Source organism: Kitasatospora sp. NPDC059408, from assembly GCF_042751525.1.
Classification (GTDB): Bacteria; Actinomycetota; Actinomycetes; order Streptomycetales; family Streptomycetaceae; genus Kitasatospora.
Genome location: NZ_JBHYWI010000079.1, coordinates 1 through 45049, shown reverse-complemented (window position 1 = coordinate 45049; position 45049 = coordinate 1). Strand labels below are relative to the sequence as shown.

The window sequence follows — 45049 nt, the reverse complement described above, 5'->3', positions numbered from 1 at the left end:
GCGCTGGCCCTCGTCCTGCCCGCGCTCGGCGCGGCCGTCGACGAGCTCTCCGGCCCCGGCATGGGTTTCGCGTTCGCGGCCGGCGCCGTCCTCGGGACGGGCCTGGCGGCGGCGCTGAGCACCCGCAACGGCTGGTGGTGGGTGCTGTGCGCCTCGCCGCTGGTCGTCCTCGGCGTCACGGCCGCCGCCGAACTGGCGGCCGACGGCGACGCGTACAAGGGCAAGGCGCTGGCGACCGGCTCCGCGAAGTGGGTCGTCCACGGCTTTCCCGTGATGGCCGCGGCCGCAGGGGCGGCCGTGCTGGTGATCGTGGTCCGGGTGGTCCTGGACGGGAGGAAGCACCATGGCTGAGAACCCCGCCGGCGGCGAGGGCCGCGGCGCGGCCCGACGCGCCGCGCAGACCCCGAAGGCACCGGCCGCGCGCCGGTCGCCGCTGCTCATCGCCGGCCGCACGGCGGCCGTCTCCACGGCGCTCGCGGTCTTCGTGTCCAGCGGCGTGGTCTGGTACGAGTACACGTCCCTCACCGACGGCATGACGACGTCCAACGCCATCGCCGAGACGAAGAAGGACGCGCCCAAGCACCTGGACAACTCGGTCAACCTGCTGCTGATCGGCCTCGACAGCCGCAAGAACATGGACGGCACCGACCTGCCCCCGGAGTTCGTCCAGGACGAGCTGCACGCCGGCCACAGTTCCGACATCGGCGGTTACAACACCAACTCCCTGATCCTGCTGCACATACCGGCGGGCGGCGGCAAGGTCCAGGCCGTCTCCATCCCCCGCGACGACTACGTCATGACGTTCAAGGGCGACGGCACCCAGATGGGCATGGCCAAGATCAAGGAGGCCTACGGCAACGCCAAGGACAAGGCCACGCCCGCGCTCCAGGCCAAGGGCCTCAAGGGCGCGGACCTGGAGAAGGCCGGCCGCGACGCCGGGCGCGCGGCGACGATCCGCACCGTCCAGACCTTCCTGGACCAGCCGGTCGACCACGTCGCCGAGGTCAACCTGATGGGCTTCTACGACATCGCCAAGGCGGTGCAGCCGATCGACGTGTGCCTCACCCACGACACCAAGGACCCGGCGATCGAGGGCCAGGGCTCCGGCGCCGACTTCCACAAGGGCATCAACCACCTCAACGCCTCCCAGGCGCTGTCCTTCGTCCGCCAGCGGCACAACCTGGACGGCCCGGACGGGAACTCCGGCGACTTCGCCCGCACCCACCGCCAGCAGGCCTTCATCTCGTCCGTCACGCACAAGCTCAAGCAGGACGGCATCATCAGCGACCTGGGCAAGCTCAAGGACCTCTTCGGCGTCGTGCAGAAGGACCTGGTCATCGACAACCAGTGGAACGTCCTCGACTTCGCCCAGCAGGCGCCGGCCCTGACCGGCGGCAACGTCGAGTTCAACACCCTCACCTTCGACGGCTTCGGCAAGAAGAACGGCCAGGACGTCAACCTCGTCACCCCGTCCAAGATCCAGAAGGTGGTCAAGCAGGTGTTCGGCTACGCCGACGCCTCCGCGCCCGCGCCCGCACCCGGCGGCGGTCCGGGTGACTCGCCCACCACCGAGGCGGCCCCGCCCGCCCAGGCGCCGACGACGCCCGCCGCGGCCGAGGCCGCCACGGTGAACGTCTACGACGCCTCCCCCGTCAAGGGCGCCGGCGCGTCGGAGTCCAAGGCGCTCGTGGCGATGGGCTTCAAGGAGGGCAAGGTCCTCCAGGCGACGTCCAAGCCGAAGACCACCACCGTGGTCTACGGCAAGGGTGCCAAGGACGCCGCCGACCAGATCGCCGCCCGCTACGGCGTGACCGCCACCGAGTCGGCCTCCTCCTCGCCCGGCCACGTCACCGTCACCCTCGGCACCTCCTTCACGGGCGCGGCCGGCGACAAGCCCGCCGCCCCGGGCGCCGGCGCCTCGCAGGCTCCGGCCGACCCGGCCGCCGCCCTGCCGATGCAGGGCCCCGGTGTCGACGCCCAGTCCGACGGCGGCATCCCCTGCGTCTACTGACGCACCCCCACCCACCGCGCCGAAGGCGGGGCTCCCACCCGGGAGTCCCGCCTTCGGGCGTTTGCGGCCGACCCCTCGACACTTTCTCCGTACTATGTATAGTGTACTGCGTACGGGATAACCGTGCGCCCTGTTCCGAGGAGAGGTCCACCGCCGTGCAGATCACCGACTCCGTCGTCTCCCTGACCGTCCCGGACGTCTCCGCGTCCGCCGCCTTCCTCCAGCGGCACTTCGCCTACAGCGAGCTGATGTCCGCCGACGGCTTCGTCTCCCTCGGCCACCCGGGCGGGGGCGTCAACGTGGTGTTCCTCCGGCGCGGCATCGAGGTCCTGCCGGAGAGCTACCGCGACGACACCGCGGCCGGCGTGATCCTCGCGTTCACCGTCGCCGACGCCGCCGCCGAGCAGGAGCGCCTTCGCGGCGCGGGCGTGGGGATCACCATGGAACTGCGCCAGGAACCGTGGGGCGAGAAGCTGTTCCAGGTCACCGACCCGAACGGGGTCGTGATCGAGGTCGTGGAGTGGGTCCGGCAGTAACCGGCGGCGGGCACACCCGACGGCGCCCCCTCGACCGGCCGGGTCGAGGGGGCGCCGTCGCACGCGCGGAGGCCGTCAGTCGACCGTCCACGTGTCGTTGCCCGCCAGCAGCGTCGCGAGGTCGCCCGGGCCGCGGTGCGCCACCGCCGTCGCCAGCTGGTTCGCCATCAGCTCGTCGTACACCGGGCGCCGCACGTCCCGCAGCACCCCGATCGGGGTGTGGTGCAGCGTGTCCGCGTCCGCGATCCGCGACAGCGCGAACGCCGCCGTCGCACTCGCCGCGTGCGCGTCGTGCACCACCAGCGAACCCTCGTTGTCCGGCGTCACCGCCGCCGTGAACAGCTCGCCGTCCGGCCCCCGGAACACGCCCTGGCCGCCGTCCGCGCCGAAGCGCACCGGCGCGCCGTGCTCCAGCCGGATCAGCGCCTCGTCCCGGGTGCCCGGCTCCTTCAGCACCTCGAACGCGCCGTCGTTGAAGATGTTGCAGTTCTGGTAGATCTCCACCAGCGCCGTGCCCTCGTGCAGCGCCGCCGCCCGCAGCACCGACTGCAGGTGCTGGCGGTCGGAGTCGATCGTCCGCGCGACGAACGAGGCCTCCGCGCCGATCGCCAGCGACAGCGGGTTGAACGGGGCGTCCAGCGAACCCATCGGCGTCGACTTGGTGATCTTGCCGAGCTCGCTGGTCGGCGAGTACTGGCCCTTGGTCAGGCCGTAGATCCGGTTGTTGAACAGCAGGATCTTCAGATTGACGTTGCGGCGCAGCGCGTGGATCAGGTGGTTGCCGCCGATCGACAGCGCGTCGCCGTCACCCGTCACCACCCACACGCTCAAGTCCTGCCGCGACGAGGCCAGGCCCGTCGCGATCGCCGGCGCCCGACCGTGGATCGAGTGCACGCCGTAGGTGTTCATGTAGTAGGGGAAACGCGACGAACAGCCGATGCCGGAGACGAAGACGGTGTTCTCCCGTCTGATCCCCAGCTCCGGCATGAACGACTGCACGGCCGCCAGGATCGCGTAGTCCCCGCAGCCCGGGCACCAGCGCACCTCCTGGTCCGTCTTGAAGTCCTTCGCGGTCTGCCGCTCCTCGGTCTTCGGCACCAGGCGCAACGAGGGGAACTGCTGCTCGCTCATGCGCCCACCTCGCTGCGCTCGGCGGTCGCTTCGCGAAACACGCACCCCTTGATCGTTCGCTCGCTGCGCTCGCTCATCGGTGGTCCTCCTCGTCCAGGGTGCCGATCGCCGCCCACAGCACGTCCGCCAGCTGCGCCGCCTTGAACGGCAGACCGCGCACCTGGTTGTAGGACTCCGCGTCCACCAGGTACTTGGCGCGCAGCAGCAGCGCCAGCTGGCCGAGGTTCATCTCGGGGACGATGACCTTGTCGTAACTCCGCAGCACCGTGCCCAGGTTGGCCGGGAACGGGTTCAGGTGGCGCAGGTGCGCCTGGGCGATCTCGCCGCCGTCGGCCCGCACCCGGCGCACCGCCGCCGTGATCGGCCCGTACGTCGACCCCCAGCCGAGGACCAGCACCCGGGCCTCGCCGCTCGGATCGTCCACCTCGACCGGCGGCACCGCGATGCCGTCCACCTTGGCCTGCCGGGTGCGGACCATGAAGTCGTGGTTGGCCGGGTCGTAGGAGATGTTGCCGGTGCCGTCCTGCTTCTCGATGCCGCCGATGCGGTGCTCCAGGCCGGGGGTGCCGGGCAGCGCCCACGGGCGGGCGAGCGTCTTCGGATCCCGCTGGTAGGGCCAGAAGGCGCCGTCCTCGCGGTTCGGACCGGTCGCGAAGTCCGGCTCGATCAGCGGGAGTTCGTCCACCTCGGGGATCCGCCACGGCTCCGAGCCGTTGGCCAGGTAGCCGTCCGAGAGCAGGAACACCGGGGTGCGGTAGGTGACCGCGATCCGGGCCGCCTCCAGCGCCGCCGCGAAGCACTCGGCCGGCGTCGCCGGGGCGACGATCGGCACCGGCGCCTCCCCGTTGCGCCCGAACATCGCCTGGAGGAGGTCCGCCTGCTCGGTCTTGGTCGGCAGGCCGGTGGACGGGCCGCCGCGCTGGATGTCCACGACCAGCAGCGGCAGTTCGAGCGAGACGGCCAGGCCGATCGTCTCGCTCTTGAGCGCGACGCCGGGACCCGAGGTCGTCGTCACGCCGAGCGCGCCGCCGAAGGCCGCGCCCAGCGCCGCGCCGATGCCGGCGATCTCGTCCTCGGCCTGGAACGTCCGCACGCCGAAGTTCTTGTGCTTGCTCAGCTCGTGCAGGATGTCCGAGGCCGGGGTGATCGGGTACGAGCCGAGGTACAGCGGCAGCCCGGAGCGCTGGGCCGCGGCGATCAGGCCGTAGGACAGCGCGAGGTTCCCGGAGATGTTGCGGTAGCGGCCGGCCGGCAGCTTCGCCGGCGCCACCTCGTAGGAGACCGCGAAGGTCTCCGTCGTCTCGCCGAAGTTCCAACCCGCCCGGAACGCGCTGATGTTGGCCTCGGCGATCTGCGGCTTCTTCGCGAACTTGCCGCGCAGGAAGCTCTCGGTGCCGCCGGTGGGCCGGTGGTACATCCAGGACAGCAGGCCGAGGGCGAACATGTTCTTCGCCCGCTCGGCGTCCTTGCGGGCCAGGCCGCTGTCCTTGAGCGCCTCCAGCGTCAGCGTCGTCAGCGGCACCTTGTGCAGGTGGTAGGCCTCCAGCGAGCCGTCGGCGAGCGGGTCCGCGGCGTAGCCGACCTTGGCGAGGGCCCGCTTGGTGAACTCGTCGGTGTTGACGATGATCTCGGCGCCGCGCGGCAGGTCCGCCAGGTTCGCCTTGAGGGCGGCCGGGTTCATCGCGACCAGGACGTTCGGGGCGTCGCCGGGGGTCAGGATGTCGTGGTCGGCGAAGTGCAGCTGGAAGGACGAGACTCCCGGCAGGGTGCCGGCGGGGGCCCGGATCTCGGCGGGGAAGTTCGGCAGGGTGGAGAGGTCGTTGCCGAAGGACGCCGTCTCGGAGGTGAACCGGTCACCGGTCAGCTGCATCCCGTCGCCGGAGTCGCCCGCGAACCGGATGATCACCCGGTCCAGGCGGCGGACCGGCTTGGCGTGTCTGCGCTGCGCACTGGCCGGCACGGCCGCGCCGGGGCGGCCGTCACCGGGACCCGAACGGTTCTCGTCGCCGTCCGAGCCGTCCACTGCCTCTGACTGATCGACCTGACTGGTCACTGCCGCGGACCTCCTCGTGGGCACGCCACCGCGGGCGCGACCCTGTGCCCCGTCCGCCTGGTGCACCTCTGGCATCCTATGCGCGCGCAACCGGCCGGGGCCGGAACTCCCGCGTGCGGCGGGAAATGACCGGTGCGCGCCCACAGCACCGTCAACGCGCGGCGGCCGGAGATCATTCCGGCCGCCGGCCCCGGCCCGATCCGCAGGACGGGCCCTACGAGTTGATGTAGGTCAGCACGGCGAGCACCCGGCGGTGGTCCCCGGGGCTCTGGGCCAGGCCGAGCTTGAGGAAGATGTTGCTGACGTGCTTCTCGACCGCGCCGTCGGACACCACGAGCTGGCGCGCGACCGCCGCGTTGGTGCGGCCCTCGGCCATGAGGCCGAGCACCTCGCGCTCGCGCGGGGTCAGATTGGCCAGAACGTCGCCCTTGCGGCTGCGGCTGAGCAGCTGCTGCACGACCTCCGGGTCGAGCGCGGTGCCGCCCTCGGCGACCCGCAGCACCGCGTCGGCGAACTCGCGCACCTCGGCGACGCGGTCCTTCAGCAGGTAGCCGACGCCCCGGGTGGATCCGGCCAGGAGTTCGGAGGCGTAGCGCTCCTCCACGAACTGTGACAGCACCAGCACGCCCAGCTGCGGGTAGCGGCCGCGCAGCTCGACGCACGCGCGCAGGCCCTCGTCGGTGTGCGAGGGCGGCATCCGCACGTCGGAGACGACGACGTCGGGCAGGTCGCCGGCGTCGGCCAGGTCGTGGACGGTCTTGAGCAGGGCGTCGCCGTCCCCGACGCCCGCGACGACCTCCAGGCCGCGGTCGGTGAGCAGCCGGGTCAGGCCCTCCCGCAGCAGTACGGAGTCCTCGGCGATGACGACGCGGCGCATGGCGACCTTCCGGCAGGGGTGAGCTGACGGGCCCAGTCTTCCCTATCGGGGCGGCGTCGCGCCGGGGGTTGCCGGGCCCGGTCCGGGGCTCGCGGCCCCGGACCGGCGGTCCCGGTGCGTCACATGGTGCGGATGGCCACCGAGTCGCAGAGGGCTTCGAGGGCGGCCTTGGCCGCGCAGTCCGGCAGCGGGGCGAGCAGGGCGCGGGCGTCCTCGGCCTGGCGCAGGGTCTCGCGGCGGGCGAGCTCCAGCGCCGGGTGGCGGCGCAGCAGGCGCAGCGCCTCGGCGTGCAGGTCGTCGTCGGCGAGGTCCTGGTCGAGCAGTTCGCGCAACCGGGTGTCCTCGGGGTCGGCGGGGTCGGCGGGCATGCCCTGGAGGAGCAGGGTGGGCAGGGTCGGCACGCCCTCGCGCAGGTCGGTGCCGGGGGTCTTGCCGGACTCGTGGCCGTCGCTGGCGATGTCGAGGACGTCGTCGGCGAGCTGGAAGGCGATGCCGATGCGCTCGCCGAACTCGCTGAGGGTCTCCACCACGCGCGCCTCGGCGCCGGCCATCAGCGCTCCTATCTTGCAGGAGGCGGCGATCAGCGATCCGGTCTTGCCGGCGAGGACGGCCAGGTAGTGGGCGAGCTGGTCGCCGTCCGGGCCGGGGCCGCGGGTCTCCAGGATCTGGCCGGTGACGAGGCGCTCGAAGGCGTCGGCCTGCAGCCGGACGGCCTCGGGGCCGAGGTCGGCCAGGACCTGGGAGGCGCGGGAGAAGAGGAAGTCGCCGGTGAGGATGGCCACCGAGTTGTCCCAGCGGGAGTTGGCGCTGGGGGCGCCGCGGCGCACGGGGGCCTCGTCCATGACGTCGTCGTGGTAGAGCGTGGCCAGGTGGGTGAGCTCGACGACGACCGCGGCCGGCACGACGCCGGGCGCGCCGGGGTCGCCGAACTGGGCGGACAGCAGGAGCAGCAGCGGGCGGAAGCGCTTGCCGCCGGCCTCGATCAGGTGGCTGGCGGTGACGGTGATGAACGGGACGTCGCTCTTGACGGCCTCGGCGAGCGCCGTCTCCACCGCGTCCAGTCCGGCCTGGACGTCCCGGGTCAGGTCGCGGTCCTGCACGCTGAGCCCGAAGGGTCCCACGACGGTCACGAAGACCACTCCTCTGTCCCTGGTCGATCTAGCGGCCTGGTCCCTGAGTGCCGCCGCTGGCCATACAGGCAGGGTATCCGGTCACGAGTGGATCACTGCACGGGCGTGCGGATCCTGTCGTGATCGGGCCGGAGTTGCAGGTCAGGGCGGCTGCGGGAGCGCTCGGGCGCCGGATGTGAATGCGGCTGGAAATAAGGGCTGCTGCACCTTCCGGGGCGGCGGCGGGACAACCGCGTCCGGGCCGCGCCCCGCGGGGGGCGGCCCGGACGCCGCGGGAGTCTCCCGGCCTCAGCGGACGAAGAGCGCGGCCTTCGAGGCGAGGTCCAGGAAGTACTGCGGCAGCACCCCGAGGACGACGGTGACGAGCACCCCGACGCCGATCGCGGTCGCCGTGAAGGCGCTCGGGATCGCGACCGTCGGGCCGCCGGGCTGCGGGTCGGAGAAGAACATCAGGACGATGACCCGGATGTAGAAGAACGCGGCCACCGCCGAGCTCAGCACACCGACGATGACCAGCGGCGTCGCGCCGCCGGCCGCCGCCGCCTGGAACACCGCGAACTTCCCGGTGAACCCGGAGGTCAGCGGGATGCCGGCGAAGGCCAGCAGGAACAGCGCGAACACCGCCGCGACCAGTGGGGAGCGCCGGCCGAGGCCGGCCCAGCTGGACAGGTGGGTCGCCTCGCCCTTGGAGTCGCGCACGAGGGTGACGACGGCGAACGCGCCGAGCGTCACGAAGGAGTAAGCGAGCAGGTAGAACAGCACCGAGCCGAGGCCCTGCTTGTTGGTGGCGATCACGCCGGTGAGGATGAACCCGGCGTGCGCGATCGAGGAGTAGGCGAGCAGGCGCTTGACGTCCTGCTGCGTGACCGCGAGCACCGCGCCGACCACCATCGTCAGGATCGCCACGCCCCACAGCACCGGCCGCCAGTCCAGGCGCAGCCCGGGGAAGGCGACGTAGAACAGGCGCAGGAACGCGCCGAAGGCCGCGACCTTCGTGGCCGCCGCCATGAACCCGGTGACGGGGGTCGGCGCGCCCTGGTACACGTCCGGGGTCCAGGCGTGGAACGGCACGGCGCCGACCTTGAAGAGCAGGCCGACGGCGAGCATCGCGAGGCCGATCAGCAGCAGCGTGTCGGTGCGGGTGCTGCTGAGCAGCGCCGGGTTGGTCATGGCCTTGCCGGAGATGACGTCGGCGATGTCGCCGAGCTTCACGCTGCCCGCGTAGCCGTACAGCAGGGCGGTGCCGAACAGGAAGAACGCCGAGGCGAAGGCGCCGAGCAGGAAGTACTTGACGGCCGCCTCCTGGGAGAGCAGCCGGCGGCGCCGGGCCAGCGCGCACAGCAGGTACAGCGGCAGCGAGAAGACCTCCAGCGCGACGAACATCGTCAGCAGGTCGTTCGCGGCCGGGAAGAGCAGCATGCCGCCGACGGCGAACAGGGTCAGCGGGAAGACCTCGCTGGTGGCGAAGCCGGCCCGGACCGCGGCCCGCTCCTGCTCGCCGCCGGGGGTGGCGGCGGCCTGCGCGGCGAACGCGTCGGCCGGCAGTCCGCCGGCCCTGGGCTCCAGGCGCCGCTCGGCGTACGTCAGCACGGCGACGGCGGCGACCAGGACGATGACGCCCTGGAGGAACAGCGCCGGGCCGTCCATCGCCACCGACTCCATGGCGAGCAGGTCCATCCTGGTGGTGCCGTGGCCCTGGGCGGCGAGCACCACGATCGCGGTGAACGCACCGGCCAGGCCGGTGAGCGCGAGGACCACCTGCGTCCAGTGCCGCAAGCGGCGCGGCACGAAGGCCTCGACCAGGACGCCGGCCACGGCGGCGCCGAACACCACCAGCATCGGGGAGAGTTGGCCGTACTCCAGGTGCGGCGCGGGGATGCTCGGGGTGGAGCCGCCGGCGGCGGCGAGCATGCCGGTGGTGCTCACTTCTGCTCACCTCCTGAGGTGGCGGCGACCGGGTGGGCCGGCGCCGGGTCGGTCTCGTGGACCTGCGAGAGCGTCGCGTTCACCGCCGGGTTGACGATGTCGGTCAGCGGCTTGGGGTAGACGCCGAGCAGGATCGTCAGCGCCACCAGCGGGGCGACGACGGCCACTTCGCGGACCTTGAGGTCCGGCATGCCGGTGACCTCCGCCTTCACCGGGCCGGTCATCGTGCGCTGGTAGAGCAGCAGCGCGTACAGCGCGGCCAGGACGATGCCGAAGGTCGCGACGATCCCGATCGCCGGGTAGCGGGTGAACGTGCCGACCAGGACGAGGAACTCGCTGACGAACGGGGCGAGGCCGGGCAGCGACAGGGTGGCGAGGCCGCCGAGCAGGAACGTCCCGGCGAGCACCGGGGCGACCTTCTGCACGCCGCCGTAGTCGGCGATCAGGCGCGAGCCGCGGCGCGAGATCAGGAAGCCGGCCACCAGCATCCACGCGGCGGTGGAGATGCCGTGGTTCACCATGTACAGGGTGGCGCCGCTCTGGCCCTGGCTGGTCAGCGCGAAGATGCCCATGATGATGAAGCCGAAGTGCGAGATCGAGGCGTACGCGACCAGGCGCTTGATGTCCTTCTGGCCGATCGCGAGCAGTGCGCCGTAGACGATCCCGATCACCGACAGCACGAGGATCGCCGGGGCGAAGGTCTTCGAGGCGTCGGGGAACAGGCCGAGGCAGAAGCGCAGCATCGCGAAGGTGCCGACCTTGTCGACCACGGCGGTGATCAGCACCGCCGTGCCGGCGGTGGCCTCGCCCATCGCGTTCGGCAGCCAGGTGTGCAGCGGCCACAGCGGGGCCTTCACCGCGAAGGCGAAGAAGAAGCCGAGGAACAGCGCCTTGGAGGCGGTGCCGCTGAACTGCAGCTTGCCGTCGGCCACGGCCGAGGCGAGGGTCGGCAGGTCGAAGGTCGCGAGGCCCTGGTCCTGCGCGATCACGTACAGGCCGATCACGGCGGCGAGCATCACCAGGCCGCCGAGCAGGTTGTACAGCAGGAACTTGACGGCCGCGTAGGAGCGCTGGCGCGCCGCGTCGGGACCGCCGGCCCGGTCCCCGAAGCCGCCGATCAGGAAGTACATCGGGATCAGCATGGCTTCGAAGAACACGTAGAACACGAACACGTCGGTGGCGTAGAAGGAGACGAGGACCATCGCCTCCACGGCCAGGATCAGGGCGAAGAAGCCCTGGGTGCGGCGCCGCTGCTCAAAGGTGTCGGGGTCGAACGTGCCGTCGGGCGCGGCGGGCGCAGGATCCGCGTCGTGCCAGGAGGCGAGCATCACGATCGGCACGAGCACGGCGGTCAGCAGGGCCAGCACCGCGCCGATGCCGTCCACGCCGAGCGAGAAGGTGATGCCGAAGGAGCGGATCCAGCTGTGGGACTCGGTCAGCTGGTAGCGGTCGCCGTGCGGGTCGAACCGCACGGCCACCAGGGCGGCCAGCGCCAGCGCGACGGCCGAGGTGCCGAGCGCGACGGCCTTGGTCGTGGTGCGCCGCGCCTCGGTGGACCCGGCGGGCATCGCGGCGGTCAGCACCGCGCCGGCCGCCGGGACCGCGCACGTGGCGGTCAGGAGGACACTCATGCCCCGCCTCCCCGAGGGTGTTCTGGACGAGTCATCAGACGGACCTCATCAGGAGAGTCGTGGCGACCAGCACCAGCGTGCCGCCGAACATGGAGAGCGCGTAGGAGCGGACGAAGCCGTTCTGGACCCGCCGCAGCCGCCCGGAGATCCCGCCGATCGTGGCGGCCAGGCCGTTGACGAAGCCGTCCAGGCCGCGGCTGTCGAAGTAGACGAGCGTCGCGGCGAGCGCCGAGCCGGGCCGCACCAGGACGGCGTGGTTGAAGTCGTCCTGGAGCAGGTCGCGGCGGGCGGCCCGGGTGAGCGGGGAGCCGACCGGCGGCACCACGGGGACGGAGCCGCGCCCGTACATCGCGTACGCGAGGCCGACACCGGCCAGCATGCAGGCGGTGGTCAGCAGCGTGACGGTCAGCGACGTGAGCGGGGAGTTCCCCTCGGCGTGGCCGGTGACCGGCTCCAGCCAGGTGAGGAACGAGTCGTTCAGGACGAACAGCCCGCCCGCGAACACCGAGCCGAAGGCCAGCAGCACCATCGGGACCGTCATCGTCTTCGGCGACTCGTGCGGGTGCGGGGCGTCGCCGTTGGCATCGGGCTGCCAGCGCTTCTCGCCGAAGAACGTCAGCACCATCACGCGCGTCATGTAGAAGGCGGTGACGGCCGCACCGGTCAGCGCGCACAGGCCGAGGATCCAGCCCTCGGTGCCGCCCTTGGCGAACGCCGCCTCGATGATCCTGTCCTTGGAGAAGAAGCCGGACAGCCCGGGGAAGCCGATGATCGCGAGGTAGCCCAGGCCGAAGGTGACGAAGGTGACCGGCATGTACGCGCGCAGGCCGCCGTAGTGGCGCATGTTCACCTCGTCGTTCATGCCGTGCATGACCGACCCGGCCCCGAGGAACAGCCCGGCCTTGAAGAAGCCGTGCGTCACCAGGTGCATGATCGCGAAGGCGTAGCCGATCGGACCGAGGCCGGCCGCGAGGATCATGTAGCCGATCTGCGACATCGTCGACCCGGCCAGCGCCTTCTTGATGTCGTCCTTCGCGCACCCGACCACCGCACCGAACAGCAGCGTGACCGCGCCGACCACCACCACGGCGGTCTGGGCGTCCGGCGCCAGGTTGAAGATCGCCGCGGAGCGGGTGATCAGGTAGACGCCGGCCGTCACCATCGTCGCCGCGTGGATCAGCGCCGACACCGGGGTCGGGCCCTCCATCGCGTCGCCGAGCCAGGACTGCAGCGGCACCTGCGCCGACTTGCCGCAGGCCGCCAGCAGCAGCATCAGGCCGATCGCCGTCAGCCGGCCCTCGCTCGCCCGGCCCGCCCCGGCGAAGACCGGGTCGAAGGCGAAGGAGCCGAACTCCACGAACATGAGCATGATCGCGATCGACAGGCCCATGTCGCCGACGCGGTTGACGATGAACGCCTTCTTCGCCGCCGTCGCCGCACTCGGCTTGTGCTGCCAGAACCCGATCAGCAGGTAGGACGCGAGGCCCACGCCCTCCCAGCCGAAGTACAGCAGCAGGTAGTTGTCCGCGACCACCAGCAGCAGCATGGCGGCGACGAACAGGTTCAGGTACGCGAAGAAGCGGCGGCGGCGCTCGTCGTGCGCCATGTAGCCGACCGAGTAGAGGTGGATGAGCGTGCCGACACCCGTGATCAGCAGCACGAACGTCATCGACAGCTGGTCCAGCCGGAACGAGACGTCCGCCTGGAAGCCGTTCACCGGCACCCAGCTGAACAGGTGCGTCGTCACCGCCCGGTGCTCGGCGTCACGGCCGAGCATGTCCGAGAACAGCGCCAGGCCGAAGCCGAACGAGAGCGCGGCGAGCGCCGTGGCCAGCCAGTGGCCGAACCGGTCCAGCGCCCGCCCGCCGAGCAGCAGCAGGGCGGCGCCGGCCAGCGGGGCTGCCACCAGCAGCGGAATGAGAGAGTTCACCGAGGCCCTCCGCCTACAGCTTCATCAGATTGCTGTCGTCGACCGAAGCGGAGTGCCTGGTCCGGAAGATCGAGACGATGATCGCGAGGCCCACCACGACCTCGGCCGCCGCGACCACCATCGTGAAGAACGCGATGATCTGGCCGTCCAGCGTGCCGTGCAGCCGCGAGAACGTCACCAGCGCCAGGTTCGAGGCGTTCAGCATCAGCTCCACGCACATGAACAGCACGATCGCGTTGCGCCGGATCAGCACCCCGGCCGCGCCGATGGTGAACAACAGCGCCGCCAGATACAGGTAGTTGACCGGATTCACTCCGCGCCCTCCTCGGCCTCGTGGTTCGGCACCGGCTCCAGGGACTTGCGCGGACCGGCCACCGCCGGCCGCTCCGACGACGGACGGCCCAGCCAGTCCGCGGTCGTGTTCTCCAGCTCCGCCATCCGGCGCAGCATGTCCTGGCTCACGTCCCGCACCTGGCCGCGCTCGCGCAGCGTCGCCATCACCGAGTCCTCGGCCACCGAGCCGTCCGGCAGCAGCGCCGGAACGTCCACCGCGTTGTGCCGCGCGTACACGCCCGGCGCCGGCAGCGGCGGCACCTGGATGTTGTCCCGCACCCGCTGCGCCGCCAGCTCGCGCTGCGTCTTCGGCGCCTTCACGTGCTCGCGGTGCGTCAGCACCATCGCACCGATCGCCGCCGTGATCAGCAGCGCGCCGGTGACCTCGAACGCCCACACGTACTTCGTGAAGATCAGCCGCGCCAGACCCGGCACGTTGCCCTCCGCGTTCGCGCCCTGCAGGCCCGTGAAGTGGTCCAGCTTCGCGTTCGCGATGCCCGCGACCAGCAGCACCCCGAAGCCCAGCCCGCACACCACCGCCGCGAACCGCTGGCCCTTCAACTGCTCCTTCAGCGAATCCTCGCTCGTGACGCCGACCAGCATCACCACGAACAGGAACAGCATCATGATCGCGCCGGTGTAGACGACGATCTGCACCACACCCAGGAACACCGCGCCCTGCGCCATGTAACAGACCGCCAGCGCCAGCATCGTGGCCGCCAGGCACAGCGCGCTGTGCACCGCCTTGCGCATCAGCAGCATGCCGAGCGCGCCACCGACCGCCACCACCGCCAGCACCCAGAACTGGACGGCCTCACCCGTCGAGGTCGTCCCGGCCGCATCCGCCAGAACCGTCGTCACGGCCGCACCTCCTTCTCCCGGTCGGTGCGCTCCTGCTGGACCGTCCCCGGCGCCGCCGCCGTGATCTCGCCCCGGTAGTACGCGCCCTCGTCGGCGCCCGGGAAGATCGCGTGCGGCGAATCGACCATGCCCTCGGACAGCCCCACCAGCAGCTGCTCCTTGGTGAAGATCAGGTCCTTGCGCGAGGAGTCCGCCAGCTCGTACTCGTTCGTCATCGTCAGCGCCCTCGTCGGACACGCCTCGATGCACAGCCCGCACAGGATGCAGCGCGCGTAGTTGATCTGGTACACCACGCCGTAGCGCTCACCGGGCGAGTACCGCTCGTCGTCCCGGTTGTCCGCGCCCTCGACGTAGATCGCGTCGGCCGGGCACGCCCACGCGCACAACTCACAGCCCACGCACTTCTCCAGCCCGTCCGGATGACGGTTCAACTGGTGACGGCCGTGGAAGCGCGGCGCCGTCGGCTTCTTCTCCTCCGGATACTGCTCCGTCAGCCGCTTCTTGAACATGGCCCGGAACGTCACGCCGAAACCGGCGGCCGGGCCCAGGACCGACGGCCGGTCGGTCCTCTCCGGACGGTCCGTGTGGTCGGACGACATCGCGGATCAGCTCCCCTCGGAATGGTCGGACCCGTTCAAGGCGTCCTGGAGTTGCTTCGGCGCCCGGCTGCGCCGGCGCGGAACGGGCGGCAGCACCTGGCCCGGCAACGGCGGCACCGGGTACCCGCCCGCCATCGGGTCGAACTCGCCGGACTGCTCGGGAACCTCGGGCTCCGGCTGCTTGCGCACGAAGTCCCGCAGCAGCGCCAGCAGCAGGACCACGCCCACCGGCGCGCCCACGTACAGCACCACCTCGCCGAAGCCGTACCCCTCGTTGCGCAGCGCCCGCACGCTCGCGATCAGCACCAGCCACACCAGCGAGACCGGGATCAGCACCTTCCAGCCCAGCTTCATGAACTGGTCGTAGCGCAACCGCGGCAGCGTGCCGCGCAGCCAGATGAAGAAGAACAGCAGCAACTGGATCTTCAGCGTGATCCACAGCATCGGCCACCAGCCGTGGTTCGCGCCCGCCCAGAACACCGACACCGGCCACGGCGCCCGCCAGCCGCCCAGGAACAGCGTCGACGCCACCGCCGACACCGTCACCATGTTCACGTACTCGGCCAGCATGAACATCGCGAACTTCAGCGACGAGTACTCGGTGTTGAACCCGCCCACCAGCTCGCCCTCGGCCTCCGGCAGGTCGAACGGCGCCCGGTTCGTCTCACCCACCATCGCGACGATGTACACGATGAACGACACCGGCAGCAGCGCCGCGAACCACGTCGAGTGCTGCTGCGCCACGATCTCCGACGTCGACATCGACCCCGAGTAGATGAACACCGCCGCGAACGACAGGCCCATCGCGATCTCGTAGCTGATCATCTGCGCCGACGAGCGCAGCCCGCCCAGCAACGGGTACGTCGAACCGGAGGACCAGCCCGCCAGCACGATCCCGTAGATGCCCACCGAGGCCGTCGCCAGGATGTACAGCAGCGCCACCGGGAAGTCCGTCAGCTGCATCGCCGTCCGGGTCCCGAAGATCGACACCTCGTTGTCGGCCGGCCCGAACGGGATCACCGCGAACGCCATGAACGCCGGGATCGCGCACACGATCGGAGCAAGGACGTAGACCACCTTGTCCGAGCCCTTGACCACCAGGTCTTCCTTCAGCGCCAGCTTCACGCCGTCCGCCAGCGACTGCAGCAGACCCCACGGCCCGTGCCGGTTCGGCCCGATGCGCAACTGCATCCAGGCCACCACCTTGCGCTCCCACACGATGGCGATCAGCACCGTGAGCACCAGGAACGCGAAGCAGAACACCGCCTTCAGCAGCACCAGCCACCACGGGTCGTGGCCGAAGAACCGGAGCATCTCGTACGGCTGCGGATTGTTCATCGGTCCTCCCCTTCGGCGTCCGAGCCCGCCGCAGCGGGAACGGCGTCGGCGGCGGCGATCGTGACCAGATGGCCGACGGCGGTCCCGAGCGTGCGGTGCGCACCGCCCGGAGTCGAGTTGAGCGGGATCCACACCGTCCGGTCCGGCAGCGACTCGGTGACCTCCAGCGGCAGCGTCAGCGAACCCGCCGGGCCCGTCAGCCGCAGCGCGCCGCCCTGCCGCGCGCCGACCTCCCGCGCCGTCACCGGCGACACCCGGGCCACCGCCCGGTGCCGGGTGCCCGCCAGGTGCGGATCACCCTCCTGCAGCGTCCCGTTGTCCAGCAGCTGGCGCCAACCCGCCAGCACCGCCTGCCCCGTCGCCGGACGCGGCAGCAGGCCCGGGTGCGCGGCCGGATCGGCCGCCCGGTCCCCGGCCCACGGCGCGAACCCGTCCAGCTCCAGGCGCGCGGCCCGCACGTCCGGCAGGCCCAGCCGGTGCCCCAGCGCGTCCGCCAGCATGGTCAGCACCCGCACGTCCGAATGAAGGTGACGGCCCGTCAACTGATCGGCCTTGAGCGCCGGCTCGAACATCCGCACCCGGCCCTCCCAGTCCAGGAACGTCCCGGCCTTCTCCGCCACCGCCGCCACCGGCAGCACCACGTCCGCACGCGCCGTCACCGCCGACGGGCGCAGCTCCAGCGACACCACGAACGGCACCGCCGCCAACGCCTCGTCCGCCAGCGCCGGATCCGCCAGGTCGTCCGGATCCACCCCGCCGACCAGCAGCGCGTCCAGCTCGCCGCGCGCCGCCGCCGCCAGGATCTGGTCCGTGTCCCGGCCCACCCGCGAGGGCAGCTCCGCCACACCCCACAACGCCGCCGCCTGCGCCCGCGCCGCCGGAGCGGCCACCGGACGCCCACCGGGCAACAACCCCGGCAGCGCGCCCGCCTCCACCGCACCCCGCTCACCGGCCCGGCGCGGCACCCAGGCGATCCGCGCCCCCGTCGCGTGCGACAGCCGCAGCACCGACGTCAGCGCCCCCGGGATCGCGGCCAACCGCTCACCCACCAGCACCACCGCACCCGGCCGGCGCAACAACTCCGCCGCCTGCCCCGCCTCGTCGCTCAACGGCTCGTCCGCCGCCAGCGCCCCGAACCACTCCGGCTCCGTCCCCGGCGCCGCCGGCAGCAGCACACCACGCAGCTTCGCCAGCCCCCGCGACGCGAACGCCGCCACCGAGTACACCTTCAAGCCCTTGGCGCGACTCGCCTTCCGCAACCGCAGGAAGACGATCGGCGACTCCTCCTCCGGCTCCAGACCCGCCAGCAACACCACCGGCGCCTGCTCCAACTGCTCGTACGTGACGCCCCCGCCGTCCACGTCCACACCACGCCCGGCGACGGCCGCGGCCAGGAAATCCGCCTCCTCACCACTGTGCGGACGCACCCGGAAGTCCACGTCGTTCGTACCCAGCACCACGCGCGCGAACTTCGCGTAGCCGTACGCGTCCTCGACCGTCACCCGGCCACCGGCCAGCACACCCGCCCGCGCACCGCGCAGACCCTCGGCCGCCCGCGCCAGCGCCTCCGGCCACGACGCCGCCACCAACTCGCCGTCCACCCGCACCAGCGGCGTCGACAACCGGTCCCGCAGCTGCGCGTACCGGAACGCGAACCGGCCCTTGTCGCAGTTCCACTCCTCGTTCACCGCCGGGTCCTCACCCGCCAGCCGGCGCAACACCTTGCCCCGACGGTGATCGGTGCGCTGCGCGCACCCCGCCGAACAGTGCTCGCACACACTCGGCGACGACACCAGGTCGAACGGACGCGAGCGGAAACGATAAGCCGCCGACGTCAGCGCCCCCACCGGACAGATCTGGATCGTGTTCCCCGAGAAGTACGACTCGAAGTCGTCCCCCTGGCCCGTCCCCACCTGCTGCAGCGCACCGCGCTCCACCAGATCGATGAACGGATCACCCGCGATCTGCTGCGAGAAACGCGTGCAGCGGGCGCACAGGACACAGCGCTCCCGGTCCAGCAGCACCTGGCTGCTGATCGGCAGCGGCTTCGCGTACGTCCGCTTCATCCCTTCAAATCGGGAGTCCGCCGCGCCGCTGCTCATCGCCTGGTTCTGCAAGGGGCACTCGCCACCCTTGTCACACACCGGGCAGTCCAGCGGATGGTTGATCAGCAACAGCTCCATCACGCCGCGCTGCGCCTTCTCCGCCACCGGCGAACTCAGCTGCGTGCGCACCACCATGCCCTCGGCCACCGGGATCGTGCAGGAGGCCACCGGCTTGCGCTGGCCCTCGATCTCCACGATGCACTGCCGGCACGCGCCGGCCGGATCCAGCAGCGGATGGTCGCAGAAGCGCGGGATCTGGGTGCCGATCGCCTCGGCCGCCCGGATCACCAACGTCCCCTTGGGGACCTGCACTTCGACGCCGTCGATGGTGAGCGTGACCAGTTCGACCGCCGTGTCGGAGGCGGTCGGCTCCGTGATCGTCACGCGTGCACCTCCCTCTCGGTGGCGGACTGGTGGCCGGGGCGGGGGCCGTCGGCCCAGACGGTGGACGCGGCCGGGTCGAACGGGCAGCGGCGCTCGGCCAGGTGCCGCTCGTACTCGGCCCGGAAGTGCTGGAGCGAGGACACGATCGGGCTCGCCGCGCCGTCGCCCAGGGCGCAGAACGACTTGCCGTTGATGTTGTCGGCGATGTCGAGGAGCTTCTCCAAGTCCCCCTCGACGCCCTCGCCGGCCTCGATCCGCTTGAGCAACTGGACGAGCCAGTAGGTGCCTTCGCGGCACGGCGTGCACTTGCCGCACGACTCGTGCGCGTAGAACTCGGTCCAGCGGGTGACGGCCCGCACCACGCAGGTCGTCTCGTCGAACACCTGCAGCGCCTTCGTGCCGAGCATCGACCCGGCCGCTCCGACGCCCTCGTAGTCCAGCGGGACGTCCAGGTGCTCGTCGGTGAACATCGGGGTCGACGAGCCGCCCGGCGTCCAGAACTTCAGCCGGTGCCCCGCGCGGATCCCCCCGCTCAGGTCCAGCAGCTGGCGCAGCGTGACGCCCAGCGGCGCCTCGTACTGGCCCGGGTTGGTCACGTGGCCAGACAGCGAGTAGAGCGTGAAGCCCGGGGACTTCTCGGTGCCCAGGCCCTTGAACCACTCCTTGCCCCGGGCCAGGATCGGCGGCACCGAGGCGATCGACTCCACGTTGTTGACCACCGTCGGGCACGCGTACAGGCCCGCGATCGCCGGGAACGGCGGGCGCAGGCGCGGCTGGCCGCGGCGGCCCTCCAGCGAGTCCAGCAGGGCCGTCTCCTCGCCGCAGATGTAGGCCCCGGCGCCCGCGTGCACGGTGATGTCGAGGTTCACGCCCGAGCCCATGATGTCGCGGCCCAGCAGACCCGCCGCGTACGCCTCGGCCACCGCCGCGTGCAGGCGCCGCAGCACCGGCACGACCTCGCCGCGCAGGTAGACGAACGCGTGGTCGCAGCGGATCGCGTAGGACGCGATGATCATGCCCTCGATGAGCGAGTGCGGGTTCGCGAACAGCAGCGGGATGTCCTTGCAGGTGCCCGGCTCCGACTCGTCCGCGTTCACCACCAGGTAGTGCGGCTTGCCGTCGTTCTGCGGGATGAACTGCCACTTCATGCCGGTCGGGAAGCCGGCGCCGCCGCGGCCGCGCAGGCCGGAGTCCTTGACCAGGGCGATCACGTCGTCCGGCGGCATCGCGAGGGCGGCCTTCAGGCCCTCGTAGCCGTGGTGGCGGCGGTAGGTGGCGAGCGTCCACGGGCGGCTGTCGTCCCAGGAGGCCGACAGGACGGGGGTGAGCAGCTTCTCGGCCGGCTCGGCGGAGGTCATCACGCTTCGGTCCCTTCCTGGCCGGGGTGGTTGCGGTCGGGGTCGCCGTGGCCCGGGTCGCCGCGCTCGGGGTCGCCGTGGCCCGGGTCGCCGTGGCCGGCCTCCGGGTGGTCGGGGTCGTTGCGCTCGGGCTCCTCGTGGCGCGGGGAGACGACCCTGGTGCCGCCGTTGCCGGGCAGGGCCTCGCCCCTCGCCAGGCGCAGACCCACCAGCGACGGCGCCCCGCCGGCGCCGGACTCGTCGTTGGCGCCCGGGCGCTCGTCGGGGAAGCCCGCCAGGATGCGGGCCGTCTCCTTGAAACCGCACAGCCGGGCGCCGCGGGTGGGCCTGACCTCGCGGCCCGCGCGCAGGTCGTCCACCAGCCGCCGGGCGCTCTCCGGGGTCTGGTCGTCGAAGAACTCCCAGTTGACCATCACCACGGGCGCGTAGTCGCAGGCCGCGTTGCACTCGATGTGCTCGATCGAGACCTCGCCGTCCGCGGTCGTCTCGTTGTTGCGGATGCCCAGGTGCTCCTGGAGCTCGTCGAAGATCTGGTCGCCGCCGAGCACCGCGCACAGCGTGTTGGTGCACACCCCGACGTGGTACTTCCCGGCCGGGCGCCGCCGGTACATCGTGTAGAACGTGGCGACCGCGGTGACCTCGGCGGTCGTCAGGTCCAGCTGCTCGGCGCAGAACCGGATGCCGGTCGGGCTGACGAAGCCCTCCTCGGCCTGCACCAGGTGCAACAGCGGCAGCAGCGCCGAACGGGCCACCGGGTAGCGGCCGATCAGCTCCGCGGCGTCCGCGGCCAGCCGGGCGCGCACCTCCTCGGGGTACGGCTTCGCCGGCAGCGCCGGCAGTCCGAGCTCGACATTGGTCACCGGTCCACGCCTCCCATCACCGGGTCGATCCCGGCCACCGCGACGATCACGTCGGCGACCTGGCCGCCCTCGCACATCGCCGCCATCGACTGCAGATTGGTGAACGACGGATCCCTGAAGTGGACCCGGTACGGGCGCGTCCCGCCGTCGCTGACCACGTGCACGCCCAGTTCGCCCTTCGGCGACTCGACCGCCGCGTACGCCTGGCCGACCGGGACCCGGAAGCCCTCGGTGACCAGCTTGAAGTGGTGGATCAGGGCCTCCATCGAGGTGCCCATGATCTTGCGGATGTGGTCGAGCGAGTTGCCCATCCCGTCCGGGCCGACCGCCAGTTGGGCCGGCCAGGCGATCTTCTTGTCGGCCACCATGACCGGGCCCGGGCGCAGCCGCTCCAGGCACTGGTCGACGATCCGCAGCGACTGGCGCATCTCCTCCAGGCGGATCAGGAAGCGGCCGTAGGAGTCGGCGGTGTCCGCGACCGCCACCTCGAAGTCGTAGTCCTCGTAGCCGCAGTACGGGTCGGTCTTGCGCAGGTCGTGCGGCAGGCCCGTGGCGCGCAGGATCGGGCCGGTGGCGCCGAGGGCCAGGCAGCCGGGCAGGTCCAGGAAGCCGACGTCCACCAGGCGCGCCTTGAACACCGGGTTGCCGGTCGCCAGTTTGTCGTACTCGTGCATCCGGGAGCGCAGCAGCTTGACCGCCTCGCGGATCTGGTCGACGGCGCCGGGCGGCAGGTCCTGGGCGAGGCCGCCGGGGCGCACGTACGCGTGGTTCATGCGCAGGCCGGTGACCAGCTCGAAGACGTCCAGGATCAGCTCGCGGTCGCGGAAGCCGTAGATCATCAGGGTGGTGGAGCCGATCTCCATGCCACCGGTGGCGAGGCAGACCAGGTGCGAGGCGATCCGGTTCAGCTCCATCATCATCACGCGGATGACGCTCGCCCGGTCCGGGACGTCCGCGGTGATGCCGAGCAGCTTCTCCACCGCGAGGCAGTAGGCGGTCTCGTTGAACAGCGGCGTCAGGTAGTCCATCCGGGTCACGAAGGTGGTGCCCTGGACCCAGCTGCGGAACTCCATGTTCTTCTCGATGCCGGTGTGGAGGTAGCCGATGCCGCAGCGGGCTTCCTTCACCGTCTCGCCGTCGATCTCCAGGATCAGCCGCAGCACGCCGTGCGTGGACGGGTGCTGGGGGCCCATGTTGACGATGATGCGTTCGTCGTCGGCCCGGCCGACCGCTTCGACGACCTCGCCCCAGTCGCCGCCGGTGACGGTGAAGACGCGGCCCTCGGTGGTCTCGCGGGCCCCGGCGTGGGCTGCCTCGGGGGTTTCTCCGTGGGCTTCTTTGCGGGCTTCTCCGCGGGCCTCTTCGCGGGCCCCTTCGTGGTGCTGAGTGCTCATCAGCTGTACGACCTCCGCTGGTCGGGCGCCGGGATCTGGGCACCCTTGTACTCGACGGGGATGCCGCCGAGCGGGTAGTCCTTGCGCTGCGGGTGGCCCAGCCAGTCGTCGGGCATCATGATCCGGGTCAGCGCCGGGTGGCCGTCGAAGACCAGGCCGAAGAAGTCGTAGGCCTCGCGCTCGTGCCAGTCGTTCGTCGGGTAGACGCTCACCACCGACGGGACGCGCGGGTCGGCGTCCGGCGCGGTGACCTCCAGCCGGATCAGCCGGCCGTGGGTGATCGAGCGCAGGTGGTAGACCGCGTGCAGCTCGCGGCCCTTGTCGCCGGGGTAGTGCACGCCGCTCACGCCGAGGCACAGCTCGAAGCGCAGCGCCGGGTCGTCGCGCAGGACCCGGACCGTGCGCAGGAGGTGCTCGCGCTCGACGTGGAAGGTCAGCTCGCCGCGGTCGACGACCGTCTTCTCGATCACGTCCACCGGGTCCAGGCCCTGCTCCTCCAGGGCGCCCTCCAGCTCGTCGGCGACCTCGTCGAACCAGCCCCCGTACGGGCGTTCGCTCGGACCGGGCAGCACCACCGGAGCGGCGAGGCCGCCGAAACCGGACGTGTCGCCGCTGCCCTGGGCGCCGAACATGCCCTGGCGGCGGCCGACCACCTCGACCGGGATCTCGCGCACCGGCTGCTCGCGGCGGGTCTCGGGTACCTGGTCGTTCATCGCAGCTGCCCTCCCATCTCGCTGACGGGGGTGGCCTGCAGGGCGAGCGCCTCGCCGAGCTCCTCGGCCCGGCGGCGGTTCACGCCCAGCGGCTCGTGCTGGATCTTGTCGTGCAGCTTCAGGATCGCGTCCAGCAGCATCTCCGGGCGCGGCGGACAACCGGGCAGGTAGATGTCCACCGGGACGATGTGGTCGACGCCCTGCACGATCGCGTAGTTGTTGAACATCCCGCCGGAGGAGGCGCAGACGCCCATCGAGATGACCCACTTCGGGTTGGGCATCTGGTCGTACACCTGGCGCAGTACCGGGGCCATCTTCTGGCTCACCCGGCCCGCGACGATCATCAGATCGGCCTGCCTCGGAGAGCCGCGGAAGACCTCCATGCCGAACCGGGCCAGGTCGTAGCGGCCGGCGCCGGTGGTCATCATCTCGATCGCGCAGCAGGCCAGGCCGAAGGTGGCCGGGAACAGTGACGCCTTGCGCACCCAGCCCGCGGCCGCCTCCACGGTCGTGAGCAGAAAGCCGCTCGGCAGCTTCTCCTCGATTCCCATCAGATCCCTCTCAATGCCTCAAGTCCGGTGGTTCATCGGCCGGTTCTGGCTCATCCGCTCGGCGGAGGTCGTTCGTCCGACGGAGCTTGTCCGCTCGTTCACAAGGGGTCGCGAGGACGCCCGGCGGACCGCCGACGGGTGGGCGGGCCCGCGCTCAGTCCCACTCCAGGCCGCCGCGCCTCCACACGTAGGCGTAGGCGACGAAGACGGTGGCGATGAACAGGAGCATCTCGACCAGTCCGAAGATCCCGAGGGCGTCGAACGTCACCGCCCACGGGTAGAGGAAGACGATCTCGATGTCGAAGACGATGAAGAGCATCGCCGTCAGGTAGTACTTGATCGGGAACCGACCGCCGCCCACGGGCTGCGGGGTCGGCTCGATGCCGCACTCGTACGCCTCCAACTTGGCCCGGTTGTAGCGCTTGGGGCCGGTGAGTGAGGCCATCACGACGGAGCCGACCGCGAACGCCGCCGCGATGGCACCGAGTACGAGGATCGGCGCGTAGGCATTCATAGCCCCCGCTCCCTCCGTCCAGTCGTCCTTGACTGCAGATCGGAACCGGCGGGTCACGCTGAGGTGAACCCGCGCTCCAGTTCCCGAGATCCACCTCATGTGAGGCAGTTCACAAAGCCTGGAACGAGCGCATCCTATGCCTGTCGGCTTGTGATCTGCGACACGCAGTTCGCCGGGATCTTTGTGATCTACGACACCCCTGGAATGAGGGCGAATGCGAACATGCCCAGTTTTGTCAACGCAAAGCAGTCAAATGGTCACAACCAGTCGCATTTACTTGTGAAGCGGCAGGTCAGGGCCTCGCTCCTATATCAACTATGCTCCGGCAGAGGCAAATTTCCGGGCGCTATGTTGACGTGTTATAGCGGCTCACTCGCAGGGGTGGCCGGGGGGTGAACGCTCGCTTGACCCTTCGTTCACAAGCGCGCGAATGCCTTCTTGGGGCTTCCCCCTCCCCCTCCCCCCACCCCGCCCGCCGCCCGCCGCCCACCGCCCGCCCAACCATCGCCCGTTTCGCGCTGGGCCATGCCTGGCCCAGCGCGCGGCACCCCGACCTCCGCGCGCTCCCTCTGCCCCGGGCCCGCGTCCCGTGCCCCGCTCGCCCTTGCGCCCTTGTGCCCTCGCGCCCTCGCCTCTGCCTCTGCCTCTGCCTCTGCCTCTGCCTCTGCCTCTGGCCCCGGCTACCGGATGCCGGCTGCCTGTTCCCAGACCCACGCCGCGATGCCCACCCGGTTACGGGCATCGAGCTTGCGCTGGATGTTGGCGAGATGGTTCTTCACCGTGCCCGGTGAAATGAACAGTCCTGCTCCGATCTCGGCATTCGTCGCGCCGTCCGCCACCAGTTCCGCGATCTCCCTTTCCCTCGTGGTCAGTTCATCGGCCGGGCCGATCGTCGTCAGTGCCGCCGCAGCGGCTGCGGCGCCCGGACCCGGCTTCGGCTCCGCGCCCGGAAGCGCCATGTGCTTCAGGAGCCGGACGGTGATCTGTGGGCTGATCAACGCGTCCCCGGCCATCGCGGCCCGCACCGCCTCGATCAGCAGCACCGGCCCCGAGCGCTTCAGCAGGAACCCGGCCGCCCCGTACCGCAGTGCCGTGTGCACGTAGTCGTCCAGGTCGAAGGTGGTCACCACGATCACCTTGCACTCGTCGGCCAGCTGCCGGGTCACCTCCAGCCCGTCGAGCTTCGGCATCCGGATGTCCGCGAGCACCACGTCCGGTCGCAGCCTCCGTGCCTCCGCCACTGCTGCGGCGCCATCCGCGGCCTCCGCCACCACCACCATGTCCGGCTGCACGTCCAGGATCATCCGGAACGCGCTCCGGACATCCGCCTGGTCGTCCGCGATCAGGATCCGGACCGGCCCTGCGCTACTGCCCATTCCCGTACCTCCCCGTTTGCCGACCCGCGTCGGTCTCCACGATCACGCCGGCCTCGTGCCGGCTTCCTCCAGCGGCAGCACCGCCGTCACCCGCCAGGTCTCCGTCTCGTGCGGGCCCGCTTCCAGCGAGCCGCCGAGGGCCTCGACCCGGGCCACCAGCCCCGGCAGTCCGCTGCCGCCGCCGTGGCGCGGCCGCCCGGCCTGGCCCGGATTCCGGCCGTCGTTGGTCACCGTCAGCTCCAGCCGTCCACCGGTACTGCGGGCCCGAACCTCGACCGCCCGCGCGGCCGGAGCATGTCGCCGGACATTGGTCAGGGACTCGACCACGATCCGGTGGACGGTGCCCTCCACCTCGCGCGGCACCGGCTCCTCCGGCAGCTCCAGCGTGACCTCGGCGCCGCCCGTCGCGGTGAACCGCGCGGCCACCTCGGCGAGTTCGAGGAGTCCGGGCTGAGGGGCCCGGCCGCCGCCCTCCTCGCTGCGCAGCAGCTGCACCGTCCGGTCCAGCGAGGCCAGGGCCCGCTGCCCGGCCTGCTCTATTCGCTGGAACATCTCGGCCGCCCGGGCCGGATCGATCCCGGCCAGGTACGCCCCGGCCTGGGCCTGGGCGACCATGCCGCTGACGTCGTGCGCCACGAAGTCATGGAGGTCGTGGGCCAGTTCGAGCCGCTGGGCGCGCCTGGCCTCGACCACCGCGTTGGCGCGTCCCTCGTCCAGGCCCCGCAGGTAGAGCCCGATCAGGACGGCCGGCAGCGAGAGCATCGAGCCGAAGCCGAAGACCGTGAGCACGTCCCCCGGGCCTTCGAGGAACGCGAAACGGGTCAGCCAGAGGGCGACGGCTCCGCAGGCCGTCCAGGCCGCGACCGCGCAGCGCGGCCCGTCCTCGGTGCGCAGGCCGAGGACCACCGCCAGGAGCAGGACGGCCAGTTCGACCAGGCCGGCCAGCCCGGCCCAGCGATCGCCCTCCGCCCACCGGCCGAGGAGCCAGACGGCGAACGTGACCACGAGCGACGCCGCTCCGAGTGCCATGGTCACGGCCGCGGCCCCGTACCGCCCCCGCGCTGCCCAGGCCGGCAGTGCCAGGACCAGGACGACCCCGGACAGGATCTGAGTCATCGTCACCACCTCTCCTCGGCTCTTCGACTGCCGCCACATTACGACGCCGCCGAGGCGGTGCGCCTGTGCCGATCGGCATATTTCACAGGCCGGTTGAGCAGGGAGAACCTGCCGATCGGCAGCTGTTGCGGACCCCTGGCGGGCCTCCAGTCTTGAGTCGTCGCACCGGCCACGAGGGTCGGTGCCGAAGGGAGGCACCCTCGTGTCGAAGCTCGTGATCAACGCCCGCGGCACCGCCCACCGGGCTGCGGCCGCCGCCCCGGACGTCCCGCCCGCCCCGCGTTGGGCCCGGTTCGCCGCCAAGGCCGCCGTCCTCTCCACCGTCCCCTCGGGGTTGTGGCGGATCGCCTTCGGTTTCGGCGCCCCGGTCGGCTTCAGCGGTTCCGACGGCCGCGGCGTTCGCCGCGCACCAGCCGGGTTGGGGCACGGTCTACTGCGTGGCGCTGAGCCTCCTGGCCGAGGCGCTGGCCTTCCTGACCCTGGGCCTGGTCCGGCCCTGGGGGTTGGTGGTGCCCAGGTGGGTTCCGCTGCTGGGCGGCCGCCGGGTCCGGCCGCTCGCCGCCGTCGTGCCGGCCCTGCTCGGTTCGGCGATACTCACCGACCTGGGGGCGACGGCGCTGTTCGGCGGGTGGGCGCGGAACCTGGCCGAGGCGGATTCGCCGCACGGCGTCGCCGCCGTCGTGATGACGCTCGCCTATCTGCCCCTGGTCGCGTGGGGCCCGTTGCTCGGTGCGGTCGCCATCGACTACGCCCGCCGGACGGTGCGGTGGCACCGGTGACGCGGGCCGCGGGCCGCGGGTCAGACCCGGGCCGGTTCCGGGCTCGGCGCCGCCGCGTCGGGCGCTCCCTCCCCCTCCCCCGCGGCCGGGCGCGGCACGAGGGCGGTGCGCCGGCCCGTCTCGGTCGCCCCGTGCACCAGGACTCTGCCGAAGGGTGCGAGCGGGCCCATCCGGTTGCCGGCGACGGTGATGCCGAAGACAGCGGCTCAGAGCAGCTGGGTGCCAAGCAGCAGGCTCACCCAGGACGGCGGTGTGGCCCGCGCGGCCCACATCTGGAGGAAGAAGGAGAACAGCGTGCAGAACAAGGACAGATGCAGCAGCCAGGCCCACCGGGCCGGCCCGTACGGGGCGGCGACGGTCCACGGCGCGGGGCCGACGGACAGCGCGGCCACTGCGAACACCGCGGTGGCGGTGGCGGGTTGCCCCCAGGGCACGGCCAGCGGGTCGGTGTTCCGGACGGCCCGGGAGCGGGCCATCGCCGGCACGTACGCGGAGTCGACGGCGGCTGCGCCGAGCACCGGGACGCCACTGAGGGCGGGTGGGCGGAGTCCGCCGCCGGTGAGCAGGGGGAGCCGGGCCGCGGGTCAGGCTGCGAGCAGCCCGTGGTCCTCGGCGATCGCGGCGATGTCGGCCGGGGTGCCGGACATGATGGTGCGCACGTGTGCGGTGACGAGGTCGACGGGCCAGTCCCACCAGGCCGCGCGCAGGAGGAGCTCGATGACGGCGTCGGGGAAGCGGCGGCGGATCGGGCGGGCGGGATTGCCGCCGACGACGGTGTAGGGGTCGACGTCGGAGGTGACGAGGGCTCCGGCGGCGATGATCGCTCCGTCGCCGATGCGCACGCCGGGCAGGACGGTGGCGCCGTAGCCGAACCAGACGTCGTTGCCGACGTGGGTGTCGCCCCGGCTGGGGAGGGCGGTGACGATGTCGAGGGTCTGCTCGGTCCAGCTGCCGCCGAACATCGTGAACGGGAAGGTGGAGACGCCGATGGCCGGGTGGGCGGCGCCGGCCATGAGGAAGCGGGTGCCGGTGGCGAGGGCGCAGTACTTGCCGATCACCAGGCGTTCGGGTCCGTAGGAGTAGAGGACGTTGCGTTCCTCGAAGCGGGTGGCTCCGTCGGGGTCGTCGAAGTAGGTGTACTCGCCGACCTCGATCCTCGGGTCCTTGACGAGGGGGCGCAGCAGGACGACGCGGTCGTGGCCGGGGAGGGGGTGCAGGGCGGTCGGGTCGGGGGCGGTCACGGCGGGCATGTGAACTCCTCTCGTAATGCGACTCCCGTCGCATTACGATGAGCATGGCACGGCCGCACCGGCCCGGCAAGCATTAACGCGACTGGAGTCGACTTTGAGCGAGATTCCCGAGACCCCAACCTCAACCCCGGCCCCGGACACCGCGACCCTGCGCACGCCGGCCGCCCGCCCCGGCGGCCGGAGCGCCCGGGTGCGGGCCGACGTGGTCGCGGCCACGCTGGCCGAGGTCACCGAGAAGGGGTACGACGGCCTCACCGTCGAGGCGGTCGCAGCCCGCTCCGGCGTCCACAAGGCGACCCTCTACCGGCGCTGGAGCGGAGTGGACGGACTGGTCGCGGATGCCCTGACCGCCTCCGCCGACCAGCCCTGGCCCCTGCCGGACGCCGGGGACCTCGGCGAGGACCTCCGCCGGATCACCCATGAGGTGTTCGCCGTCTTCACCGACCCCGCGCTCGGCCCGACCCCCACGGCGCTGATCGCGGCCGCCCAGCGCTCCGACACCGGGGCAGCCGCCCTCCGCGCCTTCTTCTCGGCCCGCCACGAACAGGCCGCCGAGGTGGCCGAACGAGCCGTCACCAGGGGCGAGTTGCCCGCCGGCACGGACGGTGCCGAGGTGGTCCGGGCCGCGACCGCCCCGCTCTACTACCGCCTGTTCGTCACCGGCGAGCCGCTCGACGCCCTCACCGCCGAGCGGGCCGCGGACGCCGCCACCCTGGCGGCCCGCGCCGGCTTGTTCGCGGCCACCCCCACCCCCGCCCCAGCCCCAGCCCCGGCCCCAGCCCCAGCCCCAGCCCCAGCCCCAGCGAGCCGAACCGCAACGCCTCGCACCACCGCAACCCGAACCGTGACGCCCCACACCACCGCGCCCCGCACCACCGCGCCCCCGACCGTCGATCCGCCAGCGACCAACCATCAGACCCCGAATGAAAATTGACGCTGCACCAGCACCACGCCGGCGCAGCAGCCGCCACCGAAACCGGAGCCACACCACCCCCTACCGGAACCCCACCGGCCCGTGGATGATGCCTCCATGACAATCCTGCCGTCCACCACCCCCCGGAAGGCCCGTCACGTGAAGCGCAAGCAGTGGGCGCTGGTCGCCGCCGCCACCGTCCTCCCGCTCGTCGCGAGCACCGGCACCGCCGTGGCGGACACCCCCTCGCCGGCCCCGAGCGCCGCCTGCACCTACACTCCGGCCGTTCCGGCCGACAACTTCAAGGGCATCCCGGTCTTCGACCCCGAGGAGGCCGCCGAGCCCTACAGCGCGACCCTGCGGACCAACCAGGGCCGGATCACCTTCGAGGCGCTGACCGACAAGGCCCCCTGCACCACGTTCTCGTTCCGCTTCCTGGCCGAGAACGACTACTTCGACGGCACCCATTGCCACCGTCTCACCACCCAGCGGATCTACGTCCTCCAGTGCGGCGACCCGACCGGAACGGGCAGCGGCGGCCCCGGCTACTCCTTCCCCGACGAGAACCTGACCGGCGCCACCTACCCGGCCGGCACCGTGGCCATGGCCAACGCCGGGCCGAACACCAACGGCAGCCAGTTCTTCTTCGTCTGGAAGGACACCAAGCTCTCCCCCGCCTACACCCCGTTCGGCCGGGTCACCGCGGGCCTGGACGTCCTGCAGAAGATCGCCGCGGGCGGCGAGGACGACCAGAACGGGCCCGGCGACGGCTACCCCACCCTGCCGGTGGACATCCGCCACGTGAAGATCAGCGACCGCTGACGGCCCGCAGCCCGGGTGGCGCTCCCGCCGCTCCCGTACGGTGGCAGCACCAACGACACCGCACGGGAGCGACGGGAGCAGCGCCGCATGGACAGCAGGATCTGGGAGAGCGTCGACCACCTGGTCGCCTGGCTCGACGCGAACGGCACGCAGTCGCCCCAGGAGGAGCGCCTGCTGCGGATCCTCAAGGTCTCCGAGGAGGTCGGCGAGGTCGGGGCCGCGGTGATCGGCGCCACCGGGCAGAACCCGCGCAAGGGGGTCACCCACGGCTGGGAGGACGTCCAGCACGAGCTCTGCGACGTCGTGTTCGCCGCGCTCGTCGCCCTGCGGACGCTCACCCCGGACGCGGCCCGGGTGTTCGCCGACCGGCTCGCCTACGTCGAGCAGCGCTCGGCCGCCAGTCGCGCAACCCCTGAGGCAAGTTGATGCCACGTCATATTTTTCTGCCGCGTTTCCGTCAATTCCGTTGACGACCGGACCACCGGTCCCTAACCTGAGCCAACGGCCCGGCCCCATCGCCTCACCGGCGAGCGGTCGCGGCCCCGTCCGCCGAGAGTGCGCCTAACCTGCGCCGTCGGCGGAGGCGCCGGTTCCACACCGTTCGACCCGTACCGCCCCGGGCGGCCCTTCCGGCGCTCACCGCGCCAAGCGCCGCCGCGCCCTGCCATCCCGCAGGCGAAAACGTACGCACGAGCCGACCCGGACCACCGCACCGGCCGTCGTACGCCGGCCCCACGCGGACCACACCCGCGCCGAGCGCCACTGAAGGCCGCACCGCACGCTGTACGCCGCGCCACCGCACGCCGCACCGCCGCTGCACCCGCCGCCCGTCGACCTCGTACGGGCCGCGCTCGCGTCACGCACCACCGCACACCACGGCACCGCACCGTCGCAGCGCCGCGCCCCACATCTCCCACTGCCGCGCACCGCCGCGCACCGCCAGACACCTCGACGCGCTCGCCGCCGACACGGGCCGCATCCGCGCCAGGCGCCGCCGCACCCGGCGGGCCGCCACCTCGCGCCGGCGCGTCCCACGTCCATCGCACTCCGTCCCGCACGGCACCGCCGCACACCATTACGGCACCACAGCACCACGGCACCACAGCACCGTCGCGCACACCGAGCACGGTAGAGGCGAGCACGCCCCGCATCGACACCCTCCATCGGGGGGTCAACGATTGCACCCAACTCGCTATTGCGAGTAACTTGCAATAGCGACAGTGCCACAAGGGCGAGGAGGGATGGCGGTGATCAGGTCTCAGCGACCTCCGGCGTTCGAGCCGCCATGCGCCGACGCCCACCCCCTTCACCCAGCAGCCCTCACCACCCCCGCCCTCACGGCCACCGCGCCCGCAGCCGCCCCCGCAGCCGCCACCGCCACCGCCCCGGAGCCTCGCGACCTCTCGCCCACTCCCGCGCGCCACGGCGAACACTCCCCGTTCGCGAGCGGCGGCAGGGCAGGCCGGCGAGCAGAGGGCAGCACCCTCCCCGGCGCCACCCGCCATCGCGGCACCACCCGCCACCCCAGCACCGCCCCCTCTCGCGCCATCGCCGCCACCATCACCGCCATCGCCCCCGCCCCCACCCCCGGCATCGCCATCGCCCCCGCCATCGCCGCCACCCCAGCACCCTCCACCCGACTGCGTTTCAAAACTGTTGCGCCAGACCAACATTGGGTGAATCCCTCCCCTCCGGGGCAGGATCAAGCATGTACATGCTCAACATCTGACCAGCAGTCAATCCGGCCCACCGGATAGCCCGCCGACACCCCGCCGGCGCTTGCCTCCACGGCAATCAGCATGGCGCAATCATCACGGCCATCAAGAAACCGCCAAGGCAATGCGGGGTCACCCGGATGGATCGGCCACCATTCAACGAATGTGGTGACGATCACACATGGGCTTTTGAGCCGGTGAAATCCTGACGGAAAGTCATCGAATCACGACTGCGCGTAAGAGGATTCCGCAGCACGGAAGGCGCGTCGCGACCACCCCGGAGGGGCCCCCGAACATCCCCGGCGGCCGACGGTCATCCCCCATGACCATGGCAAACGGCTCCGGACGGTCACACTGCGGACACCCACCGCAGGGGCGTCCCGGGCGTGGCATCCGCGCAGCTCGCCGGGCTTGAGCTGCACACGGGCGATCCGCCAAGGCCGACCACGGAGCGTCTCCGGGGATTTACAACACGAGTCTTCCGGTTTTATAGTCACGGCCGACGGGGGACGTTTGACCGGCCCGGATAGCGGATGCAACCACCACGGATCCGACTATTCACTTGCCGGCCATCAACTGTCGAGGGGGAGGCGTAGTGTTGTGTCTTGAAGTGGGCGCGGGGGAGCGTCCGAACCTCTGTTGTACGCGATCCGTTTCAGCCTGAGCAGCAGCTGGACGCCGCGCGGTCACGGGAACTGCCTTAGAGACCGCGACTGTTCGAGCTAGTGTCATGCCCACGTAATTCTTTTTTTGGCATCCTGTTGGCGCGCTTTCGCATGCCCTCTTCGCCGGGTCCGTGCGTCGCGACAACAGGCGGTCGGCCGCGCCCGCATTTTATGACGTCGGCCTTATTTGGCATGCACCCTTGTCGGCTATGTGCTCGAAGAATGACGAATTCGAGGAATGATGGCGATATTCACGGGGTCCGAGGAATTGACTCTTTCGAACATGCTGCGCGCGGCCGCGCTCGTCCAGCCCGACCGGACCGCCGTTTCCTGCGGCACCGAGCGACTGACCTTCCAGCAGCTCAGCGACCGTAGCGAGCACATCGCCGACCACCTGCGGCAACTCGGCGTACGGCCGGACGAGCCGGTCGGCATCTACATGGAACCGTCGGTCGATCTGATGGCCAGTGTGTGGGGCGTGCTGCACGCCGGCGCCGCATATCTGCCGTTGTCACCCGAGTATCCGGACGAACGCGTTCGGTACATGGTGGTGGACTCGCGCACGAAGGTCATCCTGGCCGACGCGGCGCTGACATCCAGACTGGCCGCGATGGCACCGCCGGAAACGAGGATCATCACCCTCGCCGAGGCGGCCGCCGGCGCTTTCGGCAGCCCGGACAAGACCGGCGCGGACGAGACCGGCGCGGACGAGACCGGCACGGACACGGCCATCCCCGTCACAGAAGCCCGCCGCCCCACCCGGGGCGACGACCTCGCGTACGTCATCTACACCTCCGGGAGCACGGGCAACCCGAAGGGCATCGGCGTCGAGCAGCACAGCATCGTCGCCCAGATGCGCTGGATGGCCGACGAGCAGGGCCTCGACCGGACCAGGACGGTGCTGCAGAAGACGCCGCTGAGCTTCGACGCGGCCCAGTGGGAGATCCTCGCGCCCGCCTGCGGCGCGAGCGTGGTGATGAGCGAGCGCGGGGTCTACGCGGACCCCAACGGCCTGCTCGACCTGATCACCGCCCACGAAGTGACGACCATTCAGGGCGTCCCGACGCTCATTCAGGCCCTGGTGGACAGTGGCCGGTTGCCGGACTGCACGTCCCTGACGCAGATCTTCAGCGGCGGCGAGGCGCTCACCAAGAGCCTCGCGGTCGAGGTCTTCGACGCGCTGGCGGACTGCGACCTGATCAACCTGTACGGCCCGAGCGAGTGCACCATCAACTCCTCGGCGCTCAAGGTCGACCGGGACGCGGTGCGCCAGGGTCCGGACCACATCTCGATCGGGCACCCGGTGCGGGGCCTCGACTTCCACATCCTCGACCACGACCGGAAGCCGGTGGCGCCCGGCGAGTCGGGCGAGCTGTACATCTCCGGCGTCCAGGTGGCCCGCGGCTACCTGAACCGCGACGACCTGACGGCCGAACGGTTCCTCCCGAACCCGTTCTCCGACGACCCCGCCCACGACCGCCTGTACCGCACCGGCGACCTCACCCGCTGGAACGACGACGGCACCGTGCAGTTCCTCGGCCGCACCGACAGCCAGGTCAAGCTGCGCGGATTCCGGGTCGAGCTGGACGAGATCAAGGTGTCCATCGAGTCCCACGACTGGGTGAAGCGGGCCGCCGTCCTGGTCCGCAACGACCAGCGCACCGGCGCCAACCTCATCGCGTTCATCGAACTCGACCCCAACCAGGCCTCGCTGATGGACCAGGGCAACCACGGCGCCCACCACCAGTCGAAGAAGAGCAAGGTGCAGCTCAAGGCGCAGCTCGCCGGCCTCGGCGTGCGCGAGGTGCCCGGCCTGCCGGCCGTGGCGCTGGAGGGCCGCCAGGAGACGCCCGAGCAGCGGCGCACCGCGTTCGCCCGCAAGACGTACCGCTTCTACGAGGGCGGCGAGGTCACCAGGGACGACGTCCTGGACCTGCTCGCCCGCCCGGTCGGCGCGGCGGCGTCCGCGCCCCGCACGCCGGACACCCTCACGCCGGCCGAACTCGGCGCGCTGCTGCGCAACTTCGGCCGGTTCACCAGCACCGAGCGGCTGCTGCCCAAGTACGGCTACGCCTCCCCGGGTTCGCTGTACGCCACCCAGCTCTACCTGGAGCTGTCGGGCGTCGCGGGCCTCGAACCGGGCTACTACTACTTCCACCCGGTCGACCACAGCCTCGTGCTCATCGCCCCGGCCCCCGCCGGGCGGCCGCGGCTGAAGGCCCACTTCGTCGGGAGCCGGTCGGCCATCGAGGCGGTCTACCTCAACAACGTGCAGGAGGTCCTGCAGTTCGAGGCCGGTCACATGGTCGGCCTGTTCGACCACGTGCTGCCCGGCTACGGCCTGCGGATCACCGCCCGGGCCGGCGAGCCCGCCGTCAAGGACCTCCTGGGCTGCCCCGGCGAGGACTACTACCTGGCCACCTACGAGGTGGAGAGCGCCGCGGCCCCGGCCGTCGCCGACCCGGTCGAGCTCTACGTGCAGGCCCACCCCGGCCGGATCGCCGACCTGCCCGCGGGCCAGTACCGCTACGCGGACGGCGAGCTGGTCAAGGTGTCCGACGAGCTGGTGCGCAAGCAGCACGTCATCGCGATCAACCAGGAGGTGTACCAGCGCGCCGCCTTCGGGGTCAGCATCCTCGGCCGCGCGGACGAGCCCTGGCAGCGCTACACCGACCTCGGCCGCGAGCTGCAGCGCCTGCAGATGAACGACGTCGGCCTCGGCCTCATGTCCTCCGGCTACAGCTCGGAGACCGGCAACCCGCTGTCGGCCGCCCGCCGCATCGCGGAGATCGTCGGGCTCGGCGCGGAGACCGCCTCCTACTTCGCCGTCGGCGGCCGCATCAGCGAGGAGCAGCGGCTCGGCGAGGGCATGAAGGAGGACTCGGTCCACATGCGCGGGCCGGCCGAGATCGTCAAGGACAACCTCGCCGACGCGATGCCGCCGTACATGGTGCCGAACCGGGTCACCGTGCTGAACGCCTTCCCGCTCACCCCGAACGGCAAGGTCGACCACCAGGCGCTGCGCGAGCTGGACAAGGCGGCGGTGGACGACACCGATACGCCGGTGGTGCTGCCGCGCACGCCCACCGAGGAGGCGATCGCGGCGCTGTGGCGGACGGTGCTGAAGCAGGAGCGGGTCTCGATCCGCGACGACTTCTTCGGCTCCGGCGGGCACTCGCTGACCGCGGTCAACCTGATCAGCCGGATCAACAAGGAGCTCGGCGCGGGGCTGCCGCTGCAGGTGCTGTTCGAGGCGCCGACCATCGCCGAGCTGGCCCGGCGGGTGGACCGCGAGCCGTCGACGGCGTCGTCGCGCCTGGTGCGGCTGCGCGCCGGGGAGGAGGGCCGCCGCCCGGTGTTCTGCTGGCCCGGGCTCGGCGGCTACCCGATGAGCCTGCGCCTGCTGGCGAGCCGGCTCGGCCTGACGTCGCCGTTCCTCGGCGTGCAGGCCCACGGCATCAACGCCGGCGAGACCGCGTACCCGACGTTCGACGAGATGGTCGCCCGGGACATCGAGCTGATCCGCGAGGTCCAGCCGCAGGGCCCGTACACGCTGTGGGGCTACTCCTTCGGTGCCCGGGTCGCCTTCGAGGTGGCCTACCAGCTGGAGCGCGCCGGCGAACAGGTCGACGAGGTGATCCTCCTGGCGCCGGGCAAGCCCCCGGTGGAGGCGCACCTGGAGGCGCCCGCCGACGCGGCGGCCAGCTTCACCGACCCGACGTTCGTCGCGATCCTCTACTCCGTCTTCTCCGGGAACCTGGAGCAGTCGGCGGTGGAGGAGTGCATCGCGGCGACGCGCGACGGGGCGAGCTTCGTCGACTTCGTCTGCGGCCGCTTCGAGCACCTGGAGCGCGACCTGGTGCGTCGGATCACCGACGTGGTGTGGCGGACCTTCCTGTTCGAGTACGCCCCCGAGGAGCTGGCCGAGCGCACCGTCTCGGCGCCGGTCACGGTGTTCCGGGCGGACGCGGACCAGCCCTCGTTCATCGACTCGGGCTACGCGCTGACCGCGCAGGCCCCCACGATCACCCAGCTGAAGGCCGACCACTACGGCCTGATCCGCTCCGGCGGAATCGACGAACTCACCTCCGCCATCAAGTCCGCACGGCTCATGAGGAAGGTCACCGGCGTGCCCCACGTCAACATCAAGCACTTCCCGAACGATCTCGACCCGCAGCAGATCTCCGACCTGGTCGAGGCGATCACCAGCGCCGTGAAGACCGCGTTCTCGGTCGACGAGGGCGCCGTGTCGATCGCCCTGGAGCCGGTCGAGCAGGAGGCCTGGAACGAGCGGGTCTACCTGCCGGAGATCGTCGAGGGCACCGGAACGCTGGTCAAGGTCCCGAACTACTGAGCCCGTCGACCACACCGGACGCCGGGCCCGGCCACCACACCGGTCACACCGGACACCGGGCCCGGCCATCACACCGGACACCACCTCGGACACCGAGCCCGTCCACCACACCGGGCGCCACACCGGACACCACACCGGACACCGGGCCGGGCCACCACATCCGACGGAGCAGCGGGGAGCAGGCCATGACAGACGGAGGACGGCATGCGTAGGACGATCGCCAGGGCGAAGGAGGACCTCGCCGTGATCGTCGAGCGGGACCCTTCGATCCGCACCCGGAAGGAAGCGCTCCTGCACCCGGCCCTGCCGGCGCTGTGGGCCCACCGGGCGGCGCACGTCCTCCACACCGGGGGGCACCGGCAGACGGCGCGCGTGCTGGCGTACGTGGCGCGCGCCGTGACCGGCGGCATCGAGATCCACCCGGGGGCCCGGCTGGGCCGGCGGGTGTTCATCGACCACGGTGCGGCGGTCGTGATCGGTGAGACCGCCGTGATCGGCGACGACGTGACGATCTTCCACCAGGTGACGCTCGGCGCGGTCGGGTTCTGGCGGGACTCCTGGCGCAAGCCCGGTGCCCGCCGCCACCCGGTGGTCGGCGACCGGGTGGTGATCGGCACGAACGCGATCGTGCTCGGCCCGGTCACGGTCGGGGACGACGCGCTGATCGGTGCCGGCGCCCTCGTGCTGGCCGACGTGCCGGCCGGTGCGCGGGTGATGGCCCCGGCGGCGAAGGTCTCGCAGCGGCCGCCCACCGAGGAGACCTCCCAGCTGCTGCGCACCCTGGCGACGTCCGGGTACTGGTAGCCCGCCCGAGCGCCAGGCCCGCTCCCCATCGGCCGCCCGGCCCTCCCCCTCCCCTCCCCCCATTCATCGCAAGTCAGCCCGACCGCAAGTCAGCCCGACCGCAAGTCAGCCCGACCGCCGGTCCGCGGACCGCAGGTCGGCATGCCAACGGAGGCATACGTGATCCATGTAGGTGTCCTGGAGAGCAACCTCTCCGGTTCCGGCTTCGAGGGTCTGCAGATCCTCAAGGAACTCGACTGCCGCGTGACCTTCTTCACCCGCGACCTGGACCGGTACCTCGAAGTGCCGGGCGGCCCGGCCTACTTCGACAAGTACGTCGACGAGATCGTGCACTGCGAGACGAACGTCCTCGACGAGCTGATGCCCCACGTGCGCGCGGCCTCGGCGCAGTACCCGTTCAACGCGTTCCTGACGCTGGCCGAGTACGACGTGGTCGTGGCCGCCGAGGTGGCGATCCTGCTCGGGCTGCCGACGGTGAGCGTGGACGGCGTCGCGACGGCCCGCAACAAGGCGCTGATGCGCCGCCGCTGTGCCGAACTCGGCGTGGCGATGCCCGCGTTCCGCACCGTGCGGACCCCGGAGGAGGCCGCCGCGGCCGCCGCCGAGATCGGCCTGCCGTGCGTGGTGAAGCCGGCCGACGAGACCAGCAGCGCCGACGTGAGGCTGGTGGAGACGGCGGAGCAGGCGGCCGAGCACGTGGCGCTGATCCGGTCGCGGGTCGAGAACACCCGCGGTCAGAGCCGCTACCACGAGCTGATGGTCGAGGAGTTCATCACCGGCCCCGAGGTCAGCGTCGAGGTGCTGGCCGAGGGCGACCGCTTCGTGGTGCTCGGCGTGACCGACAAGTCGGTGACCGGCCAGGGCTACTTCGTCGAGCTGGGCCACAGCTTCCCGTCGAGCCTGCCGGAGGCGACGGTCGCCGCGATCGGCGACCTCGCGGTGGAGTCCCTGCGCGCGGTCGGCTTCGACCTCGGCATGGCACACGTCGAGATCAAGGTGACCCCGTCCGGGCCGAAGCTCGTGGAGATCAACCCGCGGCCCGCCGGCGGGAAGATCACCTACCTGGTCGACCGCGCCCTCGGCATCCGTTCGCTGGAGCTGGTGTCGCGCCAGTACCTGGGCGAGCCGCTGCCGGCCGAGGTCGTGCCGGCCAAGCCGGTCGGCGGCGCCGCGATCCGCTACCTGACCGCTCCGGCCGGCCGGGTCGTGTCCGTCGGCGGCCAGGACCGCGCCGCCGCGCAGCCCGGCGTGGAGGAGGTCGTCGTCAAGCCGAAGCCCGGCGACGTCCTGCACGAGGTGCGCCGCAACGGCGACCGCGCCGGTCACGTCCTGGTGATCGCCGAGAGCGCGCAGCTCGCGGCGCGCACCGCCGAGGCCGCCGCCCGCGAGATCATCATCCGCACCGAGCCGGTCGCGGCGCGCCCGGTCGCGCGGTCGCTGGTCGACCTGATCGGCGGCACGCCGCTGCTGGAGCTGCCGCTGGACCGGATCGTGGACGGCGCCCCGGCCGGGGCGGCGGTGCTCGCGAAGCTGGAGCTGTTCAACCCGTGGTCCAGCAGCAAGGACCGCGCCGCGCTGTCGATGCTCAAGGCCGCCGAGGAGCGCGGGGAGCTGACCCCGGGCGACGGCACCGTGATCGAGGCGACGTCGGGCAACACCGGCATCTCGCTGGCCGCGCTGGCGGCGGCCCGCGGCTACCGCTGCGTCATCGTGCTGCCGGACAACGCCACCCAGGAGCGCGTGACGATGCTGCGGTCGCTGGGCGCCGAGGTGGTGCGCACCCCGCACACCGGCGGCTACCAGGCGGCGGTGGACAAGGCCCAGGAGCTGCACGAGCAGACGCCGGGCTCGTGGTTCTGCTGCCAGCACGACAACGCGGACAACGTCCGGGCGCACTACGAGTCGACCGGTCCGGAGATCTGGGCCGACACCGAGGGCCGGGTCGACGTGTTCGTGTGCGGCGTCGGCACCGGCGGCACGCTGAGCGGGACCGGCAAGTACCTGCGGGAGAAGAACCCCGCGGTGCGGATCGTGGCGGTGGAGCCGGCGGGTTCGCCGCTGCTGTCGGGCGGCGAGCCGGGCACGCACTGCATCCCCGGCTTCAACGGCGGGTTCATCGCGCCGACGACGGACCGCGAGCTCATCGACGAGGTGATCCCGGTCGCGGACGCGGACGCGCTGCGCACCACCCGTGAACTCGCCCTGCGGGCCGGCCTCATGGTCGGCGTCTCGGCCGGTGCGGTCGTGCACGCGAGCAGCGTCGTCGCGAGCCGTCCGGAGTTCCGGGGCAAGCGGATCGTCACCCTGCTGCCCGACACCGGCGAGCGCTACCTGAGCCTGCTCAACCGCGAGGCCGCGTCGACGCCCACCGCCACCGCTGCGCCCGCCGCCACCACTGCCGGGGAAGGTGCCCGTTGAGCAGCGGGACCGACGGCAGGCCGCGCCTGCTGATGGTGATGCCGTACCGCCAGTTCGTCCAGAAGGCGCAGGCCGAGGGCTACTGGGTCGGTGCGATCTGGGACGCCCGCCTGGAGTCCCCCGGTTACCTGGACGACGTGCGCGGGCTCGCGGACTTCTTCGTCCTCGCCGACTTCGAGGACCACGAGCAACTCGGCCGCACCATCCGCGAGGTGGCGAAGGAGCAGGGCGCCTCGGTGGTGTACCACATCGGCCGCGAGGAGACGATGGTCACCGCGTACGAGGTGGCCGAGGAGCTGGGGGCGGCGCTCAACCCGGCGTCGGCGGTGCGCTACCTGGCCGACAAGCACGCGATGCGCGACCTGCTGGCCGGGCGCGGCCTCTCCCCCGTGGCCTTCGAGGCCGCCCCGACCCGCCGGGAGGTGCCGGGCGCGGTCGAGCGGATCGGCCACCCGGTGGTGGTCAAGCCCTCCGCGCTCGCCGGCAGCCGCGGCGTGTTCCTGTGGCAGGGCCCGGAGGACCTGGCGGCGTGGACCGCGCTGGTCGACGAGTACGGCTACGACGGCCCGTTCCTGGTCGAGGAGTACCTGCGCGGCCCCGAGTTCAGCGTCGAGACGCTGAGCGAGGACGGCCATCACCAGGTGGTCGGCATCACCGAGAAGCTGCTCGGCCCGCCGCCGCTGTTCGTGGAGGCCGGGCACGTCCACCCGGCGCCGTTGTCCGACGGCGACCGCGCGGCGATCGAGCGGCTGACCACGGACTTCCTCACGGCCTGCGGCTACCGGTTCGGCCCGGCGCACACCGAGGTGATCCTGACCGCGCGCGGCCCGCGCATCGTGGAGTCGCAGGCCCGCCTGGGCGGCGACCGCATCCCGCGGCTCGTCCAGCTGGCCACCGGCCTGGACGTCGAGCGGGCGGTCTTCGCGAGCATGGCGGGCACGCCGACCGAGGTGCCCGCCCCGACCGCGACGGCCCTGGTCCACTTCTTCACCTTCCCGTCCGGCCGGGTCGACGAGGTCCGCGGCGTGGAGGAGGCGAAGCGGCTCGGTTTCGTCGACGAGCTGAACGTCCGCCTGCGGCCCGGGGACACCGCCCCCGAGGTCCGCGACTCCAAGAGCCGGCACGGGCACGTGGTGGTGTCCGGCGCCTCCCCCGAGGAGGCGCGGGCCCGGCTCGCCGAGGTGCTCGCCACCGTCGAGGTCGTCGTGGACGGCGTGCCGTCGCGCGCGGCCGGCCACACCGGCGTGGTCGGGGCCCCCGCGTGAGCCGCGGCCCCGGCGCGGATCGCCGCGCAGTGCCCGGTCGGTGCTCCGCCCCGGCAGCCGAGCCGCCGACCATCCCGGCAACCCACCCAGCAACCGCTCCAGCAACCGCTCCAGCAACCAGGAGGTTGGCATGACCGCCCCCGACCCGAACGCACAGGTGGTGTTCGTCGGCTACAACGCGGCGTACCTGCGCGCCATCGACGGGAAGGTCCCGAGCGGGTCCGTCGTGGTGATCGAGGAACCCGACATCATCCGCAAGCGGGAGCTGCAGGACGCGGCCTCGCGCTTCGACTGCCTGGACCGCATCGTCGCGGCCGGCTACCAGCAGTCGACCGAGGCCCTGGACCTGGCGGTCGAGCTGGCCGCCGAGCGTCCGGTCGCCGCCGTCGTGCCCGGCCTGGAGTACGCCGTCCCGGCGACGGCCGCCCTGGCCGAGAAGCTCGGGCTGCCCGGCGCCACCGAGGAGGCCGCGCAGGCGCTGCGCGACAAGGCCCGGCTGCGCGAGGTGTCCGGCGCCGGCGGCGTGCGCAACCCGCGCTGGCGGGAGGTGTTCGGGCCCGAGGACATCCTCGACTTCGCCGGGGACGGCCCGGTGGTCGTCAAGCCGGCGAACCGGCAGGCGAGCGTCGGCGTGCAGCTGCTGGACTCGGTGGACGCCGCCAGTGCGGCGGTGGCCTGGGAGCGGACCTCGTCCGCCTCGGAGTACGAGCAGGTGCCCGACCGCGAGCTGCGCTGGCGCTTCCTCGCCGAAGAGCGCCTGGAGGGGCCGGAGTTCAGCGTCGAGGCGCTGGTGCGCGACGGCGAGGTCATCTTCGAGAACGTCACCGCCAAGTCGGTGATCGAGGGGCCGCACCCGGTCGAGCTCGGCCACCTGCTGCCCGCCCCGCTCGACGACGACACGCAGGCCGCGTTCGCCACGGCGATCCGTCAGCTCGTCACGTCCACGGGCTTCCGGACCGGGATCCTGCACGCCGAGTGGATCCTCACCGAGGACGGCCCGACGCTGGTCGAGTGCGCGGGCCGCTGCCCGGGCGACTACCTGATCGACCTGGTCGACCTGGCCTACGACACGAAGATCCGGCTGACCCTGATCGACCTGCTCGCCGGCCGGCCGGTCAGCCTGCCCGACACGTCCCGGCGGACGTCGGCGATCAGGTTCCTGGCGGCCGAGCCGGGCACCGTCACGGAGATCTCCGGTCTGGAGACGGCCAGGGCGCTGCCCGGCGTGCACGACGCCGAGGTGGACGTCGTGGTCGGCCAGGAGGTCCGCCCGTGGGCGTCGTCCTGGGACCGCGCCGGGCACGTCATCGTGACCGGGCCGGACGCGGACGGCACGCTCCGGCGCGTGCTGGACGCGGACGCCGCCATTCGCATCGCAACCGACTGAGGAACGACATGTCTGTTCTGTGGCAGCGCATCCGCGGTCTGCGCGGGTCCATGCCGGGCGGCTCGGTCGGCTGGCGCCTCGCCGTCATGGCGACGATCAACGCGGTCGGCACGGGCGCCTTCCTGTCCGTGTCGGTGCCCTTCGTCACCAGGTCGGTGGGCCTGTCCGAGGGCGACCTCGGCCTCGGCCTGACCCTGTCCGCGACCATCGCCCTCGGCACGGCGATCCCGATCGGCATCCTCGCCGACCGGATCGGCCCCAAGAAGGTGCTGGTCGGGGTCAGCCTGTGGCGCAGCGCCTGCTTCGTGGTGTACCCGTTCGTGCAGAACCTCTGGGAATTCCTGGCCGTGGTCTGCGTCCTGGGGCTGGTGGACAAGGCCGCCGCGCCGATGGAGCAGGCCCTGGTGGGGCAGGTGGTGTCGAGCGACGAGCGGATCAAGATGATCGCGATCCTGCGGTCGATCCGCAACGTCGGCTTCACCGTCGGCGCCCTCGCGGGTGGGATCGGACTGTTGATCGATACCCGGGCGGGGTATACTGGGATCCTGCTGCTGAACGCCACGACGCTCGCGGTGCTCGCCCTGCTGGCCTCCCGGCTCCCGGTGCTGAACGCGCCGGCGTCGAGCCTGCGGCGGCGGTTCTCGATGAGCGTGCTGCGGGACGGGTCGTTCCTGTCGTTCACCGGGATCAACGCGGTGCTGACGATGCACATGACCCTGCTGAGCATCGGCATCCCGATGTGGATCACCGGCCACACCGGCGTGTCGTCCGCGCTGATCTCCCCGCTGGTGGCGGTCAACACCGTCCTCGCGGTCGCCCTCCAGGTGCGGGCCAGCCGCGGGACCGACACCATCGGCGGCGCGGCCAAGGCCCTGGTCCGTGCCGGGTTCTCACTCGCCATCTGCTGCCTGCTGCTGACCGCGGCGCCCGAGCTCCCGGCCATCCTGGCGATCGGCGTGCTGCTCCTGGCCATGGTCGCCCTGACCGGCGGCGAGCTGTGGCAGTCCGCCGGCGGCTGGGGCGCCTCCTACCTGCTGGCGGTGCCCGGCCAGGAGGGCGTCTACCTCTCGGTCTTCTGGCTCGGCCTGGCCGTCCAGCAGATCGCCGCACCGGTCCTGGTCAGCCTGGTCGTCACGACCGGGGCCGTCGGGTGGGTCGTGCTCGCCGCCCTGTTCGCCGCCTGCGGCCTCGCCGCGCCGGCGATCGGCCGGTGGGCGCAGGCCCAGGCGGACGCCCGGGCCCCGAAGGAAGAAGAGGCCGCCCTGGCCGAGGCCGGCTAGCCCCGCGGCGACCGACCACCGGGGCACCCGACCGACCACCGCGGCCACCGACCACCGCGGCACCTGCCCGCCGCGGCACCTGACCACCGAAACAACCGACCACCGAAAGACCCGGCCCTTCCGACGGGCCGGCCCTTGTGAAACACACTGAGGAGAGACATGTCCATCCCCCTGTATGTTCCGGCCGGTGGCGGCGAGTTCGCGAGCATCCGCGACGGCCGCAAGAAGACCTACTTCAAGCTGACCACCGAGCAGTCCAACGGGGAGTTCGGCTTCTTCGAGCACCACATGGCCCCGGAGGCCAACGGCGCCGCGCCGCACATCCACGACCAGTCCACCGAGATGTTCTACGTCGTCAAGGGTGAGATCGAGTTCACCATCGGCGACGAGAAGGTCGTCGGCGAGCCCGGTGCCTTCGCCTACGTCCCCAAGGGTGCGCCGCACGGCTTCACCAACCGGGGCAAGGAGGACGCCACCCTGCTGATCATGTTCTACCCGATCTTCAGCCGGGAGGACTACTTCCGCGGCCTGGAGCGCCTCACGGCCAACGGCCGCAACCCCAGCCTTGAGGAGCTGCAGGAGCACATGGCGAAGTACGACCAGCGGATGGTCTGATCCCCGGCAGCCGGCCGGATGACGGAACCGGGCCCGACAGCGATCCGCTGTCGGG

General features: G+C 71.6%; 37 protein-coding genes and 1 pseudogene. 15 read left to right on the top strand and 23 right to left on the bottom strand.

Annotated elements, in window-relative coordinates; all coding sequences use genetic code 11:
- The 3 genes from ACFXDE_RS35610 to ACFXDE_RS35600 form a co-directional block, all read left to right on the top strand.
- Window positions 1-351 (top strand): DUF6542 domain-containing protein (locus tag ACFXDE_RS35610; protein WP_380498580.1); only part of this gene is annotated, 351 nt, incomplete at its 5' end.
- Complete coding sequence (locus tag ACFXDE_RS35605; RefSeq protein WP_380498579.1) at window positions 344-2011, top strand: LCP family protein; 1668 nt, start codon at window positions 344-346, stop codon at window positions 2009-2011. The genes ACFXDE_RS35610 and ACFXDE_RS35605, both read left to right, overlap by 8 nt.
- A 155-nt stretch (window positions 2012-2166) precedes the next feature.
- Window positions 2167-2547, top strand: coding sequence for a VOC family protein (locus ACFXDE_RS35600; protein ID WP_380498578.1), 381 nt, complete (start codon window positions 2167-2169; stop codon window positions 2545-2547).
- A gap of 75 nt (window positions 2548-2622) precedes the next feature.
- Here ACFXDE_RS35600 and ACFXDE_RS35595 read toward each other — a convergent pair whose 3' ends face one another.
- From ACFXDE_RS35595 to ACFXDE_RS35500, 20 genes are all read right to left on the bottom strand, one after another.
- Entirely contained in the window at window positions 2623-3678 is a 1056-nt protein-coding gene (locus tag ACFXDE_RS35595; RefSeq protein ID WP_380498577.1) for a 2-oxoacid:ferredoxin oxidoreductase subunit beta, read from the bottom strand.
- A gap of 73 nt (window positions 3679-3751) precedes the next feature.
- Window positions 3752-5731 carry a 2-oxoacid:acceptor oxidoreductase subunit alpha gene (locus ACFXDE_RS35590; RefSeq protein ID WP_380498576.1) on the bottom strand — a complete coding sequence of 660 codons (1980 nt, stop codon included), beginning with the start codon at window positions 5729-5731 and terminating at the stop codon, window positions 3752-3754.
- 214 nt (window positions 5732-5945) lie between these two features.
- A complete protein-coding gene (locus tag ACFXDE_RS35585) occupies window positions 5946-6608 on the bottom strand; it encodes a response regulator (RefSeq protein WP_380498575.1) in 663 nt (220 codons plus the stop codon).
- Between the two features lie 119 nt (window positions 6609-6727).
- Entirely contained in the window at window positions 6728-7738 is a 1011-nt protein-coding gene (locus ACFXDE_RS35580) for a polyprenyl synthetase family protein (RefSeq protein ID WP_380440042.1), read from the bottom strand.
- 288 nt (window positions 7739-8026) lie between these two features.
- Window positions 8027-9649, bottom strand: a complete 1623-nt coding sequence (gene nuoN / locus ACFXDE_RS35575; RefSeq protein ID WP_380440066.1) for an NADH-quinone oxidoreductase subunit NuoN — start codon at window positions 9647-9649, stop codon at window positions 8027-8029.
- A gap of 11 nt (window positions 9650-9660) precedes the next feature.
- Window positions 9661-11295 carry an NADH-quinone oxidoreductase subunit M gene (locus ACFXDE_RS35570; RefSeq protein WP_380498574.1) on the bottom strand — a complete coding sequence of 545 codons (1635 nt, stop codon included), beginning with the start codon at window positions 11293-11295 and terminating at the stop codon, window positions 9661-9663.
- Between the two features lie 34 nt (window positions 11296-11329).
- Window positions 11330-13225: an NADH-quinone oxidoreductase subunit L gene (gene nuoL / locus ACFXDE_RS35565; protein ID WP_380498573.1), complete on the bottom strand. Its 1896-nt coding sequence runs from the start codon at window positions 13223-13225 to the stop codon at window positions 11330-11332.
- A gap of 13 nt (window positions 13226-13238) precedes the next feature.
- Window positions 13239-13538, bottom strand: coding sequence for an NADH-quinone oxidoreductase subunit NuoK (nuoK, locus tag ACFXDE_RS35560; protein WP_030060110.1), 300 nt, complete (start codon window positions 13536-13538; stop codon window positions 13239-13241).
- Window positions 13535-14419: an NADH-quinone oxidoreductase subunit J gene (locus tag ACFXDE_RS35555; RefSeq protein WP_380440037.1), complete on the bottom strand. Its 885-nt coding sequence runs from the start codon at window positions 14417-14419 to the stop codon at window positions 13535-13537. Before ACFXDE_RS35555 ends, nuoK begins: the two co-directional genes overlap by 4 nt.
- Window positions 14416-15018, bottom strand: a complete 603-nt coding sequence (gene nuoI / locus ACFXDE_RS35550) for an NADH-quinone oxidoreductase subunit NuoI (RefSeq protein WP_380440035.1) — start codon at window positions 15016-15018, stop codon at window positions 14416-14418. Before nuoI ends, ACFXDE_RS35555 begins: the two co-directional genes overlap by 4 nt.
- 6 nt (window positions 15019-15024) lie before the next feature.
- Window positions 15025-16356: an NADH-quinone oxidoreductase subunit NuoH gene (gene nuoH, locus ACFXDE_RS35545; RefSeq protein WP_380440033.1), complete on the bottom strand. Its 1332-nt coding sequence runs from the start codon at window positions 16354-16356 to the stop codon at window positions 15025-15027.
- The gene (locus ACFXDE_RS35540) at window positions 16353-18845 is read right to left on the bottom strand and encodes an NADH-quinone oxidoreductase subunit G (RefSeq protein WP_380498572.1); all 2493 of its coding nucleotides are present in this window, start codon (window positions 18843-18845) and stop codon (window positions 16353-16355) included. The genes nuoH and ACFXDE_RS35540 overlap by 4 nt, the downstream gene beginning before the upstream one ends.
- Window positions 18842-20203 carry an NADH-quinone oxidoreductase subunit NuoF gene (gene nuoF, locus ACFXDE_RS35535; protein WP_380498570.1) on the bottom strand — a complete coding sequence of 454 codons (1362 nt, stop codon included), beginning with the start codon at window positions 20201-20203 and terminating at the stop codon, window positions 18842-18844. Before nuoF ends, ACFXDE_RS35540 begins: the two co-directional genes overlap by 4 nt.
- The gene (gene nuoE / locus ACFXDE_RS35530; protein WP_380498583.1) at window positions 20203-21042 is read right to left on the bottom strand and encodes an NADH-quinone oxidoreductase subunit NuoE; all 840 of its coding nucleotides are present in this window, start codon (window positions 21040-21042) and stop codon (window positions 20203-20205) included. The genes nuoF and nuoE overlap by 1 nt, the downstream gene beginning before the upstream one ends.
- A 17-nt stretch (window positions 21043-21059) precedes the next feature.
- Entirely contained in the window at window positions 21060-22457 is a 1398-nt protein-coding gene (locus ACFXDE_RS35525) for an NADH-quinone oxidoreductase subunit D (RefSeq protein WP_380498569.1), read from the bottom strand.
- Window positions 22457-23170 (bottom strand): NADH-quinone oxidoreductase subunit C, encoded by a 714-nt coding sequence (locus ACFXDE_RS35520; RefSeq protein ID WP_380498568.1) that lies wholly within the window; start codon window positions 23168-23170, stop codon window positions 22457-22459. The genes ACFXDE_RS35525 and ACFXDE_RS35520 overlap by 1 nt, the downstream gene beginning before the upstream one ends.
- The gene (locus ACFXDE_RS35515) at window positions 23167-23721 is read right to left on the bottom strand and encodes a NuoB/complex I 20 kDa subunit family protein (protein WP_380440023.1); all 555 of its coding nucleotides are present in this window, start codon (window positions 23719-23721) and stop codon (window positions 23167-23169) included. The genes ACFXDE_RS35520 and ACFXDE_RS35515 overlap by 4 nt, the downstream gene beginning before the upstream one ends.
- 154 nt (window positions 23722-23875) lie before the next feature.
- A complete protein-coding gene (locus ACFXDE_RS35510) occupies window positions 23876-24235 on the bottom strand; it encodes an NADH-quinone oxidoreductase subunit A (RefSeq protein WP_030060100.1) in 360 nt (119 codons plus the stop codon).
- Window positions 24236-24915: 680 nt separating this feature from the next.
- Window positions 24916-25611: a response regulator gene (locus tag ACFXDE_RS35505; protein ID WP_380498567.1), complete on the bottom strand. Its 696-nt coding sequence runs from the start codon at window positions 25609-25611 to the stop codon at window positions 24916-24918.
- Window positions 25612-25653: 42 nt separating this feature from the next.
- Window positions 25654-26727, bottom strand: a complete 1074-nt coding sequence (locus tag ACFXDE_RS35500; RefSeq protein ID WP_380498582.1) for a sensor histidine kinase — start codon at window positions 26725-26727, stop codon at window positions 25654-25656.
- Between the two features lie 437 nt (window positions 26728-27164).
- Here ACFXDE_RS35500 and ACFXDE_RS35495 point away from each other — a divergent pair, with 437 nt between their 5' ends.
- On the top strand, window positions 27165-27506 hold the full coding sequence (locus ACFXDE_RS35495; RefSeq protein ID WP_380498566.1) for a hypothetical protein: 342 nt from the start codon (window positions 27165-27167) through the stop codon (window positions 27504-27506).
- A 206-nt stretch (window positions 27507-27712) separates the two neighbouring features.
- On the opposite strand, the gene ACFXDE_RS35490 is transcribed toward ACFXDE_RS35495, so the two are convergent.
- Window positions 27713-28024: a hypothetical protein gene (locus ACFXDE_RS35490; protein ID WP_380498565.1), complete on the bottom strand. Its 312-nt coding sequence runs from the start codon at window positions 28022-28024 to the stop codon at window positions 27713-27715.
- 66 nt (window positions 28025-28090) lie between these two features.
- The gene (locus ACFXDE_RS35485) at window positions 28091-28756 is read right to left on the bottom strand and encodes a CatB-related O-acetyltransferase (protein WP_380498564.1); all 666 of its coding nucleotides are present in this window, start codon (window positions 28754-28756) and stop codon (window positions 28091-28093) included.
- Between the two features lie 94 nt (window positions 28757-28850).
- Between ACFXDE_RS35485 and ACFXDE_RS35480 the strand changes: the two genes are divergently transcribed.
- The 3 genes from ACFXDE_RS35480 to ACFXDE_RS35470 all read left to right on the top strand — a co-directional run bounded on the left by ACFXDE_RS35480 (window position 28851) and on the right by ACFXDE_RS35470 (window position 30917).
- Window positions 28851-29690 carry a TetR/AcrR family transcriptional regulator gene (locus ACFXDE_RS35480; protein ID WP_380498563.1) on the top strand — a complete coding sequence of 280 codons (840 nt, stop codon included), beginning with the start codon at window positions 28851-28853 and terminating at the stop codon, window positions 29688-29690.
- A gap of 96 nt (window positions 29691-29786) precedes the next feature.
- Complete coding sequence (locus tag ACFXDE_RS35475) at window positions 29787-30491, top strand: peptidylprolyl isomerase (protein ID WP_380498562.1); 705 nt, start codon at window positions 29787-29789, stop codon at window positions 30489-30491.
- A gap of 87 nt (window positions 30492-30578) precedes the next feature.
- Complete coding sequence (locus ACFXDE_RS35470) at window positions 30579-30917, top strand: MazG-like family protein (protein WP_380440011.1); 339 nt, start codon at window positions 30579-30581, stop codon at window positions 30915-30917.
- Window positions 30918-32193: 1276 nt separating this feature from the next.
- Here ACFXDE_RS35470 and ACFXDE_RS35465 read toward each other — a convergent pair.
- Window positions 32194-32385 (bottom strand): hypothetical protein, encoded by a 192-nt coding sequence (locus ACFXDE_RS35465; protein WP_380498561.1) that lies wholly within the window; start codon window positions 32383-32385, stop codon window positions 32194-32196.
- A gap of 754 nt (window positions 32386-33139) precedes the next feature.
- On the opposite strand from ACFXDE_RS35465, the gene ACFXDE_RS35460 reads away from it, so the two are divergent.
- From ACFXDE_RS35460 to ACFXDE_RS35425, 8 genes and pseudogenes are all read left to right on the top strand, one after another.
- Window positions 33140-37225 carry an amino acid adenylation domain-containing protein gene (locus tag ACFXDE_RS35460; RefSeq protein ID WP_380498560.1) on the top strand — a complete coding sequence of 1362 codons (4086 nt, stop codon included), beginning with the start codon at window positions 33140-33142 and terminating at the stop codon, window positions 37223-37225.
- Between the two features lie 204 nt (window positions 37226-37429).
- Window positions 37430-38029: a serine O-acetyltransferase EpsC gene (gene epsC / locus ACFXDE_RS35455; RefSeq protein WP_380440007.1), complete on the top strand. Its 600-nt coding sequence runs from the start codon at window positions 37430-37432 to the stop codon at window positions 38027-38029.
- Between the two features lie 141 nt (window positions 38030-38170).
- Window positions 38171-39424 (top strand): annotated as a pseudogene (locus tag ACFXDE_RS35450) (ATP-grasp domain-containing protein); the annotation flags it as partial.
- Entirely contained in the window at window positions 39422-40447 is a 1026-nt protein-coding gene (locus ACFXDE_RS35445; RefSeq protein ID WP_380498581.1) for a PLP-dependent cysteine synthase family protein, read from the top strand. The pseudogene ACFXDE_RS35450 and the gene ACFXDE_RS35445, both read left to right, overlap by 3 nt.
- Entirely contained in the window at window positions 40444-41712 is a 1269-nt protein-coding gene (locus tag ACFXDE_RS35440) for an ATP-grasp domain-containing protein (protein ID WP_380498559.1), read from the top strand. Before ACFXDE_RS35445 ends, ACFXDE_RS35440 begins: the two co-directional genes overlap by 4 nt.
- Window positions 41713-41842: 130 nt before the next feature.
- Window positions 41843-43099: an ATP-grasp domain-containing protein gene (locus ACFXDE_RS35435; RefSeq protein ID WP_380498558.1), complete on the top strand. Its 1257-nt coding sequence runs from the start codon at window positions 41843-41845 to the stop codon at window positions 43097-43099.
- An 8-nt stretch (window positions 43100-43107) separates the two neighbouring features.
- Entirely contained in the window at window positions 43108-44379 is a 1272-nt protein-coding gene (locus ACFXDE_RS35430) for an MFS transporter (protein WP_380498557.1), read from the top strand.
- Window positions 44380-44538: 159 nt separating this feature from the next.
- Window positions 44539-44994: a cupin domain-containing protein gene (locus tag ACFXDE_RS35425; protein ID WP_380439999.1), complete on the top strand. Its 456-nt coding sequence runs from the start codon at window positions 44539-44541 to the stop codon at window positions 44992-44994.
- Window positions 44995-45049 lie beyond the last annotated feature (55 nt).

Coding starts and splice junctions, on each gene's coding strand:
- ACFXDE_RS35570 (WP_380498574.1), bottom strand. CDS start 11,295: ATGAGTGTCCTCCTGACCGCCACGTGCGCGGTCCCGGCGGCCGGCGCG.
- ACFXDE_RS35595 (WP_380498577.1), bottom strand. CDS start 3,678: ATGAGCGAGCAGCAGTTCCCCTCGTTGCGCCTGGTGCCGAAGACCGAG.
- ACFXDE_RS35510 (WP_030060100.1), bottom strand. CDS start 24,235: ATGAATGCCTACGCGCCGATCCTCGTACTCGGTGCCATCGCGGCGGCG.
- ACFXDE_RS35485 (WP_380498564.1), bottom strand. CDS start 28,756: ATGCCCGCCGTGACCGCCCCCGACCCGACCGCCCTGCACCCCCTCCCC.
- ACFXDE_RS35605 (WP_380498579.1), top strand. CDS start 344: ATGGCTGAGAACCCCGCCGGCGGCGAGGGCCGCGGCGCGGCCCGACGC.
- ACFXDE_RS35435 (WP_380498558.1), top strand. CDS start 41,843: ATGACCGCCCCCGACCCGAACGCACAGGTGGTGTTCGTCGGCTACAAC.
- ACFXDE_RS35505 (WP_380498567.1), bottom strand. CDS start 25,611: ATGGGCAGTAGCGCAGGGCCGGTCCGGATCCTGATCGCGGACGACCAG.
- epsC (WP_380440007.1), top strand. CDS start 37,430: ATGCGTAGGACGATCGCCAGGGCGAAGGAGGACCTCGCCGTGATCGTC.
- nuoH (WP_380440033.1), bottom strand. CDS start 16,356: ATGAACAATCCGCAGCCGTACGAGATGCTCCGGTTCTTCGGCCACGAC.
- ACFXDE_RS35515 (WP_380440023.1), bottom strand. CDS start 23,721: ATGGGAATCGAGGAGAAGCTGCCGAGCGGCTTTCTGCTCACGACCGTG.
- ACFXDE_RS35475 (WP_380498562.1), top strand. CDS start 29,787: ATGACAATCCTGCCGTCCACCACCCCCCGGAAGGCCCGTCACGTGAAG.
- ACFXDE_RS35525 (WP_380498569.1), bottom strand. CDS start 22,457: ATGAGCACTCAGCACCACGAAGGGGCCCGCGAAGAGGCCCGCGGAGAA.
- ACFXDE_RS35520 (WP_380498568.1), bottom strand. CDS start 23,170: ATGAACGACCAGGTACCCGAGACCCGCCGCGAGCAGCCGGTGCGCGAG.
- nuoF (WP_380498570.1), bottom strand. CDS start 20,203: ATGACCTCCGCCGAGCCGGCCGAGAAGCTGCTCACCCCCGTCCTGTCG.
- ACFXDE_RS35425 (WP_380439999.1), top strand. CDS start 44,539: ATGTCCATCCCCCTGTATGTTCCGGCCGGTGGCGGCGAGTTCGCGAGC.
- nuoN (WP_380440066.1), bottom strand. CDS start 9,649: ATGCTCGCCGCCGCCGGCGGCTCCACCCCGAGCATCCCCGCGCCGCAC.
- ACFXDE_RS35430 (WP_380498557.1), top strand. CDS start 43,108: ATGTCTGTTCTGTGGCAGCGCATCCGCGGTCTGCGCGGGTCCATGCCG.
- ACFXDE_RS35470 (WP_380440011.1), top strand. CDS start 30,579: ATGGACAGCAGGATCTGGGAGAGCGTCGACCACCTGGTCGCCTGGCTC.
- ACFXDE_RS35500 (WP_380498582.1), bottom strand. CDS start 26,727: ATGACTCAGATCCTGTCCGGGGTCGTCCTGGTCCTGGCACTGCCGGCC.
- ACFXDE_RS35585 (WP_380498575.1), bottom strand. CDS start 6,608: ATGCGCCGCGTCGTCATCGCCGAGGACTCCGTACTGCTGCGGGAGGGC.
- nuoI (WP_380440035.1), bottom strand. CDS start 15,018: ATGTCGTCCGACCACACGGACCGTCCGGAGAGGACCGACCGGCCGTCG.